The following is a 53,757-nucleotide window of genomic DNA, read 5'->3' as shown; positions in this document are numbered from 1 at the left end:
GGCCGGGGTCGGCATTGCGTCCGGCGTCCCCTACGGCATCGTCGAATCATGCGCTGACCTGGGGGGTGGGTTCGCAATCGGCAGGAGTCGTGGGTACGGTCGCTGTCACTGCCGGGTAATTGGGCAGTAGTTGATGCAATGAACGATGAGACGGAGGAACCGTGGCCCTTCCCCAGCTGACTGACGAGCAGCGCGCCGCTGCTTTGGAGAAGGCGGCGGCCGCTCGCCGCACTCGGGCGGAGCTCAAGGATCGCTTGAAGCGTGGCGGCACCGACCTGAAGAGCGTCCTCGACGATGCCGAGACCAATGAGATCATCGGCAAGATGAAGGTGTCGGCGTTGCTCGAGGCCCTGCCGAAGGTCGGCAAGGTCAAGGCGGCCGAGATCATGACCGAGCTGGAGATCGCTCCCACCCGCCGTCTGCGCGGCCTGGGCGATCGGCAGCGTAAGGCCCTGCTGGCCAAGTTCGACCTCGGCGCCTGACAACCGCCGGTGGTCGAACACATGACGAAGGGTCGGCTGGTCGTTCTGGTCGGCCCCTCGGCCGTGGGCAAGTCCACCGTGGTGCGCTGCGTTCGCGAACGCCTACCGCACCTGGTGTTCAGCGTGTCGGCCACAACCCGGGCCCCACGGCCCGGGGAGGTCGACGGCCGTGACTACCGGTTCGTCAGCCGCGCGGAATTCGACGCGATGATCGAGGCCGGTGATCTGCTCGAATGGGCCGATATCCACGGCGGACTGCAACGCTCGGGCACCCCGGCCGCCCCGGTCCGCGCGGCGCTGGCCGAAGGCCTGCCCGTGCTGGTCGAAGTCGATCTGGAAGGCGCCCGCTCGGTCCGTAAGGCGATGCCGGAGGCGCTGCTGGTGTTCCTGGCCCCGCCGAGCTGGGACGAGCTGGTCTCGCGGCTGCGTTCGCGCGGCACCGAATCGCCGGAGGTCATCGAGCGCAGGCTGGAGACCGCGCGCACCGAACTGGCCGCCTGTGACGAGTTCGACATCGTGATCGTGAACGACGAGGTGACCAGCGCCTGCGAGCAGTTGGTATCGTTGTTCGTTAGCACAAATTCGAGTTCGTGACACCCGTCCGCGACAATATCGGTCAACAACCCGCAGGAGCCCCCCTAGTGAGCAGTACGGACACCATCTCCGCGCCCGCCTACGACACTCCGATCGGTCTCACCAACCCGCCGATCGACGAGCTGCTCGAGCGCACCTCGTCCAAGTACGCCCTGGTCATCTACGCCGCCAAGCGGGCACGTCAGATCAACGATTACTACAACCAGCTCGGCGACGGCATCCTCGAGTACGTCGGCCCGCTGGTCGAGCCCATCGCGCAGGAGAAGCCGCTGTCGGTGGCCATGCGTGAGATCCACGCCGACCTGCTCGAGCACACCGAAGGCGAGTGACCACGTCCCGGTGAGGCCGGTGCACGGCACCGTGGCTCGCCGGGCACATCGGGCGCTGGTGTCCCGCACAACACAGGAGGCGCAATGACCACACGGGTCGTTGTCGGGGTCGGCGGGGGCATCGCCGCCTACAAGGCGTGCGCGCTGGTGCGCCGCTTCACCGAAACCGGGCACGAGGTCCGGGTCATTCCCACCGAGTCGGCCTTGCAGTTCGTCGGCAAGGCCACCTTCGAGGCACTGACCGGCAACCCCGTCAACACCGGGGTGTTCTCCGACGTGCCCGAAGTGCCGCATGTGCGGCTCGGGCAGGAAGCCGACCTAGTCGTCATCGCGCCCGCGACCGCCGATCTGATGGCGCGCGCCGCCACCGGCCGCGCCGATGACCTGCTCACCGCCACCCTGCTCACCGCGCGATGTCCCATCCTGTTCGCGCCCGCGATGCACACCGAGATGTGGGAGCATCCCGCCACGGTCGCCAATGTCGCCACCCTCCGTGCCCACGGCGCCAATGTCATGGAACCGGCCTCGGGCCGGCTCACCGGCACCGACACCGGCCCGGGGCGCCTGCCCGAACCCGAGGAGATCTTCGGCCTGGCCTCGCTGCTGCTCGAACGTGCCGACGCCATTCCGCGTGATCTCGAAGGCCGCCGGGTGGTGGTGACCGCGGGCGGCACCAGGGAACCGCTGGACCCGGTGCGTTTCCTCGGCAACCGCAGCTCCGGCAAGCAGGGCTACGCCCTGGCTCGGGTCGCGGCCCAGCGTGGCGCGCACGTGACACTCATCGCGGGCAACACCATCGAGATGGCGGCCCCGGCGGCCGTGGAGCTGGTGCACATCACCACCGCCGAGCAGCTCAAGACCGCGGTCGACAAGCACGCGGCCGGTGCGGACGCGGTGATCATGGCGGCGGCGGTGGCCGATTTCCGGCCCACCAATGTGGCCGCGGCCAAGATCAAGAAGGGTGCCGGCGAACCCGACACCATCGCCCTGACCAAGAACGACGACATCCTCGCCGGACTGGTCCAGGCCCGCGCCGACGGCCAGCTGCCGGGCACCGCGATCGTCGGATTCGCCGCCGAAACCGGTGACGAGCACGGTGACGTGCTCACCCATGCGCGCGCCAAACTGGCCCGCAAGGGGTGCGATCTGCTGGTCGTGAACGCGGTCGGTGAGGGCAAGGCGTTCGAGGTCGACACCAATGACGGCTGGCTGCTCGGCGCCGACGGCACCGAACAGGCACTCGACCACGGGTCCAAGGCGCTGCTGGCCAGCCGGGTGCTCGATGCGCTCGGGCCGCTGCTGAGCTGAGCGACCATGCCGGGCCGTCGACCATGCGTTGCTGCGAGATGCCTTGCGGGAGCGAGGTAATCGTGCCAACTGCATGCGCGGGAGCCGGGCGGCAGCGTCTAATGGGAACGGGAAATCGAACGGTGCCATCGCGAGCCGGGACCGCGGTCCGGGACGGCGGGCCGGCGCGTCGGTGGTTTGGAATAGTCTGGGATCAGGGTTCGCGCCCGGCGTGGCACCGTTGCCGCCGCGAGCGATGTCGCCGACCGTAGGCATCGCACCAGCGGCAATGCGGCGCTAGGGTCGCAAACCGAGAAGAGCAACCCGTTGAGGGAGAGGGAACAACTGTGCGCACGACCGGCAGTCGGCTATTCACCAGTGAGTCCGTGACCGAGGGTCATCCGGACAAGATCTGTGATGCCATCAGCGATTCCATCCTCGACGCGTTGCTCGCGGAGGATCCGCGCAGCCGGGTCGCGGTGGAGACCCTGGTCACCACCGGCCAGGTGCATGTGGCCGGTGAGGTCACCACCGAGGCGTACGCGGATATCCCGCGCATCGTCCGGGAGAAGGTGCTCGAGATCGGATACGACTCCTCGGCAAAGGGTTTCGACGGCAACTCCTGCGGTGTGAACATCGCGATCGGCGCGCAGTCGCCGGATATCGCGCAGGGCGTCGACACCTCGCACGAGGCGCGCGTCGGCGGCTCCGACGACGAGATCGAGCAGCAGGGCGCGGGCGATCAGGGCCTGATGTTCGGCTACGCCACCACCGACACCCCCGAGCTGATGCCGCTGCCGATCGCGCTGGCGCACCGGCTCTCGCGCAAGCTCACCGAGGTCCGCAAGTCCGGTGTGCTGCCCTACCTGCGGCCCGACGGCAAGACACAGGTCACCATCGAATACGACGGTGATCGTCCGGTCCGGCTGGACACCGTCGTCATCTCGACCCAGCACGCCGCCGATATCGACCTGGACAACCTGCTCGCCCCCGATATCCGCGAGAAAGTCGTGGACGCGGTGCTGGCCGATCTGTCGCTGCCCAGCCTGGATGTCGCCGATGTGCGGCTGCTGGTGAACCCCACCGGCAAGTTCGTGCTCGGCGGCCCGATGGGCGATGCCGGTCTGACCGGCCGCAAGATCATTGTCGACACCTACGGCGGCATGGCCCGCCACGGTGGTGGCGCGTTCTCCGGTAAGGATCCGTCGAAGGTCGACCGGTCGGCTGCCTACGCGATGCGCTGGGTCGCCAAGAACGTCGTCGCCGCCGGCCTGTCGGACCGGGTGGAGGTGCAGGTCGCCTACGCCATCGGCAAGGCCGCCCCGGTCGGGTTGTTCGTGGAGACCTTCGGCACCGAGAAGGTCGATCCCGCGCGTATCGCCGGCGCCATCACCGAGGTGTTCGACCTGCGTCCGGGCGCCATCATCCGCGATCTGGACCTGCTGCGCCCGATCTACGCGCCGACCGCCGCCTACGGTCACTTCGGCCGCACCGACGTCGACCTGCCCTGGGAGCACACCGACCGCGCCGACAAGCTGCGCGCCGCCGCCGGCCTGTAGTTTCCGCGCCCGGGTGGACGAACTCGCGGCCGACCACACCCCCGGCGACGAACCGTCGCCGGGGGTGTCGGCTGTGTCGGGGGCGTCCGCACGGCAGGCTCCGGCCCTCGCGCTGCCGATCGCGCGGGTGCTCCCGCTGCTCACTCCGGCGCATTTGGATCGCGATTTCGACTATCTCGTCCCGCCCGAATTCGACGAGATCGCGCAGCCGGGCGTGCGGGTGCGGATCCGGTTCGCCGGGCGCCTGGTCGACGGCTATCTGCTCGACCGGCTCGCCAGCACCGACCATACGGGCAAGCTGGTGCCGCTGGATCGCGTGGTTTCCGCCGAACGCGTCCTCACTCCTGAGATTCTGCGCCTGGTCAACTCGGTGGCCGCCCGGTACGCCGGCAGCCGCGCCGACGTGCTGCGCCTGGCGATTCCGCCTCGGCACGCCCGCACCGAAAACGGCGGACCCGCGAAGCCCAAGACCGCCAAGGCGACCACGAAAAGCGCTGCGGAAGAAGTCGATGCGCCGGCCGGGGCGCCACACGACACCATGGCCGAACGGGCGGATGAGGATATCCGGTCGGCGACAACGGCAACCGAGGGCACCGCTGCGCAACGAACACAGGACAACCCCGAATCCGCGAAGCCCGGGGGCATCCCGAATAGCGTTGTGAGCACGGGCGATTCATCCTCGTCGGCCGCGCCGAAACCCACGGGGGGCCCAGTCGGTGCAGCCGGCGCCGAGGAAGATGGCGACGGCGGCCGTGCAGGGACTGATCGCGCGGGTGGAGCGCAGCACTCGAGCCCTAGTGCAGCCCGTAGCCCGAAAAGCCCGGAGAACGAGGCGATTCCGACGACAGCCGCGCCGAGTCCGGATATGGGCCGGTCGAACGGACCTGGCCTGCCCCCTGTTTCGGTCGAGCCGAATGATCTCGGTGTATCCCATGGACCCGAACGGCCGCGCGCTTCGAACGAGCCGAATGACCTCGATACAGCGCAAAGTCCGGGTGGCGCACCGGCCGAGCCGCACGCACCGGAGGCGATGAACCCTGCCGAACTAGTGGACCGCGCCGGTGTCGATCTCGCGCCATGGAATCGATACCTGCACGGTGCGAGCTTCCTCGAGGCACTGGCGCAGGGCCGGGGTGTGCGGGCGGCGTGGCAGGCGTTGCCGGGAGAACAGTGGGCGGCGCGTTTGGCCGAGCTCGCGGCGGTGGTGGTCGCCGGCGGGCGAAGTGCGGTGCTGATGGTGCCCGATCAGCGTGATCTGGATCGGGTACTGGCCGAATGTCAGCGGTTGGTGGGGGAGCGGGCGGTCGGACTGTCGGCGGGGCTCGGGCCGGCGGCGCGCTACCGGCGCTGGCTGGCGGTGCTGCGCGGGAGCGCCACGGTGGTGGTCGGTACCCGCGCCGCGGTGTTCGCCCCCGCCCGAGAGCTGGGACTGATCGCCATCTGGGACGACGGCGACGACACCTATGCCGAACCACGCGCCCCCTACCCACACGCGCGGGAGGTGGCCATGTTGCGCGCGTACGAGACGGGTGCGGCCTTTGTCGCGGGCGGATTCGCGCGTACGGCCGAGATCCAGGCGGTGGTGGATTCCGGCTGGGCGCACGATCTCGTCGCCGATCGCGCGACACTGCGCTCGGCTACGCCGCGGATCAGTGCGCCGGGGGACACCGACCTGGCCTTGGAACGCGATCCCGTCGCGCGCGCGGTACGGATACCGGGCGCGGCCTTCGCCGCGGCACGTTCGGCGCTGAAGGAGGGTGCCGGGGTGCTCGTGCAGGTGCCTCGGCGCGGCTACGTGCCCGCCCTGGCCTGCGGGAAATGCCGCACGCCCGCGCGTTGCCGGCACTGTAACGGTCCGCTCGCGCTGCCGGACCGGCCCCGGCAGGCCGGTCCGGAATCCGCAGATATCGCACACAGTCCCGCCTGCCGCTGGTGTGGGCGCACCGAGGCCGGTTTCCGTTGCGCCGCTTGTGGTTCGCGGGCCTTGCGGGCGGTGGTGATCGGAGCGACGCGGACCGCGGAGGAACTCGGGCGAGCCTTTCCCGGTGTGCCGATCCGCGGTTCCGGCGGCGGCGCTGTGCTCGACACCGTGGAACCCGGGCCCCAGGTGGTGGTCGCGACCGTCGGCGCCGAACCTGTCCTGCCCGGCGGTTACGGCGTCGCCCTGCTGCTCGACGGGTGGGCGCTACTCGGCCGGGCCGATCTGCGCGCCGCCGAGGACGCCCTGCGCCGCTGGATGACCGCCGCCGCCCTGGTCCGCGCGCACGGTCAGGTGCTGGTGATGGCCGAACCGTCCATTCCCACCGTCCAGGCCCTCATCCGCTGGGATCCGATCGGCCACGCCCGAGCCGAGGTCGACAGCCGCGCGGAGGTCGGCTTCCCGCCCGCGGTTCGCATGGCCGCCATCGACGGTACCGCCGAGGCCATCACCGAACTCCTCGCGGCCGCAACGCTTCCGGACTCGGCCGATCTGCTCGGGCCGGTACCGCTGCCGCCGTTCGCACGGAAGCCCTTCACCGGCGATTCACCCGCCGAGGTCGAACGTGTCCTGCTGCGCACGCCCCGCCACGACGCCGCCGCACTGTCCCGAGCCCTGTCCGCCGCCCAGGCCGTCCGCAGCGCCCAGCGCTCCGACGCTCCGCTGCGGGTGCAGATCGATCCCATCGACATCGGCTGACCATCCGGGGGTCGGTGCGCCGCGGTCGCCCCGAGTACGCGATGAGACGGTCCGTGCTGCGTGCATGCGCGCCGGCCGCCGACCGCGCACACCGGCGACTTCTGATCTCAGCGGAACGCCTCGATATGTGCCGACGCCCACTCGGCGAAGGTACGCGCGGGCCTGCCGAGCACCATCTCGATATCGGGGCTGATCAGCAGCTCGGCGCCGGTGGGTGCGCCGATGATGTCGAGGGTGGTCTCGACCACCGGCTCGGGCATGAACGCCAGCATCGCGTCGCGCGCCTGCGCCCGGGTCTGCTCGATGAATCGGACCGGCTCACCGAGAGCATCGGCCAGCGCTGCTGCCCGCTGGCGCGGGGTGCTGCGCTCGGGCCCGGTGAGCGTGTAGATCCGGCCGCTGTGCGCGCCGCTCAGTAGTGCCGCTGCCGCGACCTCGGCGATATCGCGCGGGTCGACGACGGGCAGGCCGACATCGCCGAATGGCGCGGCAACCGTGCGTGTTTCCCGTACCGAAGGGGCCCACGCGAAGGCGTTGGAGGCGAAGGCCCCCGGCCGCAGGATGGTCCACTCCAGCGCCGACTGGCGGACGGCTTCGTCGAAGGTACGCGCGATCGCGCCGTGCGAGACCGAATCCGGCCGGGTGGCCACGCCCTGCGATGACAGCAGCACTACTCGGCGCACGCCGCCGGCCTTGGCGACATCGAGAATGTCGGCCGGCCGCATCAGATGCGCACTCATGCCGGTGTCGTGCAGGAACAGTGCCTCGGCGCCGTCGAGAACCGGCCGCAAGCTCTCCGGATCCGTCACATCCGCCTGCTGGGTGCGCACGCCGTGCGGGACGGCGTCGGCTGCGACGGTGCGCGAGACGGCCGTCACGTCCGCGCCTGCTGCTGCCAGGGCGCCCACCAGGGCGGTGCCGACATTTCCGGTTGCTCCGGTGACCACGATCATCGTTCATCCTTAGTTAGTTGGCTGACTTACTGCGAGAAACATAGCGGACGCGTGACGGAGTTGTCTACAGTTAGTTGTATGACTGACTCACAGACCGCGGTGAAGGTGGGGAAGCGGGAGCGTCTGGTGGACGCCGCCGTTCGGGTCTTCTACGAACGTGGCGTGGAAAAGACCACCATCGCCGATATCGCGAAGACGGCCGAGGTGCCCGTCGGCAACGTCTACTACTACTTCAAGACCAAGGATCAGCTGATCGAGGCGGCGATCGATGCGCATCGGCGCAGGCTCGGGGATCTGCTCGAGGAGCTCGATCGTCTCGATACCCCGCAAGAGCGGCTGCGCGCTCTGATCGCCGGCTGGGTCGACCTGCGCGAACAGGCGGCGCAGTTCGGCTGCCCGTTCGGCACGCTCGCCTCGGAGATGGACAAGCGGCCCGAGGTGCTGGATGCGGAGGTGGCCGACGCCATGCGTGTGCTGGTGGACTGGGCGCAGCGGCAGTTCGAGCAGATGGGGCGGGCGGACGCGGCCGAACTCGGTGTCGCGCTCATCGCCGCGTATCAGGGTATTTCGTTGCTCACCAACACGTTTCGTGATCCACGCCTGATGGAGGCGGAGGGGGATCGACTGGCGCGCTGGATCGACTCGCTGGCTACCTGATCGCTCTCCGAGCGTCGGCCTGTCATCCGGGGGGTGGCAGGCCGACGGTGTGCGGTGGATCGCAGACCAAGGGGTTGTCGTGGATAGATTGCCGATATATCGTTGATAGTGTTCAACAACATCGGAGTCTGAGGAGGCTCGACATGGAAAACGCAGAAACGCATCGAGGACATGGTCGCCACGGCGGCAGGCAACGACCCGGATTCGACGAGTGCGGCCCGCGGCGCGGACAGTTCCGTCGCGGCGGACGGCACGGCTGGGGTCCGGAATTCGGCCCCGGCTTCGGGCCGGGCTTCGGCCCGGGTTTCGGCCGCGGACGTGGTCGCGGCGGGCGCGGCAGGCGCGGTGACGTCCGCGCGGCCATCCTGCTGCTGCTGACCGAACGCCCCATGCACGGGTACGAACTCATCCAGCAGATTCGCGAACGCAGCGACGATCTGTGGCGACCGAGCCCCGGATCCATCTACCCCGCGCTGGCGCAGCTGGAAGACGAGGGCCTGGTGCTCATCGAGAAGGTCGCCGGTCGCAAGACCGCGAAACTCACCGAATCCGGCACCGCCTACGTCGAGGAGCATCGTGAGGATCTCGGCGATCCGTGGGCCGACGTCACACAGGATGTCGGAGCACAGGCGATCGACCTACGCGCACTGGTCGGTCAGCTCATGGGCGCGGTCGCCCAGGTGGCCGCGGCCGGTACACCGGAACAGGCGGCGAAGGCGGCCGATGTGCTCACCGAGGCCCGCCGTTCGCTCTACCGCATCCTGGCCGACGACGAGACCCCCGAAAAATAACGGGGTGGTGAATACCCCGTCCAGGGCGCGCTTTTCGGGCGGATCGGGTAGATCATTGTGATATGGAACAAACACGGGGTTTGTGGGGTCGGGGAACATCACAACGAGGTCGCGTCGCGCTCGCCGGCCTCGCGGTGGCCGCCGTCCTCATCGGTTCGGCGACGGCGCTGTCCGGGTCGGCAGGGGCCCAGCCGCCCGGATATCGACCGCCGCTGGTACCGACAGCGTCCGCGCCGCCGCAACCGGATCATCTGGCCGCCGCGCTGTACATGAAATCGCATCCGGACGCCGTACCGGAGGGCACCAACGATTTCGGCTGTACGCCGACGGCCGCCCATCCACGCCCGGTCATCCTGGCCCACGGCACCGATGCCAGCGCCTATTCCGACTGGTCGGCCATCGCACCGCGGCTGGCTGCCGAGGGGTACTGCGTGTTCGCGCTCAACTACGGCGGCAAACCGGGTGCGGTCAGCTTCGGCACCGAAGATCTGCGGCTGAGCGCCCATCAGATCGGTGGTTTCGTCGACGAGGTGCTCGCGGCGACCGGTGCCGACAAGGTCGATCTGGTCGGTTTTTCGCAGGGCGCCAATGTCACCCGCTACTACATCAACAAGCTCGGCGGAGCCGAGAACGTCGGCCGCTGGGTCGGGCTCGCCTCGCCCAGCTACGGCGGGGTGATGTACGGGCTGGTGCCGATCGCCCAGGCCATCCCCGGAGTGCTGGAGGCGTTCGCGCAGGTCACGTCGCTGGCGGCGGTGCAGCAGGCGCAGGGTTCACCGATCATGCTCGAACTGAACGCCGGCGGCGACACCGTGCCCGGCGTGCACTACGTGACCATCGGCAGCCGCGTCGATGAGATGATCCAGCCGTTCGAGAACATCGCGCTGCACGGTCCCGGCGCGGAGAACGTGGTGATCCAGGATCGCTGCCCGGCCAACATGACCGGTCACTTCCACATGGTGTACGACCCGTTCGTGATGCAACTGTTGCTGGAAGCTCTCGATCCGGCCACAGCGCCCACCCCGGTGTGCGAGCCGGTGCAGCTGGGCACCGGCATCCCGCAGGTCGTCATCGGGGGCAATATCTGAGTCGAGCGGAGACGGCCGGACGGAGGGCTCGACACCCCGCCCGGACCGCACCGGATTTGTACCAGCAATCGGTCGCGGCATCCGGGATCTCCGGCCCGCCCGGCGTGCTCTCTAGAATGGGGCGACCGACTTTCCTCCGTACTCCCGGGAGCCGCCGTGACCATTCAGCCCGTTCGCCTGTTCGGCGACCCCATCCTGCGAGCCCGCGCGACGGAGGTCACCGAATTCGATCGTGAGCTGCGGCAGCTGGTCACCGACCTCACCGAGACCATGCACGACGACGGCGGCGTCGGCATGGCCGCCCCGCAGATCGGGGTCGGGTTGCGGGTGTTCGTCTACGACACCGGCGACGCCGCCGGTCACCTGGTCAATCCCAGCTGGACGGTGCTCGGCGACGACGAGCAGGTCGGGCCGGAAGGCTGCCTGTCGATCCCCGGCCTGCGCTACGACACCCGCCGGGCGCTGCGCGTACGGGCCACCGGCGTGGACATGACCGGCGCGCCGGTCGAGTTCGACGCCGAGGGCCTGCTCGCGCGCTGCGTGCAGCACGAAACCGATCATCTGGACGGTGTGCTGTTCATCGACCGGCTCGAGCCCGCCGACCGCAAGGACGCGATGCGTTCGATCCGGGAATCGGACTGGTTCGCCGCCGGAATCACCGTGCGTCCCAGCCGGTCGGTCGCCGAGCGGAGTCGCTGATGCGGATCGTGTTCGCGGGCACACCCGAACCCGCGGTGCCGTCGCTGCGGCGGTTCATCGACTCCGCTCGCCATGAGGTGGTCGCGGTGATCACCCGGCCCGATGCCGTCGCCGGACGTGGCCGCAAGGTCACCCGGTCGCCGGTCGGCACATTGGCCGACGAGCACGGCATCCCGGTGCTCACCCCGGCCCGCCCCGCCGACCCGGAATTCGTCGCCCAGCTCACCGAATTGGCGCCCGACTGCTGCCCGGTGGTGGCCTATGGCGCGCTGCTGCCGCGGCAGGTACTCGACATTCCGCGCTACGGCTGGATCAACCTGCACTTCTCGCTGCTGCCCGCCTGGCGGGGTGCCGCACCGGTACAGGCGGCCATCGACGCCGGCGACGAATTCACCGGCGCCTCCACCTTCCAGATCGAGACCGGACTCGACACCGGCCCGGTCTTCGGCGTGGTGACCGAACGCATCTCCGTCACCGACACCGCGGGCGAGCTGCTCGACCGGCTGGCCGACAGCGGCGCCGTCCTCTTGGAGAAGACCCTCGACGGCGTGGAAGACGGGACCCTGCAAGCGGTTCCGCAGCCCACCGACGGAGTGTCCTATGCCCCGAAACTCTCGGTGGAGGCGGCGCGGGTGCGCTGGGATCAGCCCGCCCTCGCCATCAGCCGCCGCATCCGCGCCGTCACCCCGGCCCCCGGCGCCTGGACCGTCGTCGCGGGCAACCGGCTCAAGCTGGGCCCGGTCGAATTGGTCGAGGATCAGCTGCCGGAGCGGCACATCGAGGTCCGTAAGACCGGTGTCTACGTCGGCACCGCGACGACCGCTGTCCGCCTGAATCAGGTGCAGCCGCAAGGCAAACGCATGATGGCGGCCCTGGACTGGGCCCGCGGCGCCCGCCTCGAGCCGGGCGCGGTGGTCGAATGAACGACAACGATCGCGACCGTCGCAGCCGAACGGGCAGCGGCGAGCGTCACCGTGACAAGCCGGTCGGCGGTCGTAGCGGCCGGGACGAACGACCTTCGGCACCTTCGGATTCCGCTCGGACGTCGGGCGAGCGCCGCAGTGGGGAAGCCGGTCGAGGGAGCCGGGATTCGTCCGGTCGCGGTCGCGGTCCGGCGAGCGCCGGCGGGACCTTCGGCGATCGTCGTGGGTCGAGTGGTGGAAGCGGCAAGCCGTCGGGTGAGCGCCGAGGTGACCGTCGTGATTCCGGCGGTCGCGGCGGATCGCGCGCGGGCGAGCGTTTCGATGATCGCCGCGGTGCGCGGGGTCCGGGTGGCGGCGGATCGCAATCGAGCGAGCGTACGGGTGGTCCCCGTGGCTCTGGAGTCTCGGGTCGCGGCGGTGCGGCGCAGGCCGGGCAGCGTTTCGATGATCGCCGCGGTCCGCGTGGCGACGATCGCGCGCAGTCGGGTGATCGGCGTGGTTCGGGCAGTTCGGGGCGCCGCGCCGCGCAGGCCGGGGAACGCTTCGGTGATCGGCGTGGCTCGGACAGCGCCGGTCGCGGCGCCGAACGTTCCGGCGACCGGCGCAGTACCGGCGGTTCGCGCAGCGCAACGGGTGGACGCGCGCAGGATCGCGGTGGCCGGCGGCCATCGGTCGATCCGGCGCGGGAGGTCGCGCTGGAGACGTTGCGTGCGGTGCGCGAACGCGACGCCTACGCCAACCTGGTGTTGCCCGGGCTGTTGCGTGAACGCAGGCTCGAGGGCCGGGACGCGGCGCTGGCCACCGAACTCGGGTACGGGGCGTGTCGTGCGCAGGGCGTGCTGGACGCGGTGATCGCCGAATGCGCCGGCCGTGAGGTCACCGACATCGACGGCCCGCTGCTCGACATCCTGCGCCTCGGCGTCTACCAATTGCTGCGCACCCGCATCGGCGCGCACGCCGCGGTGGACACCTCGGTGGCGCTGGCGCGAGCCGAATTCGGCGCGGGCAAAGCCGGTTTCGTCAATGCGGTGCTGCGGCGGGCGGGTGAGCGTGACGCGGCCGAATGGGTCGAGCTGCTCGCCCCGCGTGACCCGGTCGGCCATCTGGCGTTCGAGTACGCGCACCCGACGTGGATCGCGCAGGCCTTCGCCGACGCGCTCGGCGCCGACGCCGCCGAACTCGGTGACGCCCTCGCCGCGGACGACGCCCGCCCCGCTGTGCATCTGGTGGCCAGGCCCGGCGATATCACCGCCGAAGAACTGGCGCTGGTCACCGGCGGGGACGAGGGCCGCTGGTCGCCGTATGCGGTGTATCTCGAGGGTGGCGATCCCGGCAAGCTGGAGCCCGTGCGCGAAGGCATGGCCGCGGTGCAGGACGAAGGCAGTCAGCTGGTCGCGCTCGCGCTCACCCGCGCGCAGCTCGACGGAGCGGACAACGGTCGCTGGCTCGACCTGTGCGCCGGCCCCGGTGGTAAAGCGGCGCTGCTCGGCGCGCTCGCCGCCATCGACGGCTTCCAGGTGGACGCGGTCGAGCCGGCCGAACATCGTGCCGAACTCGTCCGCAAAGCCACCGTCGATCTTCCGGTCCGGGTGCACGTGGCCGACGGCCGCGATAGCGGACTGACTCCCGGCTACGACCGCATCCTGGTCGACGCCCCCTGCACCGGTCTCGGCGCGCTGCGCCGCCGACCCGAAGCCCGCTGGCGCCGCACCCCCGCCGACGTCGCCGAACTGGTCGTCCTGCAACGCGAATTGCTGGCCGCCGCCTGGGAACTGCTGCGCCCCGGCGGGGTGGTGGTCTATTCGACCTGCTCGCCACACCTGCCGGAAACCGTGGCCGTGGTCGCCGACGCCGTCCGCCGCACCGGCGCCGTTCAGCTCGACACTCGCGAACTGGTTCCCGGCGTACCGGATCTCGGTCACGGCCCGGGCGCCCAGCTCTGGCCGCACCGCCACGGCACGGACGCGATGTTCCTGGCGGCCCTGCGAAAACCGCTGTAGGTCGCCCGCGCGGTCGTCTCCTCGGTCAGATCGGTGGTCGCCGCGCGAGAGGCGCGCTGCCGCGGCTGAGATCGCAACCCTCGGATTCCGGGCGGCCGGATCCGGGCTCAGGTCCGGGGCACAGCGCTTGCGCGTCGCGGTTCGTCGGCAAGCTCTTGTGCCGGGTTCCGGGTGCCGGCGATCAATGGCGGCGCGGGTAGCGCCGCCGGCGGGCGGAGCGTGACGGCGCGTCGGCGGCAGGCCTGCCTGTGCCGCACGGCCATCACAGATCCGCTTCCGTGCCCAGGCGACATTTATCCAAGTCGCAGGCCCGACCTCGGCGCACACTGAACGGTATGGCGATCGATTGGGCAGGCGTGGTGGCGCTGGCGACGCAGTTGCCGGGGGTCGAGGAGTCGACCTGGTGGCGCACGCCCGCGTTGAAGGTCGGCAAGAAGGGGTTCGCGCGGCTGCGAGTGGAGGCCGAGGGCGGGCTGGTGCTGCTGTGCGATCCCGAGGAGAAGAAGGCGTTACTGGCCTCGGGTGATCCCGCGTACTACACCACCCCGCACTACGACGGCTATCCCTACATCCTCATCGACCTCGATCGGGTCGAGCTCGACCAGCTGCGGGAACTGCTGGACGCGGCGTGGTGGCTGTCGGCGCCGGCGAAAATGCGCAAGGAACGCGAACGCACCGGCTGACTCGCCGCTACTCCCGCGAGGACTGCTCCCGAAGCCGCGCAAGGGTTTTCGCCAGGATGCGGGAGACATGCATCTGCGAGATCCCCATCTGCTGCGCGATCTGGGTCTGGGTCATGGATTCGAAGAACCGCATGGTGAGGATCCGGCGCTCGCGTTCGGGCAGGCCGTCCAGCAGTGGGCGGATGGCGACATATTCCTCCACCCGGTCGAACTGGGATTCCTCCTCGCCGAGCGTGTCGAGCAGTGATGCGTCGGTATCGCGTCCGGCGGAGGCGGCGTCGATGGAGGTGGGCTGGTAGGCGTTGCCCGCGATGACGGCCTGGGTGACCTCATCGGGGTCGACGTCGAGTTCGGCGGCGATCTCCTTGGCGGTGGGCGAGCGGCCGAGCGTCTGGGAGAGCGAGTCGACCGCGGCGCCGATGCGTAGATGGGTTTCCTTGACCCGTCGCGGCACCCGCATCGCCCAGGTGTTGTCACGGAAATAGCGGCGGACCTCACCCATGATGGTGGGCACGGCGAAGGACAGGAAGTTCGAGCCGCGTTCGACGTCGAACCGGTCCACCGCATGCACCAGCCCGACGCGTGCGACCTGGGTGAGGTCATCGAAGGGTTCACCGCGTCCACTGAACTTGCGGGCGATGTGGTCGGCGAGCGGGATGCAGCGGTTGATCAGCTCGTCACGCAGCGTCGTGTAGGCGTCGGTTCCGGCCTCGGTGGCGGCCAACCGGGTGAACAGCGCCGCGACGTCGTCATAGCCGGATACCTGGCTCGCCGTCTCGATCGTGTCCTCGTCGGCGTCGGCAGGCTGCTCGGCGTCGGCGGGGGGCTGGTCGGTGGTGCCGGTGGGTTCGGGCTGGTCGGTCGTCTCGGGAGCACCGTCATTGTCCGAGGGGTCGAGCACGGTGTCCTCGTCGCGCACTACGCCTTCCCCCGGACGCGACGGAATTCGACCGTCGTGGGGTACCCGGAGACGGCCTGATCGAAGGGTTCCTGGGAGGCTTGCACCGAATCGGTGAGGGTGCGCAGCACATGCCAGCCGAAGCTGCGCTGATCGGGCAGCCCCTCTTCGGCGGCCACGCCGGAGACCCGTACCTGCAGTTCGAGATCGCCCACGGTGAATCGGCAGTGCAGGCTGCTCTCGGGTGCGGCAACCGCGATCAGGGTCGAGCACACCTCGTCCACGGCCAGCCGGATGTCGGCCACTTCGTCCAGGGTGAAATCACTGAGCAGGACCAGTGTTTCGGCGAGCCCGCGCACGATCGGCAACTGACTGACCGATGCAGCGACCCGAATCTCCACCGGGGTGCTGTAGAGCCCCTGTTCCGCCGAAATGTTGATCACGCCATGAGGCTACCCACTCCTGGCCCGGGCAACCCAACCGCGGCTGTGACCCGCCCCGCAGTGGCGGCGCCCGCCGGTTAAACTCCCGCCTTGTGTCCACGCCGACGTTCTCCCGCCCCGAGTCCCCGATGATCGCTCCGTCGATCCTGTCCGCCGATTTCGCTCACCTCGCGGACGAGGCGAATGCCGTGTCCACCGCCGACTGGCTGCATGTCGATGTGATGGACGCGCATTTCGTGCCGAATCTGACCTTGGGCCTGCCGGTGGTGGAGAGCCTGTTGAAGGCCACCGACATTCCGCTGGACTGCCATCTGATGATCGAGGATCCGGGCCGCTGGGCGCCGCCGTACGCCGAGGCGGGCGCCTACAACGTGACCTTCCACGCGGAGGCCACCGACGATCCGGTGGCGGTGGCCCGCGATATCCGGGCGGCGGGAGCGAAGGCGGGTCTGTCGGTGAAGCCGAATACGCCGATCGAGCCGTATCTGGAGATCCTGCGGGATTTCGACACGCTGCTGGTGATGAGCGTTGAGCCCGGTTTCGGCGGTCAGTCCTTCATTCCGCATGTGCTGGACAAGGCTCGTACGGTGCGGCGCCTGGTGGATTCGGGGGAGTTGCGGCTGGTGGTGGAGATCGACGGCGGTATCAATGCCGACACCATCGAGCAAGCCGCTGCGGCCGGTATCGATTGTTTCGTCGCGGGCTCCGCGGTGTACAACACCGCTGATCCCGGCGCCACCGTGGAGACGCTGCGCAGGCAGGCCGCCACGGTGTGGGCGCGCTGAGCGGTTGTCGCCGGGCCGCTACCCTCGGCTGATCGTGCGGGTGCCGAGTGCTCGGGTGGCCTCGATGACGGCGCTCTGCGGTGGCCGGTCGGTGCCGCTTTCGGGGGCCTGTACCCAGCTGCGGTAGCCGGTGCGTTCGTCGTCGGGGGAGGGCAGCACGATGTGGCTGCCTGCGCTGGCGACGGTGGCGTAGAGGCGGAAGAGTTCGGCCGATTCGGCGGCGCTGAGGCTGTCGGGCCGGGCGGGGCCGGTGAGGAAGGTCCAGCGCCGGGCGCGTGGGTGGGCGACGACGGGGCCGGCGATGCCTGCCAGGCGCAGCCGCTGCTGTACTTGTTCGCCGAGTTCGGCGGGCATGGTGATGGCGCCGTAGCGGGCGCCCATTTTCAGCAGGATGCGTCGTGAGGTGGGGTCGATAACGGCTGGGAACTGGAATTCGCGCCGATAGCTGACGCAGCGGTTTTCCAGTGTGAAATCGACGAGCGTGGTCACGCCGCACCCCCGGTGGTGTGGTTTTCGCTGGTGGATGTGTACTGATCGACGGGTTCGGTGTCCGCGTCGATCTCGATTCTGTCCACGATGATCTTTCGGCTTCCTGGAGTGGTGGATGTGCCTGTTGTGCGGTGGCGCGCCGCGCGATCGGCCTCGTGGCGCGGTCGGCCGAGCGCATCCCGTCGACTGACGGAATGGACTGCTGCACAACGATCTTTGTGCGGCCTGCCCATCTATCCGGTCGCCGGTTGCGCTGGTCGATGGTGAGGTGTCACGTGTGGCGTGCCGAGATCGAACTGCCGTGTAGGACTCTGCCGTCCACAGTCACTCTGCCGTACGGAAAAGCTGGTGCTGTTGAACGGTCGGAGTCGGCTACATAACGATTTTGCGACAATATCGGTCCCCGTGCAAGCGATTGCGGAAATTCATGTTTCGGCGCCGTCTCGGCCGGGCACCGAGTGTACGGACGCGGAATGACATCTTTCTGTGCGTTTCGGAAAAAGCGGTGCAACAAAGTCTACGGACCGAACGAACAGTATTTTTCTGAATACCGATAGAGAATTAGTCGCCGCAAAATAATCCGTGTTCGCACAGCGGCCGCGACACATCCCTGAGGTCGGATTCCACGGCGCGTCACGGTCTCGTCGTCCGGCGTGGCATCGGTCGGCGAGTCGGTGGACCACGGGCGGCCGCGCTCGCCGGCCGACCCGGAACCGATCCGGCCGCGCTCACCCTGCCCGGTATCGCTCACTAGGCTTCGATCACGAGCACGGCACGGCCACGGGGAATACCGACCCCGGTCACGACCGTTCCGCAACCGGAAGACCACACGCGACAGGGAGTCAGGCATGTTCACAGGCATCGTCGAGGAGCTGGGCGAGATCGTCGCCACCGAGCAGCTGGCCGACGCCGCGCGGTTGACGATCCGGGGCAAGCTGGTGACCTCCGATGCCGGCCACGGCGACTCCATCGCCGTCAACGGTGTGTGCCTGACCGTCGTCGATGTCGTCGACGGCGACTCCTTCACCGTGGATGTGATGGCCGAGACCCTCAACCGCTCCAGCATCGGCGGCCTGACCGCGGGCGCCAAGGTGAACCTGGAGCGCGCCGCCGCCCTGAACAGCCGCCTCGGCGGGCACCTCGTGCAGGGCCACGTCGACGGGACCGGCACCGTGCTCTCCCGGACGCCCTCGGAGAACTGGGAGGTCGTGCGCATCTCGCTGCCGGACGCCATCGCGAAGTACGTCGTGGAGAAGGGTTCCATCACCGTCGACGGCATCTCGCTGACCGTCTCCGGGCTCGGGATCGCCGAAACCCCCGCGGCCGACGGTAACCGCGACTGGTTCGAGGTCTCGCTCATCCCGACCACCCTGTCGATGACCAACCTCGGGACCGCCGCGCCGGGCACCCTGGTCAACCTGGAGGTCGACGTCATCGCCAAGTACGTCGAACGCCTTCGGCAACGCGGCTGAGCACACCGTCCACCAGGCGGACCACTGCCTCCGGAGTGACACTTCCGACCCAGTAGTGTGGGGTGGCACCTTATTCGAGATGGAGCACAACAGACGTGACCAGGTTCGACAGCATCGAGCGCGCAGTCGCCGATATCGCCGCCGGTAAGGCGGTTGTCGTCGTCGACGACGAGGACCGGGAGAACGAGGGCGACCTCATCTTCGCGGCCGAGAAGGCCACCCCGGAGCTGATGGCGTTCATGATCCGCTACACGTCGGGCTATATCTGTGTGCCCCTCACCGGTGAGGACTGCGATCGCCTCGGCCTGCCGCCGATGTACGCGCTGAACCAGGACAAGCACGGCACCGCCTACACGGTGTCGGTCGATGCCAAGGAAGGCGTCAGTACCGGCATCTCCGGCGCCGACCGCGCCACCACCATCCGGCTGCTCGCCGACGCCGACGCCAAGGCCGACGATTTCACCCGGCCCGGCCACGTGGTGCCGCTGCGCGCCAAGGATGGCGGCGTGCTGCGCAGGCCCGGCCACACCGAGGCCGCGGTCGATCTGGCGCGGATGGCTGGACTGCGTCCGGCGGGTGTGATCTGCGAGATCGTCAGCCAGAAGGACGACGGGCACATGGCCCGCACCGAGGAGCTGCGCGTCTTCGCCGACGAGCACGAACTGGCGCTGATCTCGATCGCCGACATGATCGCCTGGCGGCGCAAGCACGAAAAGCATGTGGTGCGCGTCGCGGAAGCCCGCATTCCGACCGTGCACGGCGAGTTCACCGCCGTCGGTTACCAGAGCATCTATGACGAGGTCGAGCATGTGGCGCTGGTGCGCGGCGACATCCTCGACGGTGACGACGTGCTGGTCCGCGTGCATTCGGAATGCCTGACCGGCGATGTGTTCGGTTCGCTGCGCTGTGATTGCGGCCCGCAGCTGGACGCCGCGCTGGAGATGGTGGCCGCCGAGGGCCGGGGCGTGGTGCTCTACATGCGCGGGCACGAAGGCCGTGGCATCGGCCTGATGCACAAGTTGCAGGCCTACCAGCTCCAGGATTCCGGCCATGACACCGTCGATGCGAATATCGAGCTCGGCCTGCCCGCCGACGCCCGCGATTACGGCACCGGCGCCCAGATCCTGGTCGATCTCGGTATCCGTTCGATGCGGTTGCTGACCAACAATCCGGCCAAGCGCGTCGGTCTGGACGGTTATGGCCTGCGGATCACCGAGCGGGTGCCGATGCCGGTGCGCGCCAATGCCGAGAACCTGCGGTACCTGCGCACCAAGCGCGACCGCATGGGGCACGACCTGATCGGGCTCGACGACTTGGATCTGGGAGAGACCGCGCAGTGAATCCGGCCGGACGGAAAGGCGAGAACCGATGAGCGGTACCGGCGTACCCACTTTCGCGCTCGAGGATGCCAAGGAGCTGAAGCTCGGCATCGTCGCCTCGCGCTGGCACACCCAGATCTGCGACACCCTGGTCGCCAATGCCGAACGCGTGGCCAAGGAGGCCGGAGTGCGCGCGGTGACGGTGGTGCGCTGCGCCGGTGCGATGGAACTGCCGGTGGTGGCCCAAGAACTGGCCCGTACCCATGACGCCGTGGTCGCGCTCGGTGTGGTGATCCGCGGCGACACACCGCATTTCGAGTACGTCTGTGACGCGGTCACGGCCGGCCTGACCCGGGTCTCGCTCGACGAGAGCACCCCGGTCGCCAACGGTGTGCTCACCACCAACAACGAGAAGCAGGCGCTGGATCGGGCCGGTCTACCCGGCTCCGCGGAGGACAAAGGTGAGCAGGCCTGCGCCGCCGCTCTGGATGCCGCGCTGACCCTGCGTTCGCTGCGCGGGTCGAACTAGCCGATGCCCGTCGTTCGGATCTGGCGTAGGAACGCGGGCCCGGCCCCGGCCGGCTCGGCCACCGAGCGGCCGGTCTGGGATCTCGAGGTGCGCCCGCGCCGGGCACGGCGCACCGCGATCATCGTCGCGGTGCTGCTGGTGATCGCGTTCACCGCCGCCGGGGTCTTCCTGCGGGTCGGCTCGACCGGCGTGCATTTCCGGGTGCTCGATCAGTTCGCCATGGCGGGGATCGGTGTGCTCGGCGCGTGCGCGGTGCTGCTGCTGACGCGACCGCGGGTGCGGGTCGGACCCAAGGGCGTGGTGGTCCGCAATGTCCTCGGCGACAACGAGTTTCCGTGGAAGTACATTCGCGGTGTCTCGTTCCCGGACCGTAAGTCCTGGGCACGGCTGGAACTGGTCGACGACGATTACGTTCCGATGTTGGCCATCCGCTCCAACGACAAGGAATACGCCGCCGACGCGCTCGAACGGCTGCGTGAACTGGGCGCGAAGTACAGCGGTTCCGGCGACTGATCGAGCGCCCGCGGTCGGAGCCTGCTCAGCCGGTCCCGCCGGGGCGGGTGGATAGGCCCGCGCCACGACCTCGAAGAGCGACACGACCGAAGTGCGGCCGGCGCGTTGTATCGGCGCGGAACTCGCCGGGTGCGCGACGATGCCGCGGCCGGCCGGGCCGCACGACCGCGGGCCGGCAGGTCAGACGGACGAGCGGGGTCGGCATGGACCGTTGCGCCGATCGCCGGGTGCGAAGATCAGCGGCGATCGGCGCGGTATCCGGGCCCGGTCAGCGCGTATCGCCGAGCACTTCACCTTCCCGGCGCGGGTCCGCGCCGCCGATCCAGCCGTCGCCGTCGCGGCGCACCACACTCAGTCCGCTCGTCTGCGGCGCCACCGACACCTGATGCCCGAGTTCGCGCAGGCGCACGACCAGCGGATCGTGCGCGCCGTCGTCGCTGGCATCGATGGCCGGATGTTCACCGCCGACCCCGGTGACCGGGGTGTTGGCGGCGCCGAACGACACCGCCGAAATCGCCTGCTGCGGGTCCAGACCCCAATCCAGCATGCCGATCAGCGTTTTCACCACGAACTGGATGATCACCGACCCGCCGGGCGATCCGGCGACATGGGTGAGCTCGCCGCGCGAACCGTCGGCCGCGTCGGCGAAGACCAGCGTCGGGCTCATCGAACTGCGCGGGCGCTTGCCGGGCTCGACCCGGTTGGCCAGCGGCATCCCGTCCTCGCCGACGGGTTCTGCGGAGAAGTCGGTGAGCTGGTTGTTGAGGATGAATCCGTCGACCATGTGGAACGAACCGAAGGCCGATTCGACGGTGGTGGTCATGGCGGCGGCATTGCCGTAGGAGTCGACGATGGAGATCTGGCTGGTGCCGTGTTCGGGCGGCTGCGGACCGACGCCGACCGGTACCGGGCCGAAATCGCCGGGTTGCGCGGTGCCCATGCTGCGGCCGGGATCGATCAGCGCGGCCCTGCCCTTCAGGTATTCGGGGTTCACCAGGGTCTCGGGCGAATTGCCCGGCAGCGGCACGAAATCGGTATCGGCGACGTACTTGTCGCGGTCGGCGTAGGCGAGCCGCTCGGCTTCGGAGATCAGATGCACCGCTTCGGCCTTCGGCTTACCGCCGTTGCGGTCGACATTGTCCGGGCCCATCGCGGCCAGGTCGAAATTCGACAGGATGCCAAGGGTGGCGGCGACGGTGATCCCGCCCGACGACGGCGCGGGCATGCCGCAGATCTCGTGTTCGCGGTAGTCGGTGCACAGCGCCGTGCGCTTCTTCGGCTGATAGTTCGCCAGATCCGCGGCGGTGATCAGGCTCGGGGTCCGGCCACCGGAACCCGAGGTGGCGGCTGCCACCACATCGTCGGCGATGGCTCCGGTGTAGAAGGCGTCGGCGCCGTCGGTGGCGATCGCGTTCAAGGTCTTCGACATCGCCGGGTTGGTGAGCACCTCACCGGCCGGTTTGGGGGTGCCGTCGGGGTTGAGGAAGTAGGCCTTCGCGGCCTCGTCCACCGCGAGATTCGGTGCTGATTCGGCGATTTGGCCCGCCAGCCGCGGGCTGATCTCGAAACCACGGTCGGCCAGCGAGACCGCCGGGTCGAACAGGTCGGCCCACGGCGTCTTGCCGTGTTCGCGATGGGTGAGTTCGAGCATGCGCAGCACGCCGGGAACGCCGATGGAGCGGCCGCTGGCGCGGGCATCCGGTTTCGGTTCGGTGCGGTCGGTGTCGCTGATCCAGCGCAGATAGTTCTCGGTCGCGGCGGCGGGCGCGGTCTCCCGGCCGTCGTAGGCTTCCACGGATCTGCTCGCGGCGTCGTAATAAACCAGGAAAGCACCGCCGCCGATACCGGAGGCCTGCGGTTCGACCAGTCCGAGCACCGTCTGTGCGGTGATCAGCGCGTCGGCGGCGGTTCCGCCGTCGCGCAACACCTCGCAGGCGGCCTGGGTGGCCAGCGGATTCGCCGTCGACACCGCGTAGGTGGCGGTGCGTACCGGTGTCATATCGCTGCGATAGCCGGACGCGATCTCTGGATTGGTGCTCAGGTTCTGCGTCGTGGTCGCACCGCCCGTGGTGGCGGGGGCGGCGGTGAGGGGAGTCCCGTTGGGTGTTGTCGTGCAGGCCGCCGTGTCCTCGGTTTCCTCCGAACACCCGGCCGCCAGCGAAATCACGAGCGCCGCAACCACGGCCGCTCCCGTCCGAATCTGTCGCGCACGCGTCATGCACGGACCTTAACCGCTGCCGCCGACAAACACGCCGCGATCATTCCCAGCGGTTCAGATTGGGCGATCCAGCCCCACTGGGCGCCGACGCCACTTCCACCGGACGTTTGACCTGCGACTGAACGCCGGACGTTGACCTCAACACAGGTTGAGCTCATAGCGTCGTGCGCGGAAGGGAGTTCAACAATGTCGATATTGGTAACGGGCGCAACGGGAAACACCGGACGGCACGTGGTGGCGGAGCTGCTGCGCCGCGGCCACAACGTGCGGGCGCTCACGCGAGATCCCGAGCGTGCCGCGGCACTGCTGCCCACGGGTGCGGACGTGGTTGCGGGCAGCCACACCGAGCCGGACACGCTGGATGCGGTGTTGACCGGGGTAACGGGCTTGCACATCACGGTCACCTCAAGGGTCGCGGAGACCGGCCCTGAGCTGGTGCGCCGTGCGGTGGCGGCAGGCGTCGAGCGGATCACGATCCTGTGGGGCGGGTATGTCGGCCCCGCCGAAACCGCGGTCGCGGAATCGGGCGTCGCATGGACCCGGCTGGAACCTCAGGAATTCATGTCCAACACCCTCGCCTGGGCCGACTCGATTCGCGAGGCCGGCGTGGTGCGGGAGCCGTTCGACGTGCCGAGCGCTGTCGTGCACGAGGCCGACCTCGGTGCGGTGGCGGCGATGGCCCTGACCGAGGACGGACACGCCGGCCGGGCCTACACCCTGTCCGGGCCCCGAGCGCTGACCGTGCGTCAGCGGGTCGCCATGCTGGCCGAGACGATCGGCCGGGAGATCACCTTCGAGCAGCTGACCAGGCAACAGGCCATCGACCGGCTGACCGCCACCGGCGTCTCGCTGGCCGACGCCGAATATGTGGTCGGCTGGCATGCCGACCCGCCGGAGTCGGCCCGCACCCCGAACGGCGTCCTCGACCAGGTCCTCGGGCGTCCGTCGCGCACCTTCGAGGAATGGCTCATCGAGCACAAGGACCGTTTCTGACAGACGAACGGACTCGGCCCGGGCCTGCGCCGCCTGCGGATTCCGGCCCGGCACGGCACGGGCCTGGCTACCATCTGGAGAACCCGGAGACGTCCGGGTTCGACGGCCGCGCACCGCACTGCTCGGACTCGAGCGGAGCCGGCTCCGCTCGACCCCGAGCGGAACCCGGTGCACCCGCGGCCGAGGTGTATCGGATAGGCGAGGTCGGGCTCCGGCCGTTCCCCTCCGGCGCAGGCCACGGATCGGGCTCGGTGACCCATTCGCCTGCTCCTCCGGAGGAACGAGATGTCGCAGGTGGAAACGCTCGGACAGGGCTCGCCGGCACGCGGGCCGCGCCCGGATATCGCGCTGTCGTGGCAGCGGTCGCGGCTGTGCGGAGTCGATCCGGGCGCGGGCCTGGACAGCGATCCGGATGCCGAGGTCGACAGCGCGGGCCGGCTGCTGCACGCGGCGCGGCCGATCCTCGACGAACTGGCCACGCAGCTGTCCGGGACCGGACTCGCGGTCCTGCTCGCCGACGGGGACGGGCGCATCGTCTCGCGCGTGTTCGACGGCGCCGCCACCGCCCGCTGGTTCGACCGGGCCGGCGTGGTGGTGGGGTCACTGCTCGGTGAGGACCGTGCGGGCACCAACGCGCTCGGCACACCGCTCGAGCTGAAACGACCCATCGTCATCAACGGTTGCGAGCACTATCTCGAGCGGTTCAAGGATATGAGCTGCTACGGCCAGCCGATCATTCACCCGGTCACCCGCCGCGTGGAAGGGGTGCTCGATCTGAGCGCGCGCGGCGCCGAGGCCAACCCGCTGTTTGCGCCGCTGGTGGCACGGGCGGTGGCCGATATCGAAGCGCGGTTGCTCGCCGGGCGCCGTGCCGCCCAGCAGCGACTGATCGAGGCATTCCAGCGGGCGCCCGCGCACCGCGATGTCGCCGTCGCCGCGATCGGCGGTGACGTGGTGCTGGCCAATCCGGCCGCGATGGACCTGTTCGATCAGGCCGACCATCACACGCTGCGGGAGCTCGCGCTGGACCTGCGTCCGGGCGGCCAGCGGCGGATAAGCCTCGAACTGTCCTCGGGGGAGCGGGCGGTCGTGCAGGCCGACGCCATCCCCGGTACCGATGGCGGCGCGTTGTTCGTGGTGCGGTCGGAGGCGCGGCTGCCGGTCCCGCGCACCCGCACGGGCGCCGCCGATCGCCTTCGGGACCGGCTGCGTGCGGTGGCGGCGGGCGAGGGTGCGGTGATGGTGGCGGGGGAGCCGGGTACCGGTCGCAGCACCGTCATCGCCGAGTTGGTCGCAGGGGCCGAGGCCGTCCGGGTCGACGCCGCCGATCTCCCTGTGCGGGACGCCGAGGCCTGGCTGCGGGCGGTGTGTGAGCGCGAGCGCCCGCCGGCGTTCCTGGCGATCGACGACGTCGATCGGCTCGCGCCCGAAGCGGTGCACGCCGTGGCCCAGCTCGTCCGGACCACCCGCTCACCTCGCGTGGTGCTGTCGAGCGGATCCGGCAGCGCACCCACCGCCGAGTTGTCGGCGTTGCTGGCTGCCTGCCCGCATCGGGTGCAGCTGGCGCCCCTGCGGGAGCGGCGCGCCGATATCGCCGAGATCGCGGCGCAGATGCTGGCGGGCATCCGTCCCGGACTGCGGCTCACCGCCCGGGCGCTGGGCGCGTTACGAGCCGGGCAGTGGCCCGGGAACCTCACCGAGCTGCACTCGGTGCTGGTCCAGGCGGCGAGCAGCGCCCGCGGCGACCGCATCGATCTCTCCGATCTTCCAGCGCCCTATCGGATCTCGCCGCGGGTGGCCCGGCTGTCCGAACGTGAACTGGCCGAACGCCGCATCATCATCGCCGCCCTGGCCGACAGCGGTGGGAACAAAGTGCACGCCGCGCGCAGGCTCGGGATGAGCCGGACCACCCTGTACGCGCGGATGCGGACCCTCGATATCGACCGCTGACGGTGTCCAGACATTGAACAGTTAGCGCGCACCGATCCATCGGAATATGGCCTGTGTCACAGACCGATTTCCCTGGAGGTACGCATGACAGCGGTGTCCGAGTTCCCGATCCGGACGCAGGTTCGCAGTTTTCTCGACCGTCCCAAACGGCTGCTCATCGGTGGTGAATGGGTCGACGCGGCGTCCGGGCGCACCTTCGCCACCGAGGATCCCGCCACCGGCGCCACCCTCGCCGAGGTGGCCCACGGCGGCGCCGAGGACGTCGATCGCGCGGTCCGCGCGGCGCGGCAGGCCTTCGACGACGGCCCGTGGCAGTGGATGAAGCCGAACGAGCGCGAACGGCTGCTCTGGCGCGTCGGCGACATCCTGTCCGAGCGCGCCGCCGAGTTCGGCGAGCTGGAGGCCCTCGACAACGGCAAATCGGCGGGCATCGCCACCGCGGTGGACACCGCGTGGGCGGCCGACGTGTTCCGTTACTACGCCGGTTGGGCCACCAAGATCGAGGGCTCGACGGTCGACGTCTCGATGCCGTTCGCGCCCGGCGCCCGGTTCCACGCGTACACGCTGCGCGAACCGGTCGGTGTCTGCGGCCTGATCGTGCCGTGGAACTTCCCGCTGCTGATGGCGTCGTGGAAGCTCGCGCCCGCCCTCGCGGCCGGAAACACCGTGGTGCTCAAGCCCGCCGAACAGACCCCGCTGACCGCGCTGCTGCTCGGCGAGGTATTCCAAGAGGCCGGCTTCCCGCCCGGCGTGGTGAACATCGTGACCGGCTTCGGTGACGCCGGCGCCGCCCTGTCCGCCCACGACGGTGTCGACAAGATCGCCTTCACCGGCTCCACCGAGGTCGGCAAGCTCGTCGTCGACGCGGCCCGCGGCAACCTCAAGAAGGTGTCGCTCGAACTCGGCGGCAAGAGCGCCAACGTGGTGTTCGCCGACGCCGATTTCGACGCGGCGGTCACCGGATCGCTGAACGCGTGGCTGTTCAACCACGGCCAGTGCTGTGTGGCGGGAACGCGGTTGTTCGTGGAGGACAAGATCTTCGACGACTTCACCCAGGCCGTCGCCGATGCCGCCGCTGCCGTGAAGATCGGTCCCGGCCTGGATCCGGCGACCGAACTCGGCCCGCTCGTCTCGCAGGAGCAGTTCGACCGCGTGACCGGCTATCTGCAAGCCGGACTCGCCGACGGCGCCCGCGCCCTCACCGGCGGCAAACGGTGGGGCGAGACCGGGTACTTCGTGGAGCCGACCGTCTTCGTCGATGTGCGGCCCGAATTCAGCATCGTGCGCGAGGAGATCTTCGGCCCGGTCGTCGCGGCGCTGCCCTTCAACGCCGACGACGGGATCGGCGCGGCGGTCACCGCAGCCAACGATTCGCCCTACGGGCTCGCCGCCGGCGTGTGGACCCGCGACGTCGCCAAGGCGCACCGCACCGCGCGCCTGCTGAAGGCCGGGTCGGTGTGGGTCAACCAATACAACGGTTTCGACACCGCGATGCCCTTCGGCGGCTACAAGCAGTCCGGTTGGGGTCGTGAGCTCGGCGCCGCCGCCATGGACCTGTACCTGCAGACCAAATCCGTCAACGTCGCCCTCTGAGCGCGACCGTCTACCGTCAGGAGAATGCCGTGAAAACCACCGCAGCCGTGCTCATCGACGCGGGCAAGCCCTTCGAGATCATGGAACTCGATCTGGACGGGCCCGGCCCCGGCGAGGTCCTCATCCGCTACACCGCCGCCGGGCTCTGCCACTCCGATCTGCATCTCACCGATGGCGATCTGCCGCCGCGCTATCCCATCGTGGGTGGCCACGAGGGCGCGGGCGTCATCGAGGAAGTGGGACCCGGCGTCACCAAGGTGCAACCGGGTGACCACGTGGTGTGCAGCTTCATCCCGAACTGCGGGCACTGCCGCTACTGCTCCACCGGCAGGCAGAACCTCTGCGATATGGGCGCCACCATCCTCGATGGCTGTATGCCCGACGGGACCTTCCGATTCCATGGCAACGGAATGGATTTCGGCGCCATGTGCATGCTCGGCACGTTCGCCGAACGGGCAACCATCTCCGAGCACTCGGTGGTCAAGGTGGACAACTGGTTGCCGCTGGAGACCGCTGTCCTGGTCGGTTGCGGCGTGCCATCGGGGTGGGGTAGCGCCACCTACGCGGGCAATGTCCGGGTGGGTGACATCACCGTCGTGTACGGCATCGGCGGGCTCGGCATCAATGCGGTCCAGGGTGCGGTGCACAGCGGTGCCAAGTATGTCGTCGCCGTCGATCCGGTGCAGTTCAAGCGCGAGACCGCGCTGAAGATGGGCGCCACCCACGCGTTCGCCACCGCCGAGGAGGCCGCCACCACCGTGAACGAGCTGTCCTGGGGGCAGGGCGCGGATCAGGCCATCATCACGGTGGGAACGGTCACCGAAGAGGTGGTGTCGGCGGCGTTCGAGATCGTCGGCAAGGGCGGGACGGTGGTCGTCACCGGACTCGCCGATCCGGCGAAGCTGACCGTCCACGTCTCGGGTGCGATGCTGACCCTGAACGAGAAAACGATCAAGGGCACGCTGTTCGGCTCGGCCAACCCGCAGTACGACATCGTGCGCATGCTGCGCCTCTACGACGCCGGTCAGCTGAACCTCGATGATCTGGTCACCACCCGGTACCGGCTCGAGGACATCAACCAGGGATATCAGGACCTGCGCGACGGGAAGAACATTCGTGGCGTGCTGATCCACGGCAGCGCCGGCTGAGATCGCGCTCGCTGCCGGGCGACACCGATGGTGCGTCCGGCAGCGAGCCTGAGCGGGGCTCCCACGGCGGAGTTTGTCGGAGGGCGTCGATAGGCTGGGTAGGTGGCAGATCCCGCGACGTACCGGCCGAAGCCGGGCACGATTCCCGTCGAACCCGGTGTGTACAAGTTCCGGGATTCCTACGGGCGCGTCATCTACGTCGGCAAGGCCAAGAGCCTGCGCTCCCGGTTGAACTCCTACTTCGCCGACGTGGCCTCACTGCATCCGCGCACCCGGCAGATGGTCACCACCGCGGCGAGCGTCGAGTGGACGGTGGTGTCCACCGAGGTCGAGGCGTTGCAGCTGGAATACAACTGGATCAAGGAGTTCGATCCGCGCTTCAACGTCCGCTACCGCGACGACAAGTCGTATCCGGTGCTCGCGGTCACCCTGAACGAGGAGTACCCGCGGCTGTTCGTCTACCGCGGCGCGCGGAAGAAGGGCGTCCGCTACTTCGGGCCCTACGCGCACGCCTGGGCGATCAGGGAAACCCTCGATCTGCTGCTGCGGGTGTTCCCCGCGCGCACCTGTTCCAACGGAGTGTTCAAGCGGCACAGCCAGATCGGGCGCCCGTGCCTGCTCGGCTACATCGACAAATGCTCGGCGCCGTGCATCGGCCGGGTCAGCGCCGAGGAGCATCGCCGCATCGTCGAGGATTTCTGCGACTTCCTCGCCGGGCGCACCGACCGCATGGTTCGCGAGCTCGAACGACGCATGCACGCCGCCGCCGACGACCTCGACTTCGAGACCGCCGCCCGCCTGCGCGACGACGTGCAAGCGCTGCGCCGGGCGTTGGAGAAGCAGGCCGTGGTGCTCGGCACCGGCACCGACGCCGACGTGATCGCCTTCGCCACCGACGAGCTCGAGGTGGCGGTGCAGATCTTCCATGTGCGGGACGGCCGGGTCCGCGGTCAGCGCGGCTGGGTGGTCGACAAATCCGGTGACGCCGTCGACGTGCCGGAGGCCGGTGGCGAGATGGCCGCGCTGGTGGAGCAGTTCCTCACCCAGTTCTACGGTGAGCAGGCCGCCGTCGCCGCCCAGGGCGCCGAGGAACAGCCCACCGTGGTGCCGCGCGAGGTGCTGGTGCCCGAGTTGCCCGCCGATGTCGAGCAGGTGCAGCAGTGGCTGTCGCAGCTGCGGGGCTCGGCGGTGCAGGTGCGGGTGCCGCGCCGCGGCGACAAGAAGGCGCTGGCCGAGACGGTGCAGCGCAACGCCCAGGAGGCCCTGGCCCAGCACAAGCTGCGCCGCGCCGGTGATCTCACCTCCAGATCGGCCGCGCTGCAAGACATTCAGGACGCCCTGGATCTGGACACCGCGCCGCTGCGCATCGAATGCGTCGACATCAGCCATGTGCAGGGCACCGATGTGGTCGCCTCGCTGGTGGTGTTCGAAGACGGGCTGCCACGCAAATCGGAATACCGGCACTACACCATCAAGGAAGCCGCCGGTGAGGGCCGATCCGATGACGTCGGCAGCATCGCCGAGGTCACCAGGCGCCGCTTCGGCCGGCTGCGCCGTGAACGCGACGCCGCCGAACGGGTCGAGCTCGACACCCCCACCGCCCCCGAAGGCGCCCCCGCCGAGGACATCGACGACGCGCCGACCTCGCTGCCGGGGATCGATCCCGCGACCGGTAAACCGCGCAAGTTCGCCTACCCGCCCAACCTCTACGTCGTCGACGGCGGCGCACCGCAGGTCGCCGCGGCCGCGGAGGTGCTCGACGAACTCGGCATCACCGACGTCGCGGTGATCGGCCTGGCCAAACGCCTCGAAGAGGTATGGGTGCCCAACGAGCCGGACCCGGTGATCATGCCCCGCACCAGCGAGGCGCTCTACCTGCTGCAACGGGTACGTGACGAGGCGCACCGCTTCGCCATCACCTTCCATCGCAGCAAACGCTCGCGCCGGATGACGGCCTCGGCCCTGGATTCGGTGCGCGGGTTGGGCGCTGCCCGGCGAACCGCGCTGGTCACGCACTTCGGATCGGTCGCCAAGTTGAAGGAGGCAACGGTGGAGGAGATCACCGAAGTGCCCGGTATCGGGGTCGCCACGGCCCAGGCGGTGCTGGCCGCCTTGCGCGGAGATTAGCCCCGGTCGCGTACGTTGTGTAACTGCACCGGGTACCGAATTCGGTGCGACAAGATCGAGAGGCATCCAGACAACAGATCCGGTGGTACATGACACGCGTCGAATCGAACAGCAGCGGCCATGCCCCCGGGCCCGCCGCAGCGCGCGGCGGGCCCGCCGGTGCGCAGGTAGAGGTCGTTCTGGTGACCGGTTTGTCCGGAGCGGGGCGCGGTACCGCGGCCAAGGTGCTCGAGGATCTCGGCTGGTATGTCACCGATAATCTGCCGCCCGAACTGATCGGGCGCATGGTCGAGCTCGGCGCCGCCGCTGATCCGCCGATCCGGCGATTGGCCCTGGTCATGGACGTGCGCAGCCGGTTCTTCACCGGCGATCTCTCGGTGGTCACCGAGCAGCTGCGTGCGCGCGGTGTGAAGACCCGGGTGTTGTTCCTGGAAGCCTCCGACGATGTGCTGATCCGCCGGTTCGGATTCGCCCGGCGCCGCCATCCCTTGCAGAGCGAGAGCGCCGACGGCACGCTGTCGGCGGGCATCGCCGCGGAGCGGATCCGGCTCTCGGCGGTCAAGGCCGCCGCGGACGTCGTCATCGATACCACCGAGCTGTCCATCCACCAGCTGCACCGCAAGCTAGAAGAAGCCTACGGCGGCGGCGCCTCGGCAGCCTTGCAGCTGACCGTGCAGTCCTTCGGTTTCAAGTACGGGGTACCGCTGGACGCCGACATGGTGTTGGATGTGCGTTTTCTGCCCAATCCACACTGGATACCGGAACTGCGGGAACATTCTGGACAGGAGTCGGTGGTCAGCGAGTACGTGCTGACGCGTCCGGGCGCGGACGACTATCTGCGTACCTGCCACCACCTGCTCGACCTGGTCACGAACGGTTACCGCCAAGAGGGGAAGCGATACATGACGGTGGCAGTGGGGTGCACCGGCGGCAGGCACCGCAGCGTGGCGATCGCGGAAGCGCTGGGTGAATCGTTGCGCACCGACTCCGACGGGGTCGTCGACGTGGTGCGCGTGGTCCACCGGGATCTGGGGCGCGAATGACGGGATGGGATGCCAACCCCGCCATCGTCGCGCTCGGCGGCGGGCACGGTCTGTACGCGACGCTGACCGCGGTGCGGCGGCTCACCACCCGCATCAGTGCGGTGGTGACCGTCGCCGACGACGGCGGCTCCTCCGGCCGATTACGCGCCGAGCTCGGCGTGCCTCCGCCGGGTGACCTGCGGATGGCGCTGGCGGCGCTGGCCGCCGATGCCGACGGGGTGTGGACCCGCACGGTGCAGCACCGCTTCGGCGGCACCGGCGCGCTGGCCGGGCATTCGGTCGGCAACCTGATCCTGGCCGGGCTCACCGAGGTACTCGGCGATCCGGTGGCCGCACTCGACCAGGTCGCGGCGCTGCTCGGAGTGACAGGGCGGGTGCTGCCGATGTCGCCGATCGCCCTCGACATCGAGGCCGACGTATCCGGGCTGGAGGCCGACCCACGGGTGAGTCGCTGCATCCGCGGGCAGGTGGCGGTGGCGACCACCCCGGGCAAGGTCCGGCGGGTGCGGCTGATCCCCTCCGACCCGCCCGCCAGTCCGGAGGCCACCTCGGCCATCGAACACGCCGACGTGGTGGTGCTCGGCCCCGGTTCCTGGTTCACCAGTGTGATCCCGCATGTGCTGGTCCCCGAGCTGCACGACGCGCTGGTCTACACCCGAGCACGCAAAGTGCTCGTCCTGAATCTGGCCGCCGAGCCGGGCGAGACCGCAGGATTCTCCGCCGAACGCCATCTGCATGTATTGTCCCAGCACGCACCGGATTTCGCGGTCGACGATGTCTTGGTCGATTCCGGCTGCGTGCCCGAGGGCAGAGAGCGTGAACATGTGGCAAGAGCGGCCGAACAGTTGCGAGCGCGGGTAGTCTTTTCCGATGTCGCCGACGCGGGAACAGACCGGCACCATCCCGGAAAGCTTGCCGCCGCACTGGATCGTTTGATCCGGGAACCTCGGCCGACCATGTCAGGGCTTCGAGTCGAGGGACGGCACATGGGTCAGGATGTGCGGTCCGGGTTGGGTGGAAAGGAGCGCGTCTCGTGGCGATGACAGCCGAAGTGAAGGACGAGCTGAGCAGGCTCGCGGTGTCCCAGGTGAGTTCGCGCAAGGCGGAACTGTCCGCCCTGCTGCGCTTCGCCGGTGGGCTGCACATCGTCGGCGGGCGGGTGATCGTCGAGGCCGAGGTGGATATGGGCTCGATCGCGCGCAGGCTACGACGCGAAATCTTCGAGCTCTACGGCTACGGCTCCGACGTGCACGTTCTCGGTGCCGGCGGGCTCCGCAAGACCTCGCGCTACGTGGTGCGGGTGTCGAAGGAGGGCGAGGCGCTGGCCCGCCAGACCGGCCTGCTCGACGTGCGCGGCCGTCCGGTGCGCGGGCTGCCGGCCCAGGTGGTCGGCGGCAGCGTCGGCGATGCCGAAGCCGCTTGGCGTGGTGCGTTTCTCGCGCACGGCTCGCTCACCGAACCGGGGCGCTCCTCGGCGCTCGAGGTCAGCTGCCCCGGGCCGGAGGCGGCGCTGGCGCTGGTGGGCGCGGCACGCAGGCTCGGCATCTCGGCCAAGGCGCGCGAGGTACGCGGCACCGACCGGGTGGTGGTGCGCGACGGCGAGGCCATCGGCGCGCTGCTGACCAGGATGGGTGCCCAGGACACCCGGCTGACCTGGGAAGAACGCCGGATGCGCCGGGAGGTGCGGGCCACCGCCAACCGGTTGGCCAACTTCGACGACGCGAATCTGCGCCGCTCGGCGCGCGCCGCTGTCGCCGCCGCCGCGCGGGTGGAGCGGGCGCTGGAAATCCTCGGTGACGAGGTACCCGATCATCTGGCCGCGGCGGGCAAGCTTCGCGTGCAGCATCGCCAGGCCTCGCTCGAGGAACTGGGCCAGCTCGCCGATCCGCCGATGACGAAAGACGCTGTGGCCGGACGTATCCGGCGCCTGCTGTCGATGGCCGACCGCCGCGCGAAGGAGCTCGGCGTGCCCGATACCGAATCGGCGGTGACCGCCGAACTGCTCGACGAAGCCTGAGCGGGCGGGGCCGGTTCTACCGGCCCGAGTTCGGTCGTTCGCGGGCCGCACCTCACCGGATTCGCAATCGTGAGGTGCATGTCCGCGGGGTTACGGCCGGGCACTACTGTAGGTAGAGACGGAATGAATCCGCTGAAAAGCTGAGGAGCGATAACGTGACTGTCCGGGTAGGCATCAACGGCTTCGGTCGTATCGGCCGTAACTTCTTCAGGGCGGTCGAGGCGCAGAAGGCGCTCGGCACCACCGACATCGAGATCGTCGCGGTCAACGACCTCACCGATAACGCGACCCTGGCCACCCTGCTGAAGTACGACTCGATCCTGGGCCGGCTGCCGCAGGATGTGTCGCTCGACGGCGAGGACACCATCGTGGTCGGCGACCAGCGGATCAAGGCGCTGGCCATCAAGGAAGGGCCCGCCGCCCTGCCGTGGGGCGATCTCGGCGTCGACGTGGTGGTCGAGTCCACCGGCATCTTCACCGACGCCACCAAGGCCAAGGGGCACCTGGCCGCAGGCGCCAAGAAGGTCATCATCTCCGCGCCCGCCAAGGGCGAAGACCTGACCGTGGTCATGGGTGTCAACGACAGCCAGTACGACGGCAGCCAGAACATCATCTCCAACGCCTCCTGCACCACCAACTGCCTCGGCCCGCTGGCCAAGGTCCTCAACGACGAGTTCGGCATCGAGCGTGGCCTGATGACCACGATCCACGCTTACACCCAGGATCAGAACCTCCAGGACGGCCCGCACAGCGACCTGCGCCGCGCCCGCGCCGCCGCGCTGAACATCGTGCCCACCGGCACCGGCGCCGCCAAGGCCATCGGCCTGGTGCTGCCCGAGTTGCAGGGCAAGCTGGACGGCTACGCGCTGCGCGTGCCGGTGCCCACCGGTTCGGTCACCGACCTCACCGCCACCCTGTCCAAGTCGGCCACCATCGACGAGATCAACGCCGCGTACAAGGCTGCCGCCGAGGGCCCGCTGAAGGGCATCCTGAAGTACAACACCGATCCGATCGTCTCCAGCGACATCGTCACCGACCCGCACTCGTCGATCTACGACGCGCCGCTGACCAAGGTCATCGACGATCAGGTGAAGGTCGTGTCCTGGTACGACAACGAGTGGGGCTACTCCAACCGCCTCGCCGACCTCATCGGCCTGGTCGGAAAGTCGCTCTGACCCAGATGGCAGTCAAGACACTCGCAGATCTGCTGGCCGAGGGTGTCGAGGGCCGGGGCGTGCTGGTGCGCTCCGACCTGAACGTCCCCCTCGACGACAACGGCACCATCACCGATCCGGGCCGCATCCTGGCGTCGGTGCCCACGCTGAAGGCGCTGGTCGAGGCCGGCGCCAAGGTGGTCGTCACCGCGCATCTGGGCCGCCCGAAGGGTGAGCCGGATCCGAAGTTGTCGCTGGCGCCGGTCGCCGCGCGGCTGGCCGAGGAACTGGGCCGCAATGTCCAACTCGCCGGTGATGTGGTCGGCCAGGACGCGCTCGCGCGTTCGGAAGGCCTCACCGACGGTGACGTGCTCATGCTCGAGAACATCCGGTTCGATCCGCGCGAAACCAGCAAAGACGACGCGCAGCGCGCCAAGCTGGCCGCCGCGCTGGTCGAGCTGGTGGGCGAGGACGGCGCGTTCGTCTCCGACGGCTTCGGTGTGGTGCACCGCAAGCAGGCCTCGGTCTACGACGTGGCGAAGCTGCTGCCGCATTACGCGGGCGCGCTGGTCGCCGCCGAGGTCGAGGTGCTGGCCAAGCTCACCGAGAACCCGGAGCGGCCGTACGCGGTGGTGCTCGGCGGGTCCAAGGTCTCGGACAAGCTCGCGGTGATCGAGGCGCTGGCCCCCAAGGTCGACACCCTCGTCATCGGCGGCGGCATGTGCTTCACCTTCCTTGCCGCCCAGGGCCTTTCGGTGGGTTCCTCGCTGTTGCAGGAGGAGATGATCGACACCTGCAAGCAGCTGCTCGAACGCTTCGCCGACGTCATCCACCTGCCCCGTGACATCGTCGCGGCCGACAAGTTCGCCGCCGACGCCGACTCGAAGGTCGTTCCGGCCCACGAGATCCCGGACGGCTGGATGGGCCTGGACATCGGTCCCGAGTCGGTGGACCGGTTCTCGGCGCTGCTGACCGAGGCGAAGACGGTGTTCTGGAACGGCCCGATGGGTGTGTTCGAGTTCGACAACTTCGCCGCCGGCACCCGCGGGGTCGCCGAGGCGATCGTGACCGCGACCGGTAAGGGCGCGTTCACCGTCGTCGGTGGTGGCGACTCGGCCGCGGCCGTGCGCACCCTCGGCCTGCCGGAGGACGGTTTCTCGCACATCTCGACCGGTGGCGGTGCGTCGCTGGAATACCTCGAGGGCAAGGAACTTCCCGGCATCAGCGTGCTGGAGGAGGACGCGTAATGGCACGCAAGCCGCTCATCGCGGGCAACTGGAAGATGAACCTCAATCATCTCGAGGCCATCGCCCTGGTGCAGAAGATCGCGTTCGCCCTGCCGGACAAGTACTTCGACAAGGTCGACGTCACCGTCATCCCGCCGTTCACCGATATCCGCAGCGTGCAGACGCTGATCGAGGGTGACAAGCTGCGCGTCACCTTCGGCGCGCAGGATGTGTCGGTGCACGACGCGGGCGCCTACACCGGCGAGATCAGCGCGTCCATGCTGGCCAAGCTGGGGTGCAGCTTCGTGGTGGTCGGCCATTCGGAGCGCCGCCAGTACCACAACGAGGACGACGCGATCGTGCTCGCCAAGGCCAAGCAGGCGTTGAAGCACGAGATCACCCCGATCGTGTGCATCGGTGAGGGTCTCAATGTCCGCGAGGCGAAGACCCACGTCGAGTACAACCTCGAGCAGTTGCGGGGTTCGCTCAAAGGCCTGACGGCCGAGGAGATCTCGAAGATCGTCATCGCCTACGAACCGGTGTGGGCCATCGGCACCGGCAAGGTCGCCACTCCTGCCGACGCGCAGGAAGTGTGCGGCGCGATCCGCGGTGAGCTCGCCGAACTGGCGTCGCCGGAGGTGGCGGCGTCGGTGCGGGTGCTCTACGGCGGTTCGGTCAATGCCAAGAACGTCGGCGAACTGGTCTCGCAGACCGATATCGACGGCGCGCTGGTCGGCGGTGCCTCGCTCAAGGGTGACGAGTTCGCCACTCTGTCGGCGATCGCCGCGGGCGGCCCGCTGCCCTGATCAACGACCCTCGGGGCCCACCGGGATTGATCCCGGTGGGCCTCAGTCGTTGTCGTGGATTCGTGGTCGTGCTCGGAGGGGCGTGTGATCCGGTTCGCGGAGCGGCTGAGGCGATGACCCAGACCCGCAGTTCGTCGGCGAGGTTCTGGCGTGACCCTGCACGCAGTGAACAGTGCGTGCAGGGCGCGCCGGCCTGTGCCTTGGCCGGCTGTGTGGGGCAGGTGTGCCGGGTGCTGCGCGGCTATTGCGCCCGCAGCGTCAGTCCATGACCGTTGGGGTTGCGCAGGGTGAGGACGTCGGCGTCGACGGTGGCCTGCGCGGTGCGGTCGAGGGCCTGGAGGACCGCCTGTTCGACCTCCATGGTTTCCGGGTCGCACATCATCCTGGTGGTCGCCACCTGGAAGGCGATATCGGAGCCTTCCGGGGTGTCGGTGATGGTGGCCGAGCCGGTCATCCGGTTGCAGCCGGCAAAACCGGTGAAGGAGCCGTCCTCGGCGATGGTGAAGCTGGGTCGCAGTTCGTCGATCTTCTGCGAGTGGATCTCGGCATCGGGGGTGAGCAGGGCGGTGACGACCCACGGGGTGCCGCGCAGCGGGCGGTCGGGGAGCAGGACTTCCTTGTCCATCATGATCACGGTGGTGTTGTTGCCTTCGAGGGTGAGCCGGGCGTCGTCGAGCCGCCAGCTGGGCGAGGCATTGAGCAGATCACTGAGCCATCCGTCGGCGCCCATCTTCTCGCCGGGGCAGGCCATCAGCGTGCTGGCCAGGCCCGACACCTTGACGGTGTCGCCATCGAGTTCGACCGCGCCGCTATGGGTATTGCAGCCCGCCGACCCGGAGATCCGGCCCTCGGCGAAGGTGAGCGTCAGCGGGCCGCCGCCGGGAATCGGGGTGCCTTCCACCTCGGTGGAGAGGTAGGTGTGGCCCATCGGCGTCGGCGCGGGCCCGGCCGGCTCGGCGTCGTCGTCGTTCGCGCAGGCCGTGGCGGCCGCGAGGGTGAGCAGCAATGCCGCTCCGAACCGGATCAGATGTGCCGACATGTCGCGATCCTACCGGCGGGTGATCTGCCGACTCGGGATTCGCGGGCGACATCCACGTCCAGCTGCTGCGGCGGGCGGCGATCGGGTTTCGACATTCCGGCGATCGCCGAAATTCAGATGACGCAGCGAATGCCGGGCCGTACCGTACGTCCCTGTCCGATAACGGGATACGGGGTGGACCAAGTGATTGCGGATTCGACATCCGAGTGGGTCGATCGCTGATGCGATTGTGGACCTTGCAGGCGGCGCACGTCGTCGACGCCGTGCGTGACAACGGCGTCTACCGCGCGGACTGGCAATACGCGATCGTGAACTGGCGCCCGGCCTATCGGGCGATGGTCGCCGAGATGGAACGCCGGGGCATTGCCTGCCATGGTGCGGCACCGGTGTGGTGCTGGCCCGGCCGTGCACTGCGCCCCCGCGCGACGCGCAGCACTGCCAACAGTCTGCTCGGCCTCGACCAATGGGCGCGCGGCGTGTATCTGATCAAGCTCGACGTGCCCGCCGCGCTCACCATGACCACCTCCTACGCCCGCTGGAACGACTACCTCGGCGTCACGATGGAGCTGCTGCGCGCCGCCGGCCGCACCGACGGTCCCGCCTTCCCACCCGAGCAGGCGCCCATGGATTGGAGCGGCACTCTCGAACACGAGTGGGACAACCTTCAGGTCGTGATCCCCGAACTGCGGCGCGAATGGGTCGTGCGCAGCCGCTACTACGCACCGGACGCCGAAACCGCCGCCCGCATCGCCGCCGACCCTGATCTCACCCCGTCGCCAGTTGTCGCCGACTGAGCGCCGAGGATGGTCCCGGTGGCGGGCTGGACTTCCGGCGCGGACAGACCGCCTCCTGGGCGTGGCGAACCCGGATCCGACTGGCGCCTGTGCTGACGCCGGAGACCGCGGTGGTCGAGTGCGGCGGACGCGATCACCAGGTCTCGGAAGCCCAACCTCCGGTCCGGACGCCGTCCACCTGCCCACTGGTGTGCCGGCTGCGCCGAAGGCGGGGTTCGGTGACGGGTCCGCGGTGCCGACTGGCGATGCTGCCCGGATGACGCCGCCTGGTGTTCCGTGCTGAGCTCGCTCGCCGATCCTCGATTCGACCCCGAACCGCGACGCGCAAGCACCCGGCTCGGTGATCGCCGAGGCGCCGCCGGAGCTCCAGACTAGGCTGTCCCAAGTGACCACCGCCGCGCCGAAACCGCCTTCCACCTGGGCGCCACTGCGGATCCGGGTGTATCGGGCGTTGTGGATCGCGCAGCTCGTCTCCAATCTCGGCACCTGGATGCAGACGGTCGGCGCGCAGTGGATCCTGGTGGATCAGCCGAACGCCGCGACACTGGTGGCCTTCGTGCAGACCGCGACCACCTTGCCGGTGATGCTGCTGTCGATCCCGTCCGGCGTGATCGCCGACCTGGTGGATCGACGCAGGCTGCTGCTCGGTGCGCAGACGACCATGGCGTTGCTGGCGGCCACGCTCGCCGTCACAACGGCCACCGGGCACACCACGCCTGCGGTCCTGCTGACATTGCTGTTCCTGCTCGGTTGCGGCCAGGCGCTGACCGCGCCCGCCTGGCAGGCCATCCAGCCCGAACTGGTGCCGCGCGAACAGATTCCGTCGGTCGCGGCGCTCGGCAGTATGAGCATGAACATCGGGCGGGCGGTAGGGCCCGCGATCGCGGGTGTGCTGGTGTCGCTGTCGGGCCCGACGCTGGTGTTCACACTCAACGCGCTGTCCTTCGGTGCCATCGTCGCCGCGCTGATCCTGTGGCGCCGACCGTCCACCGAGCGGTCGCTGCCCAGCGAACGCCCGCTGGCCGCCCTGCAGGCGGGCACCCGGTTCATCCGGGCCGCGCCGGCGATCCGGCGGGTGCTGCTGCGTTCCATCCTGTTCGTCGGGCCGGGTAGCGCGTTGTGGGCGCTGCTGCCGGTGGTCGCCCGCGACGGTCTGCACCTCGGCTCCTCCGGCTACGGCGTGATGCTCGGTGCCCTCGGCGTCGGTGCCGTCCTCGGTGCGTTGGCGCTGGCACGGGTCCGGGCGCTGCTCACCCCGACCAGGCAGCTGGCGGTCGCGGCGGTGATGTTCGGCGCCGCGACGGTCGGCGCCGCGCTGCTACACGCGCTGATTCCGGTGCTGCTGCTCCTGGTGTGCGCGGGCTTCGCCTGGCTGCTCGCGCTGTCCACCATGAACGCGACGATGCAGCTACTGCTGCCCGGATGGGTGCGGGCACGCGGGCTGTCGGTGTACATGCTGGTGTTCATGGGCGGGCAGGCCATCGGCTCGCTGGTGTGGGGCCTGGTCGCGGGCGCGTTCGGGGTGGTGACGGCGCTGTTGGCGGCGGCGGTCCTGCTCGGCTGCTGTGCGTTGAGCACGCTGTGGCTGCCGATCCGCCACGATGCCGACGCGCTCGATCTCACGCCGTCGGCGTTCTGGCCGGAACCGCAACTGGTGGAGGAACCGTCACCGGCCGACGGGCCGGTCATGGTGCTGCGCTCCTATGACGTGCCGCCGGAGAACGTCGACGAATTCCTGGCCGCGATGGTGTTCGTGGGCCGGTCCCGCCAGCGCACCGGCGCCATGGAGTGGCGGCTCTACCGCGATGTCGGGGTGGTCGACCGCTATGTCGAGGCGTTCGTGGTGCGCTCCTGGTCGGAGCATATGCAGCAGCATCAGGTCCGGCTCACCGCACAGGATCAGCTGCGCGAGAGCGCGGTGGCCCGCTACTCCGCCGATGAGCCGGGGACCGTCACGCACCTGGTCGCGGTGACGCCGCGGTAGTCACGGCCGGGAGATACGGACCGGGCAGTCGGTGGATCAGGCGGCGAAACCGGGCTGATTCGGCGCCAGGAGACCGAGCACATAGACTGTCGGCCATGCGGATGTTCCTGGATATCCTCCTGATCATCACCAGCGTGCTGCTGGTGCTGCTGGTGCTGCTGCACCGCGCCAAGGGTGGAGGTCTGTCCAGCCTGTTCGGCGGCGGCGTGCAGTCCAGCCTGTCCGGCTCGACCGTTGTGGAGAAGAACCTCGACCGCGTCACCATCTTCACCGGTCTCATCTGGTTGATCGCCATCCTCGGTATCGGCCTGGAGATCAAGTTCTCCTGATCCGCCGGATCGCCGGTGCGTGACCAGGAACACCGGCGCATCGCAGTCGGCTCCCGCGTGGCGTCGCGACCTGCGGCGACCGCGGCGATGTGACATCACGCAGAGGCGGACGTCTGCCGCGCACTATCCGACCGGAACCGTCTCGTCCCGGGTACGTGAGGTGCGGGCACCATCCATCGGCTCGACCGTCCGCGCAACCACGACCGCCAACAGCGTCCCCGCCGCCAGCACCACGGCCGCCACCGCGAACGCGGCGCCGTAACCCGCACCCAACAGCGGCGCCACCAGCAACGGCCCCAGCAGCTGACCGGCCCCGTACACCGCCGTCAATGAGGCAGCCGCCGCCGCCCCACGCAGCTCACCGCCGACCTCCATCGCCAGCAGCGTGATCCCCATGAACGTCGCGCCGAACAAGGCAGCCGCCAGCACGACCTGCCATGTTCCGCTCGACACCGCCAGCAAGACCGCCGACAGCAGCTGCGCGAACAACGCGATCGGCAGCAGCGCCGACGCCTGCCATCGCCGAGCCAGCGCACCCCACACCACCGTCGCCGGTGCCGCAGCCACCCCGACGATCACCCAGCTCAGCGGCGCCAGCGCAGCACCATCGGGCCCGCTCACCGCCGCCACCAGGAACGTCCCGATGACGATGTAGCCGAGCCCCTCCAGGAAGTACGCCCCCAACAGCAACCGCCACGCACCTCGACCCGCCCGCCGGACAGTCCGCCGCTGTGCGCCTCCCGCAGGAATCGGCAACCGGACCGCAGGCGCGAGCAGTAGCGCGGTGAGCGCCGCCGCCCCGGCCCACATCCCCTGCCACGACACCACCGGGCGCGCCACGAGCACCAGCACCCCGGTGATCGCGATCCCCACGCCCACACCGGCGAACGCGATGCCCGCACCGTGCCGTCCGCCGGACACCGCGACGGCGCGGGCGCAGCCGACGAAGATCACGGCACTGGCCACCCCCGCCACCAGCCGAGACCCCGCGGCCACCGCACTAGGGGTCGGCACCGCCATTACTGCCTCGCTGGCGATCAGGGCCAGGGCCGACAGCCGGAAGAAGGTCGGACCGTGCAGTTTCGGCACACGCGCGAGCAGGACCGCGCCGAGCAGGTACCCCGCGTAGTTGGCGGCCGCGACGACCGCACCGGTATGGGCGTCGAGGCGCTGCGCGTCGATCATCACCGGCATGAGCGGGGTGTAGGCGAAACGGCCCACGCCCATCGCAGCGGCCAAACCGGCACAGGCTGCCAGCGCCTGCATCAGCGGGCGTCCGTGCGCACTGCCGTGTCGGGCCCACGGATTCGACTCGGAGGTAGCGGTCACGACATCCGACGCTAGGTCCCGGCCGATCCGCTGTGAAATGCTTCCTGTGCACGATGTATACGCTGGACGCATGGATGTCGAGCTGCGCCACCTGCGGGCCTTCGTCGCACTGTGCGAGGAAGCCAACTACACCCGCGCCGCCGCCCGCCTGCACCTGAGCCAGCCGGCGCTGACCCGGACCATCCAGCAGCTCGAGCGCCTGCTCGAATGCCGGTTGATCGAGCGCAGCTCGCGACACTTCGCCCTCACCGACGAGGGCCGGGAACTACTGGATCGCGGCCGCGGCATCCTCGCCGACGTCGACGCGGTCCGCGCCGACCTGGGCAGCCGCAGCGCCGTCGAACTCGGCTTCTCCTGGCTGCTGCCGGACGAATGGTTCACCGAAACCCGCACCCGCTTCGAGCAACTCGGCGGGCGCATCGCGCTGCGTCGCATCGACGATCCACTCACCGCGCTCACCGAACGCACCATCGATATCGCCATCTACCGCACCGGCAACGGCCTGCCCCGGCACCTCCGCTCCCGCCCGATCGCCACCGAACGCCGGGTACTCGCGGTCGCCTCCGCCTCCCCACTGGCCACCGCCGCCGGACTACGCTGGGCCGGCCTCGCCCATGAGCCGCTGGTGGTCAATACCATCTCCGGGACGACAACCGCCGCATCCTGGGATCCGCCCGACCCGGCGCGCCCGGTCATCACCTGCACCAACTTCGACGAGTGGATCGAGCTGGTGGCCGCCGGACGCGGCATCGGTGTCGTTCCCGAACTTGCCCGGGTGCGTGCGCCGCACCCCGGGGTGGTGTATCGCGACCTACCGGACGCGCCGCCGTCACGGGTGCGGGTGGCGTGGCGAGCCGAACCGTCGCGGGCCGTGCGCCGGTTTCTCGAGGTCGCCTGAGCGGACAGAATGCCGGCGATCTCGTGGACGTTCGAGGTCGAAACGGTCGAGAGGCGAGTGCTCGAGATCAGCGCTTCGCCGACTGCCCGACGTGATCTGCTTCGGCACCGGGTCGTGATCAGTCCGCGCGCGGTACGCGTCCATCGACGTCGGTGAACCCGTACTCCTCGGCGAGGTCGGCGACCCGGAAGGCGCGGCCGGAGCGGCGCTGTCGATCGGGATCGGCGGCCAGCGCGGTGACCGCGCGGCCAGGGAACCGCGGTGATTCCGCGGCATCCAGATCGAAACTGCCCTCACCGGGCAGCGTGACCCGCCGTTTGCCCTCCGCGTCGCGCGGAATCATCTGCAACAGCTCGGTATTCACAATGCCGGGCCACAGCGAGACGACCGTGACACCGTCCGCGGCCAGTTCGTGCGCCATATCGGCGGTGAGCCGATCCAGGGCGGTTTTGGCGACGCCGTAGACGGCATTGTGCATATGCCGTTCGGCGCCGGGGGAGGAGATATTGACGATCAATCCGCCCGATTCACGCAGTAGGGGCGCGGCGTAAACGCTGGCCGCGTAGTGGGAGCGCACGCCGACGTCGAAGGTCTCGTCCCAGGCCGTCGGCGGCACCTCCCAGAACGGTTTGCCCAGCCAGCGGGCGGCGGCCGGGGAGTTGTAGACGTTGTTCACCAGCAGGTCGAGCCGGCCCTGCTCGCCGCGCACCATCTCGAACAGCCGCTGCACCGCGTCGTCGTCGCGGTGATCGCAGATGTAGGGGATACCGGTGCCGCCCAGCGCATCGATCTCGGTGGCGGTGTCGTTCACGGTGCCGGGCAGCCGTCCCGGCGTGGTCGACCGCCCGGTGACGTACACCGTCGCGCCGGCCGCGCCCAGCTCGAGGGCGATGCCTTTACCGATGCCACGGCTGGCGCCGGTGACCACCGCGACCCGGCCGCTCAGTTGTGCAGGTATTCCGCTCACGGTCCCGGGACATTACCGTGAAACTGAAACGCGTTCTAGTGTTCGGGAGGTTGTCGTGGAAGTAGCTCATCGGTTCGTGACGGGCAATGGCGTGCGGTTGCACGTGGCGGAGCAGGGTGCGGGCGATCCGGTGGTGTTCTGCCACGGTTTCCCGCACACCTGGTTCGTCTGGCATCGGCAGATGGAAGCCGTGGCGAACGCGGGTTTCCGTGCACTGACCCCGGACATGCGCGGATACGGTCGCAGCGACATCCCCGACGGAGTGGACGCCTACACCAACGAAGCCGTCATCGGCGACCTTCTGGCCCTGCTCGACGACATCGGCGCGGAACAGGCTGTTTTCGTCGGCCTGGATTTCGGTGCGGCGTTGCTGTGGGAGCTGGCATTGCGCGCACCCGAGCGTGTGCGCGGTCTGGTGGTGCTGAACAACCCCTTCACCCCGCGCGCGCCGCGGGTGCCGTCGAGCTACTGGTCGAAGATGGCCGAAAGGCACTTCCTGCATCTCGAATACTTCCGCGAGCCCGGCGTCGCCGACACGGCGTTGGCCGCCCGTCCGCGCGAATTCCTCTCCCGCGTGTACTACGCGCTCAGCGGCGACTACCACTACCTCGACACCTGGCGTAACCCGCCCGGCATCAGCTATCTCGAGGCGCTCCCGGAAGCGCCGTCACTGCCCTGGAAGTGGCTGTCGTCCGAAGAATTCGACACGCTCGCAGCCGATTTCGAACGCACCGGTTTCACCGGCGGCCTGAGCTGGTATCGCGCCATCGACCGCAACTGGGAACTGACCGCCGACTACGCCGGCGCCTCGGTCGGTGTTCCGGTGTACTTCATCTACGGCGAGAACGACCCGGATATGGAGGGCTTCAGCGGCCGCGACCCGCTCGACACCATGCGGGCGCACGTCCCCGACCTGCGTGCTGTCGAAAAAGTCGATGGCGCGGGGCATTTGGTTCAGCTGGAGCGTTCCGATGCGGTGAATGCCTTCCTGCTCGAGAGCCTGCGTGGGCTCGGCGTCGCTGGGGAATTCGCCGAGGAACGTTCGACCTCGGCATAGATGCGGGCGCCTGCTCGAGACCGGGCAGGTGTGCCGTAGCCGACACTCGACGCAGCTGCGGGCGCGGAGTAGTCTTCCAGTCATATACGGTGCCGTATAGATGGAGGCTCGCCATGACACTTCCCCCTGGTCAACGTGCTGTCGACGGGTTCCCACGCTTCGGTACCCATCTCCACCACCCGCCGCCGGCGGTGCCCGTCGATCCGGCCATCGAGATCGGTGGCGCGGTAGCCGAGCCCTTCACTGTGTCGGTGGCCGATCTCGCGACGATGCCGCGCCGCGAGCAGCGCTCCGACTTCCATTGCGTCGCCGGCTGGTCGGCCACCGGCCTGCTGTGGGAAGGGGTGCCGTTCGACACCTTCTACCGCTCCCAGATCGAGCCGCGACTAGAACCGGGCACCTCGATCAGCCACCTCATCTTCGAAGGTCTAGACGGCTTCCAATCGACCGTGGAACTCGCCGACGCCCTGGCCGACGACGTCCTCATCGCCGACCGCCTCGACGGCCAACCGCTCAACAGCGACCACGGCGCCCCCGTCCGTCTCGTCAGCCCCAGCCAATACGGCTTCATCAACACAAAACACCTCTGCCGCATCGAATTACACACCTCCACGCCCCCGGTGACCGACCGATGGTCCCCCCTCGCCTCACACCCGAGGGCACGAGTGTGGGAGGAGGAACGCCACCGGCATCTGCCGGGTCGGGTAGTGCGGCCGGTGTATCGGTCGTTGATCGGGCCGATTCGCCGGCTCAGTGCGCGGGGGAGTGCGGAGGGGTAGGAGATGTGGTCGGTGGGTCGCCGCTGCTGCGGCTGTACTTTGCGACGGCCATGTCAGGTGGCCGGCAGGCTGGATTGTGCCGGCCGGGTGATCGGGTTTCGCGATAACGCACTCGTGTGCCGCCGCCGAGTAGGTGTGCTCGGCCCCCTGATCAAACGGTACGGACCGCGGACACCGCCAGTGTGCTGTACTGCATCATGAACCCGCCGCCCAGTGCATCGATCGCCGCGCCGACGGCCGTCGAAATCGTGGCCCGCTGACCAGGGTCGAGCCGGGTGAAGCCGCCGGTGGTGGGAAGTAGCGCCAGCCATTCCGCGCGGGTGTACGGCTGCTCCCAGTCGTACCGCCAGTGTTCGGGCTCGGTGAAGGCGCCGGTGGAACGCAGTGCTTCGGCGAATTTCGCATACATCGCCTCATACATCTCCACTGACCGCCGGGCCGGCTGGTCGGCGAACGGGGAGTCCGGCACGGCGCGACGGTAGGCGGCAGCGAACGGTTCGGCGACCTCGGGTGGCGGTTCGAAGACATGCCCGAAGATGGCGAGTCGCCCACGTGGCCGCAGCACCTGTGCCGCCTTCTTCGCGCCGACAGCGGGATCCACCCAATGCCAGGACTGTGCCGCGATGACAGCATCGAAGCTGCGCCCATCCGGCGCCCAGGCCTCGAAGGTGGCGACCTCCACCGGCAGCCCAGTGGCACGCGCGAACTCGGCCATCCGTGCATCCGGTTCGACACCGAGCACAGTGCAGCCCGCGGCCTGGAACTGCCGTCCCGCGATGCCGGTGCCGCAGCCGACATCGAGCACCGCGCTCCCGGGGCTGCCCGCGATGATCCGGTTCACCAGGGCATCGGGGTACCGGGGCCGTGCCCGGTCGTAGCCCGGCGCGTCCACACCGAATGATTCCGCCATCGCCCGAGCCTGATGCGGCTGCGGTGCTGCTGATTCGGGTTCTTCCCGAGGTAGAGTGGGCATGTGCCCACACTAGTGGGCGGTTGCCCACCTGGCAACGTGTTCGTTCGTGAGGAGTCTCGAGTGCCCACTGGAGTACATCTGCGTGACGCGCGGCAGCAACTGTTCGACGCGGCCGAACGCATCCTGCTGCGCGACGGGCCGAACGGACTCACCAGCCGGGCCGTCACCGATGAGGCCGGATGCGCCAAGGGCGTGCTGCACCGCCACTTCGCCGATTTCGACGCCTTCCTCACCGATCTCGTCCTCGACCGCGCCGCACAACTGGAGGCGCAAGCAGATTCGCTCCGGGCCTCCGCCGGCACCGGCACGGTAACCGGCAACCTCGCATCCGCACTCACGGTCCTCTTCGGCCCGGTCCCGGTGGCGATCATCCCGCTCATCACCTTCCGCGACGAGCTCCGCGCCCGCCTCCGCCGAGCCCGCCCCGGAGGCGGCATCGCCATCCTCGGCCACGCCACCGACGCCGTCGCCGCCTACCTCACCGCCGAACGCACGCTCGGCCGCATCACCCCCGACGCCGACATCGATTCCCTCACCCTCTCCCTGGTCGGCGGTGGAAACCTCCTACACGCCGACCGGGATTCCCCGCCCACCACCCAGGCGATCGAGAAACTGGTAGCAGCGGTGCTCGCAGGGGTTCTTTAGTGGGGTGTGCGGAGTGGTCGGGCGGCGACTGCTGCGGGGGAGCGGCGGATTGAGTCTCCGGGTTTGATGCCGCACAGTGTTCGAAATTGTTTGATGATATTTCTGTTCAAATCGCGATCATCCTTAAGTTGTCCCGATCCTTCCGAGGGTGCGGTACAGCTCGATGCGGATTTACCTGAAGGGTGCATACCAGTCCCGCGGCAGGCCTTGGATCTTGCATATCTCGGCGATGCTGTCGTTCACGATACGAAAGCACTTGTATGTCATGGGATAGTTGATAGCCGACGTGGCGTGCTCGCGCGTAGTGACCCGAAGTTCACCGCGAGTATCGCCGCGAGTTTGGAGAATGGCGTGGAAACCCACATCCGAGTCGTCGATAACGTCGGCAGTGCGGTCAGGTTGTGCGGAAGAAAATTCCAACTGCCAAACTGTCAACCACTGACCGTTTTCGAAAGCGTCATAGCTCCCCCATGCTGTCTTCCGGATGCTGTACTCCGAGTATCTTGGTTGTTCTTTGTCCATGAAGAAACCGTCGAGAAGGCGGGATGGCCTATCGGCCATGCGATGTTCGCTCTGCTCGTCTCTGCTGCTGAAAATAATGGTAGTGTATCGACCCTCAGAGGAAGAGTGCGACTCAACGGCCAATTGGTGCAGGTGGATCCGCACAACCCACTCGGCCACGGCCCGTTCGGCAGGCTCCAGGGCTCCTTCGATTCCAGTGGGATCGACAAGGCCGCAGCCGCCCTCACCGCGGGCACGCAACCGGCAGTGGATGTCGCGTCGGCGGGGTGTACCGCCGCAGCCGAAACCGGTTCGGCCGCAGGTGTACACCTGAAATCGAAAGGGAGATGCTTCGGGCCGGGCCGGTGTGGTGATGGCTTCCGCCTCCGCCGCGTCGGCGCAACCAGCGGATACTGGTCCGGGATTTAATTGACATCCTGGTCCGCAGACCAGGATCGCGATAGAAGTTTGAATAACTCGCGGAAGTCTTGGATTGCGTCTTCAGTGAAAACTGGGTCGGCCGAGGCAATTGCCGCTCTGAGCCTTCCGTGTGGGATATTGGAAAACTCACTGCCGGGATCGGCCACCCTGGTCGGTTGAATTATCCAATTGCGTTCAGGTCTATCAACGGACCAATCTATCTCTCCGGAATACCTGCTCACTGCTGAAAGTATCCGATTCGGGGTGTCGCCTCGTTCCGACTCGTATCGCCATACAGCCAGCGGCGGCCTTCGTCGTTTATAGTCATCGTAGCCGACGTCGATACGAGCCCACTCCACCGGGCCGAGCTGGGTTAAGATGCTCAGGATAGCGTTTGCGGCCTCGATGTTCGTTACTTCACTCAACTGGACCACCCTATTCCTGGGTTTTAGTGATTTCATGATCCTGTAGCAGTAATCTTTTTCTGCGAACTCATGCTCGGCATTTGCTACCCTGGGAAGTAGTAACGATGTTTGTTGCCAATCTGCTGATATCTTTGGCCCGGTATAGATCACGGGTGCGATGCACTCGAAAGTGCTTGCCCGCTACAGTCTTCGGTCGCAGCAGTTCTGGTGAAGAATACCGTTGGTCTTATGCATTCCTCGCCTGGCACCGTACGGCGACTACTCATCGGCCACGATTGATTCCTCAGAGGGGGAAGCCATTATGCCAGGGCGCATCGAGGTCGTTTGGGTCCACGCCGAGCTGCTCGATCAGTTTGTCGACTTCCTCGATGGTATGAACGATACCGAGATCCCGTCGAGAGATATCATCTTCGCCGACATCGTCATCGTTGTCTACGAATTTCTTGTCAATTTCGACTGTTGAAACGTCGAACCGGCCGTCTTTGAGTGGGTATACCCAAACCCATGCGTAACGGGATTCGATCTCGGGTTCGCATCGGGCTGTGACAAAACCTTTGAGCATTGTCAGCCGATTGCTGACTTCCAGTCTCATATTATTCAACCCCAGAATATTCGTACAACATTGAGATAATCGGTAAACAGATCGAAGAGGTTTTGAACCAGGAGCTGCTCGTCCTCCGGGGCGCGCGACCCGTACATCTGTCGTTTACTCTCATCGAGGGTCAGCCATATCACCAAGCTCTGCCAGCCCAGGTTATCGCCGTGCCCTAACTTTCGACGAGCCAGTCCTTGGATCCGTCGAGCCGGCGAGCTTCCGGTGCAAATTGATCTCCGCGAAGGAATGCTGCGTAAGTGTCGTATGTTCCGGCGACGCACATCATGGATGGCCTGCGCCGTAGGTTTGACACGAATACTTGGGGCGTCATCCGAATTTGTCCATTTCAAGATATCATCTTCATGATCCGGTCTATCTCAAAGATGCTATTATCTCGACAATATCTGACCGCCATTTCGTATCGCAGTTCGGGCAATGCTCTACATACGCATGCGCCCGGTAGCGAGGGACCATGTCGGCGACTGGCGTGACCGAGTGCTCGAGGGTGAGGGCTATGAATCTATGATGGCAGTTTTTGCATTCGGTCGGAGTATCTGTCGCTACTACTACACCGTCAAAGTCCCCGAAGTACGGCTTGTCAGATGCTATTTTCACGTCCAGTAGGTCTAAATCGGTGCGGTCACTCCAGTGGACGAATAGCGGAAGAACGCTTCCCCAGGGAAGCGTCACATCCAACCTACGCGTCGTATTGCTTTGTGCGAGATAGCTCTGTAGGTCAATGCCCGCCTTAGCGGAATTTATCGGAGGGTTGGCGCCAAGGCGGGCACTCCACCGGAAATGATATTGCGCAAGGTGCCTGCCAAAGGCGATCTCTTTCGAGTCAGGAAAACTGTTCATTCTACTCTCGTCACTCTCACCATATGAGCTATCAACACCTCCGCCTCCCCCGCGCCTGGAATGGTTTGGGGCGTCAGCATGCTCCGCGGCACTTGGGCCATGTATACGGCATCGCCGAACTGTCTGGCGACGCTTATATCTGTTGTGAATGACATCATGCTTCGTGGACCGAATTCGCGAGAAAGTTCCGTACCGAACTCTCCGTGAGCCTGCACATAGTTATCGAGCGATCCCCACGTATCAAGGGCATTGCGGTGGGCATCTTGCGATGCCTTCATCGCAGATTCCAACGATCCCGTGCCCATAAACTCTGTGCGTGCGGCATCACTCATCATATAGCCTGTCATGTCCTGGACGTTCTGCTCCGCGCCGCTATTTGTCCCGCGGTATACCGTGACCATACATTCCTCTGGCACAAGTCCGAGAGGATCTGACCATGTCAGCGGGTTCGGCGGGTATGTATGAGGGTTCGCCGCGGGGCGCAGCCCGAGCGGATCCCGCGACAAGTATCTGCCGGTTTGAGGATCGTATGTGCGGGCAAGGTTGTAGTGGAGCCCGGACTCGGCGTCGTGAATCTGGCCCGGCCGTCTGAGTGGCGTATCAACGCTGCCCGACCAGGTGGTGCGTCCGAGTAAGTCCGTTTCAGCCTGTGATTCCACATGGCCGATGACCGGATCGATCAAGCAGATGGGTGTTCCCACCAAGTCGGTGACCATCGTGGAGGTGCTGGCGTCTGTATAAGGTTGCGCGATGGTCTGTGTCAGCGGGACATATGTTCTGGGTTGATACTCCCAGCGAGTTGTTGTCTCAATAGCCTGGTTTACGCCGACTGATTGCTCAATCAGATGGGCCGAGTCCCAGACATAGTCGGTCCGTTCTCGGATTCGTTGATCTGCTGCCAGGTGTCGCTTGCTGGTCCGGCGACCGAAGGCGTCGTAGGTGTACTGCCACCACTCTCCATCCGGTGTGTACACATCCGTGAGCTGATCGAACGCATTGTACCGGTAGTGCCAGACGTCCGGCTTCCGTGAAAGCCGGGTGGTCGTCTTGCGGATGAGGCGACCGACCGGATCGTAGTGGTATTGGTGGCGGCCGTCTCGGATAAGGAGGTTGTTGTTGTACTCCCGACGGGAGTAGGTGGGGGAGATTTGTTGGGGCGCAGTGGGATTCGGACGTTGGTCCGATTGGGTGGGCAACTCCTGGCCCGCGTCGTGGTAGTTGTGAACGGCGGGATGGCCGGCCGCCCCCGGGATGGTTAGGTCGGGGGTGACTACTCCTCCGGAGGTGATATTGCTGAGGTGGTCGTAGGTGTATTGCTCGGTGGGCGTGCCGTTTCGGGTGATTCTGGTGACTCGGCCGATGGGGTCGAGGGTGTATCGGCGGTGCTCGTGAGCGGTGTCGGTGGTGGTGGTGTGGGTTGTGAGGTGGCCGTCGGGGCGCCAGGTGTAGTCGTCGCGGCGCAGGATTCGGCTTGCTGGCGCCGCATTATCGAACTCGCGCGATTGTGCGTTCCAGTTTTCTGCGCCGGGATTCGACGTTGACCCCGGAGCGAGGGCCGTGACGACTTGGTGGGTGGTGTGACCGACGGCGGTGTAAGCGCGGTCGATGGAGATCTTGCCGATGCGCCAGCCGGTGGTACGGCCGAGGGGGTCGTGGGTGAAGTTGATGGTGTGGCCGTCGGTCGTCATCTGTGTGATGCGACCGGTTGGGTCGTGGGTCCAGGTGGTGACGCCACCGGTTGGGGTGGTGCGCGTGGTACGGCGGCCGTGCTCGTCGTGGGTGAAGAGCATGGGTGGTTGGTCGTCGAGTCGCTGGGAGGCGAGCTGGCCGGTGGGCGTGTGGGTGAATTGGAGTGTGTGGATGCGGGTGTCGTTGACGCCGGAGACTGCGGTTTTGATGCGGCCGCTGCTGTCGTGGGTGTAGTGGATCCATTCGCCGGTGTCGGCGGTGATCGAGGTGAGGCGGCCGAGCACGTCGTGGGTGTGATGGCGGGTCACGCCGGTGGCGGGGGTGACCGTGGCGACGCGGCCGGCGACATCGTGGGTGTAGTGGGTGGTGGCACCCGTGTAGTCGGTTTCCGAGACGAGACGTCCCGCCGGGTCGTAGCGGTAGTGCCAGGTCTGGCCGATGGGGTTGGCGACGGCGGTGAGGCGACGCTGGGTGTCCCACTGGTAGTGGGTCATGGCGCCGTCGGGTTCGGTGCGGGCGGTGAGGAGATCGAAGGCGCCGTACGTGTAGCGGGTGATGCCGTTGGCGCGGTTGACGTGGGCGGTGAGGTTGAGTTCGCCGTCCCAGATCCAGGATTCGCCGACGCCGTCGGGGTCGATGCGGCGCATCAGTTTGCCCTCGCCGGACCACACGTATCGGACTACCGAGCCGAGTGGGTCGGTGACGGTGATCGGGCGGCCGAAGTGGTCGCGCTCGATGGTGGTGAGGCCGCCGTGCGGGTCGGTGACTCGGACCGGAAGACCTGCGGCGTCGACCTCGATGTGGGTGAGGGCGCCGGTGGGTTCGGTGACGGTGGCGACCGCGCCGGTGGTGTGGTGGGTGTAGGTGGTGCGGTTTCCGGCGGGGTCGATGATGGCGGCGAGGTTGCCGTCGGGATCCCACTCCTGCCGGGTGACGGTGCCGTCGACGCCTGTGATGGAGACGGGCCGGTTGTGGGATTGGTAGGCGATGTCGATGGACAGTCCGTCGGGGCGGGTGATGCGGTGGGGGT

At 68.1% G+C, this 53,757-nt stretch carries 46 protein-coding genes and 1 pseudogene; 36 read left to right on the top strand and 11 right to left on the bottom strand.

Annotation, left to right across the window (positions count from 1 at the left end; translation table 11 throughout):
• Positions 1–161 precede the first annotated feature (161 nt).
• The 6 genes from mihF to GV790_RS31335 all read left to right on the top strand — a co-directional run bounded on the left by mihF (position 162) and on the right by GV790_RS31335 (position 6,928).
• A complete protein-coding gene (mihF, locus tag GV790_RS23255) occupies positions 162–482 on the top strand; it encodes an integration host factor, actinobacterial type (RefSeq protein ID WP_163816037.1) in 321 nt (106 codons plus the stop codon).
• Between the two features lie 21 nt (positions 483–503).
• Positions 504–1,076: a guanylate kinase gene (gene gmk / locus GV790_RS23250; protein WP_051016591.1), complete on the top strand. Its 573-nt coding sequence runs from the start codon at positions 504–506 to the stop codon at positions 1,074–1,076.
• 47 nt (positions 1,077–1,123) lie between these two features.
• Positions 1,124–1,405 carry a DNA-directed RNA polymerase subunit omega gene (rpoZ, locus tag GV790_RS23245; protein ID WP_036537817.1) on the top strand — a complete coding sequence of 94 codons (282 nt, stop codon included), beginning with the start codon at positions 1,124–1,126 and terminating at the stop codon, positions 1,403–1,405.
• Positions 1,406–1,489: 84 nt separating this feature from the next.
• Positions 1,490–2,713, top strand: a complete 1,224-nt coding sequence (gene coaBC, locus GV790_RS23240) for a bifunctional phosphopantothenoylcysteine decarboxylase/phosphopantothenate--cysteine ligase CoaBC (protein ID WP_036537816.1) — start codon at positions 1,490–1,492, stop codon at positions 2,711–2,713.
• Positions 2,714–3,039: 326 nt separating this feature from the next.
• Positions 3,040–4,251 (top strand): methionine adenosyltransferase, encoded by a 1,212-nt coding sequence (metK, locus tag GV790_RS23235; RefSeq protein ID WP_163816034.1) that lies wholly within the window; start codon positions 3,040–3,042, stop codon positions 4,249–4,251.
• A 73-nt stretch (positions 4,252–4,324) separates the two neighbouring features.
• Complete coding sequence (locus tag GV790_RS31335; protein WP_280213526.1) at positions 4,325–6,928, top strand: primosomal protein N' family DNA-binding protein; 2,604 nt, start codon at positions 4,325–4,327, stop codon at positions 6,926–6,928.
• Between the two features lie 107 nt (positions 6,929–7,035).
• Here the strand turns inward: GV790_RS31335 and GV790_RS23220 are convergent, their stop codons facing one another.
• Positions 7,036–7,881: an NAD(P)H-binding protein gene (locus GV790_RS23220; protein WP_163816032.1), complete on the bottom strand. Its 846-nt coding sequence runs from the start codon at positions 7,879–7,881 to the stop codon at positions 7,036–7,038.
• A 78-nt stretch (positions 7,882–7,959) separates the two neighbouring features.
• Between GV790_RS23220 and GV790_RS23215 the strand changes: the two genes are divergently transcribed.
• The 7 genes and pseudogenes from GV790_RS23215 (at position 7,960) to GV790_RS23185 (ending at position 14,722) form a co-directional block, all read left to right on the top strand.
• Positions 7,960–8,538, top strand: coding sequence for a TetR/AcrR family transcriptional regulator (locus tag GV790_RS23215; RefSeq protein ID WP_163816031.1), 579 nt, complete (start codon positions 7,960–7,962; stop codon positions 8,536–8,538).
• Between the two features lie 143 nt (positions 8,539–8,681).
• Positions 8,682–9,329 carry a PadR family transcriptional regulator gene (locus GV790_RS23210; RefSeq protein ID WP_163816029.1) on the top strand — a complete coding sequence of 216 codons (648 nt, stop codon included), beginning with the start codon at positions 8,682–8,684 and terminating at the stop codon, positions 9,327–9,329.
• Between the two features lie 62 nt (positions 9,330–9,391).
• Positions 9,392–10,417 carry an esterase/lipase family protein gene (locus GV790_RS23205; protein ID WP_163816027.1) on the top strand — a complete coding sequence of 342 codons (1,026 nt, stop codon included), beginning with the start codon at positions 9,392–9,394 and terminating at the stop codon, positions 10,415–10,417.
• A 156-nt stretch (positions 10,418–10,573) separates the two neighbouring features.
• Entirely contained in the window at positions 10,574–11,116 is a 543-nt protein-coding gene (def, locus tag GV790_RS23200; protein WP_163816024.1) for a peptide deformylase, read from the top strand.
• Positions 11,116–12,039 (top strand): methionyl-tRNA formyltransferase, encoded by a 924-nt coding sequence (gene fmt / locus GV790_RS23195; RefSeq protein WP_163816022.1) that lies wholly within the window; start codon positions 11,116–11,118, stop codon positions 12,037–12,039. Before def ends, fmt begins: the two co-directional genes overlap by 1 nt.
• A 590-nt stretch (positions 12,040–12,629) precedes the next feature.
• Positions 12,630–14,039: pseudogene (locus tag GV790_RS23190) on the top strand (RsmB/NOP family class I SAM-dependent RNA methyltransferase); the annotation flags it as partial.
• Between the two features lie 335 nt (positions 14,040–14,374).
• Entirely contained in the window at positions 14,375–14,722 is a 348-nt protein-coding gene (locus GV790_RS23185; protein WP_163816018.1) for an MmcQ/YjbR family DNA-binding protein, read from the top strand.
• A gap of 7 nt (positions 14,723–14,729) precedes the next feature.
• Here the strand turns inward: GV790_RS23185 and GV790_RS23180 are convergent, their stop codons facing one another.
• Positions 14,730–15,503, bottom strand: coding sequence for a SigB/SigF/SigG family RNA polymerase sigma factor (locus tag GV790_RS23180; protein WP_163816045.1), 774 nt, complete (start codon positions 15,501–15,503; stop codon positions 14,730–14,732).
• Between the two features lie 137 nt (positions 15,504–15,640).
• Positions 15,641–16,063 (bottom strand): ATP-binding protein, encoded by a 423-nt coding sequence (locus GV790_RS23175; protein ID WP_163816016.1) that lies wholly within the window; start codon positions 16,061–16,063, stop codon positions 15,641–15,643.
• Between the two features lie 128 nt (positions 16,064–16,191).
• On the opposite strand from GV790_RS23175, the gene rpe reads away from it, so the two are divergent.
• Positions 16,192–16,848, top strand: coding sequence for a ribulose-phosphate 3-epimerase (rpe, locus tag GV790_RS23170; protein WP_138447591.1), 657 nt, complete (start codon positions 16,192–16,194; stop codon positions 16,846–16,848).
• Between the two features lie 18 nt (positions 16,849–16,866).
• Here rpe and GV790_RS23165 read toward each other — a convergent pair whose 3' ends face one another.
• Complete coding sequence (locus tag GV790_RS23165) at positions 16,867–17,337, bottom strand: hypothetical protein (RefSeq protein WP_163816014.1); 471 nt, start codon at positions 17,335–17,337, stop codon at positions 16,867–16,869.
• Positions 17,338–18,185: 848 nt separating this feature from the next.
• On the opposite strand from GV790_RS23165, the gene GV790_RS23160 reads away from it, so the two are divergent.
• From GV790_RS23160 to GV790_RS23145, 4 genes are all read left to right on the top strand, one after another.
• Positions 18,186–18,809 (top strand): riboflavin synthase, encoded by a 624-nt coding sequence (locus tag GV790_RS23160; RefSeq protein WP_163816012.1) that lies wholly within the window; start codon positions 18,186–18,188, stop codon positions 18,807–18,809.
• 95 nt (positions 18,810–18,904) lie between these two features.
• On the top strand, positions 18,905–20,149 hold the full coding sequence (locus GV790_RS23155; RefSeq protein WP_130917023.1) for a bifunctional 3,4-dihydroxy-2-butanone-4-phosphate synthase/GTP cyclohydrolase II: 1,245 nt from the start codon (positions 18,905–18,907) through the stop codon (positions 20,147–20,149).
• Positions 20,150–20,177: 28 nt separating this feature from the next.
• On the top strand, positions 20,178–20,657 hold the full coding sequence (gene ribH, locus GV790_RS23150; protein WP_163816009.1) for a 6,7-dimethyl-8-ribityllumazine synthase: 480 nt from the start codon (positions 20,178–20,180) through the stop codon (positions 20,655–20,657).
• 3 nt (positions 20,658–20,660) lie between these two features.
• A complete protein-coding gene (locus GV790_RS23145; protein WP_178128247.1) occupies positions 20,661–21,170 on the top strand; it encodes a PH domain-containing protein in 510 nt (169 codons plus the stop codon).
• Between the two features lie 268 nt (positions 21,171–21,438).
• On the opposite strand, the gene GV790_RS23140 is transcribed toward GV790_RS23145, so the two are convergent.
• Positions 21,439–23,388, bottom strand: coding sequence for a gamma-glutamyltransferase family protein (locus GV790_RS23140; RefSeq protein ID WP_163816007.1), 1,950 nt, complete (start codon positions 23,386–23,388; stop codon positions 21,439–21,441).
• Between the two features lie 186 nt (positions 23,389–23,574).
• Between GV790_RS23140 and GV790_RS23135 the strand changes: the two genes are divergently transcribed.
• The 11 genes from GV790_RS23135 to tpiA all read left to right on the top strand — a co-directional run bounded on the left by GV790_RS23135 (position 23,575) and on the right by tpiA (position 37,445).
• Complete coding sequence (locus GV790_RS23135; RefSeq protein ID WP_163816005.1) at positions 23,575–24,381, top strand: NmrA family NAD(P)-binding protein; 807 nt, start codon at positions 23,575–23,577, stop codon at positions 24,379–24,381.
• A gap of 285 nt (positions 24,382–24,666) precedes the next feature.
• Entirely contained in the window at positions 24,667–26,331 is a 1,665-nt protein-coding gene (locus GV790_RS23130; RefSeq protein ID WP_163816003.1) for a sigma-54-dependent Fis family transcriptional regulator, read from the top strand.
• 84 nt (positions 26,332–26,415) lie between these two features.
• Positions 26,416–27,924, top strand: coding sequence for an aldehyde dehydrogenase family protein (locus GV790_RS23125; RefSeq protein WP_163816001.1), 1,509 nt, complete (start codon positions 26,416–26,418; stop codon positions 27,922–27,924).
• A 29-nt stretch (positions 27,925–27,953) separates the two neighbouring features.
• Positions 27,954–29,072, top strand: a complete 1,119-nt coding sequence (locus GV790_RS23120) for an NDMA-dependent alcohol dehydrogenase (RefSeq protein WP_163815999.1) — start codon at positions 27,954–27,956, stop codon at positions 29,070–29,072.
• Positions 29,073–29,174: 102 nt separating this feature from the next.
• The gene (gene uvrC / locus GV790_RS23115) at positions 29,175–31,199 is read left to right on the top strand and encodes an excinuclease ABC subunit UvrC (RefSeq protein WP_163815997.1); all 2,025 of its coding nucleotides are present in this window, start codon (positions 29,175–29,177) and stop codon (positions 31,197–31,199) included.
• Positions 31,200–31,288: 89 nt separating this feature from the next.
• A complete protein-coding gene (gene rapZ, locus GV790_RS23110) occupies positions 31,289–32,242 on the top strand; it encodes an RNase adapter RapZ (RefSeq protein WP_163815995.1) in 954 nt (317 codons plus the stop codon).
• Complete coding sequence (locus GV790_RS23105) at positions 32,239–33,285, top strand: gluconeogenesis factor YvcK family protein (protein WP_163815993.1); 1,047 nt, start codon at positions 32,239–32,241, stop codon at positions 33,283–33,285. The genes rapZ and GV790_RS23105 overlap by 4 nt, the downstream gene beginning before the upstream one ends.
• On the top strand, positions 33,276–34,259 hold the full coding sequence (gene whiA, locus GV790_RS23100; protein WP_163815991.1) for a DNA-binding protein WhiA: 984 nt from the start codon (positions 33,276–33,278) through the stop codon (positions 34,257–34,259). The genes GV790_RS23105 and whiA overlap by 10 nt, the downstream gene beginning before the upstream one ends.
• 155 nt (positions 34,260–34,414) lie before the next feature.
• Entirely contained in the window at positions 34,415–35,434 is a 1,020-nt protein-coding gene (gene gap, locus GV790_RS23095; protein ID WP_163815989.1) for a type I glyceraldehyde-3-phosphate dehydrogenase, read from the top strand.
• A 5-nt stretch (positions 35,435–35,439) separates the two neighbouring features.
• Entirely contained in the window at positions 35,440–36,660 is a 1,221-nt protein-coding gene (locus tag GV790_RS23090; RefSeq protein WP_163815987.1) for a phosphoglycerate kinase, read from the top strand.
• Positions 36,660–37,445 (top strand): triose-phosphate isomerase, encoded by a 786-nt coding sequence (gene tpiA, locus GV790_RS23085; protein ID WP_163815985.1) that lies wholly within the window; start codon positions 36,660–36,662, stop codon positions 37,443–37,445. Before GV790_RS23090 ends, tpiA begins: the two co-directional genes overlap by 1 nt.
• A 241-nt stretch (positions 37,446–37,686) precedes the next feature.
• Here the strand turns inward: tpiA and GV790_RS23080 are convergent, their stop codons facing one another.
• Positions 37,687–38,484, bottom strand: a complete 798-nt coding sequence (locus GV790_RS23080; protein WP_163815983.1) for an META domain-containing protein — start codon at positions 38,482–38,484, stop codon at positions 37,687–37,689.
• Positions 38,485–38,705: 221 nt separating this feature from the next.
• Here GV790_RS23080 and GV790_RS23075 point away from each other — a divergent pair, with 221 nt between their 5' ends.
• The 3 genes from GV790_RS23075 to secG all read left to right on the top strand — a co-directional run bounded on the left by GV790_RS23075 (position 38,706) and on the right by secG (position 41,591).
• Positions 38,706–39,278, top strand: a complete 573-nt coding sequence (locus GV790_RS23075) for a DUF3841 domain-containing protein (protein ID WP_163815981.1) — start codon at positions 38,706–38,708, stop codon at positions 39,276–39,278.
• A gap of 385 nt (positions 39,279–39,663) precedes the next feature.
• Complete coding sequence (locus GV790_RS23070; protein WP_163815979.1) at positions 39,664–41,262, top strand: MFS transporter; 1,599 nt, start codon at positions 39,664–39,666, stop codon at positions 41,260–41,262.
• 95 nt (positions 41,263–41,357) lie between these two features.
• A complete protein-coding gene (gene secG, locus GV790_RS23065; RefSeq protein ID WP_036537777.1) occupies positions 41,358–41,591 on the top strand; it encodes a preprotein translocase subunit SecG in 234 nt (77 codons plus the stop codon).
• 123 nt (positions 41,592–41,714) lie between these two features.
• Here secG and GV790_RS23060 read toward each other — a convergent pair whose 3' ends face one another.
• Positions 41,715–42,920 carry a YbfB/YjiJ family MFS transporter gene (locus GV790_RS23060; RefSeq protein WP_280213167.1) on the bottom strand — a complete coding sequence of 402 codons (1,206 nt, stop codon included), beginning with the start codon at positions 42,918–42,920 and terminating at the stop codon, positions 41,715–41,717.
• 70 nt (positions 42,921–42,990) lie between these two features.
• Between GV790_RS23060 and GV790_RS23055 the strand changes: the two genes are divergently transcribed.
• Positions 42,991–43,818: a LysR family transcriptional regulator gene (locus tag GV790_RS23055; RefSeq protein ID WP_163815977.1), complete on the top strand. Its 828-nt coding sequence runs from the start codon at positions 42,991–42,993 to the stop codon at positions 43,816–43,818.
• Between the two features lie 118 nt (positions 43,819–43,936).
• Here the strand turns inward: GV790_RS23055 and GV790_RS23050 are convergent, their stop codons facing one another.
• A complete protein-coding gene (locus GV790_RS23050; protein ID WP_163815975.1) occupies positions 43,937–44,785 on the bottom strand; it encodes an SDR family NAD(P)-dependent oxidoreductase in 849 nt (282 codons plus the stop codon).
• Between the two features lie 55 nt (positions 44,786–44,840).
• On the opposite strand from GV790_RS23050, the gene GV790_RS23045 reads away from it, so the two are divergent.
• On the top strand, positions 44,841–45,842 hold the full coding sequence (locus GV790_RS23045) for an alpha/beta fold hydrolase (RefSeq protein ID WP_280213169.1): 1,002 nt from the start codon (positions 44,841–44,843) through the stop codon (positions 45,840–45,842).
• Between the two features lie 113 nt (positions 45,843–45,955).
• Entirely contained in the window at positions 45,956–46,621 is a 666-nt protein-coding gene (locus GV790_RS23040; RefSeq protein ID WP_163815973.1) for a molybdopterin-dependent oxidoreductase, read from the top strand.
• A 151-nt stretch (positions 46,622–46,772) separates the two neighbouring features.
• Here GV790_RS23040 and GV790_RS23035 read toward each other — a convergent pair whose 3' ends face one another.
• Positions 46,773–47,531, bottom strand: a complete 759-nt coding sequence (locus GV790_RS23035) for a class I SAM-dependent methyltransferase (RefSeq protein WP_218586458.1) — start codon at positions 47,529–47,531, stop codon at positions 46,773–46,775.
• A 123-nt stretch (positions 47,532–47,654) separates the two neighbouring features.
• Between GV790_RS23035 and GV790_RS23030 the strand changes: the two genes are divergently transcribed.
• A complete protein-coding gene (locus tag GV790_RS23030) occupies positions 47,655–48,239 on the top strand; it encodes a TetR/AcrR family transcriptional regulator (protein WP_163815969.1) in 585 nt (194 codons plus the stop codon).
• Between the two features lie 1,629 nt (positions 48,240–49,868).
• Here GV790_RS23030 and GV790_RS23025 read toward each other — a convergent pair.
• Complete coding sequence (locus GV790_RS23025; RefSeq protein WP_163815967.1) at positions 49,869–50,177, bottom strand: hypothetical protein; 309 nt, start codon at positions 50,175–50,177, stop codon at positions 49,869–49,871.
• A gap of 857 nt (positions 50,178–51,034) precedes the next feature.
• Positions 51,035–53,757: RHS repeat domain-containing protein (locus GV790_RS23020; protein ID WP_163815965.1), on the bottom strand; the 2,723-nt coding region annotated here is incomplete at its 5' end.

Source organism: Nocardia cyriacigeorgica, assembly GCF_010858045.1.
Taxonomy (GTDB): domain Bacteria; phylum Actinomycetota; class Actinomycetes; order Mycobacteriales; family Mycobacteriaceae; genus Nocardia; species Nocardia cyriacigeorgica_E.
The sequence above is the reverse complement of the archived record's forward strand: the minus strand, read 5'-3'. Positions and strand labels throughout refer to the sequence as shown.

Bases quoted from the DNA above. Each gene is read 5' to 3' on its own strand.
- GV790_RS23075 (WP_163815981.1), top strand. From the start codon at position 38,706: ATGCGATTGTGGACCTTGCAGGCGGCGCACGTCGTCGACGCCGTGCGT.
- gmk (WP_051016591.1), top strand. From the start codon at position 504: ATGACGAAGGGTCGGCTGGTCGTTCTGGTCGGCCCCTCGGCCGTGGGC.
- GV790_RS23080 (WP_163815983.1), bottom strand. From the start codon at position 38,484: ATGTCGGCACATCTGATCCGGTTCGGAGCGGCATTGCTGCTCACCCTC.
- secG (WP_036537777.1), top strand. From the start codon at position 41,358: ATGCGGATGTTCCTGGATATCCTCCTGATCATCACCAGCGTGCTGCTG.
- coaBC (WP_036537816.1), top strand. From the start codon at position 1,490: ATGACCACACGGGTCGTTGTCGGGGTCGGCGGGGGCATCGCCGCCTAC.
- GV790_RS23125 (WP_163816001.1), top strand. From the start codon at position 26,416: ATGACAGCGGTGTCCGAGTTCCCGATCCGGACGCAGGTTCGCAGTTTT.
- rpe (WP_138447591.1), top strand. From the start codon at position 16,192: ATGATCGCTCCGTCGATCCTGTCCGCCGATTTCGCTCACCTCGCGGAC.
- GV790_RS23130 (WP_163816003.1), top strand. From the start codon at position 24,667: ATGTCGCAGGTGGAAACGCTCGGACAGGGCTCGCCGGCACGCGGGCCG.
- GV790_RS23040 (WP_163815973.1), top strand. From the start codon at position 45,956: ATGACACTTCCCCCTGGTCAACGTGCTGTCGACGGGTTCCCACGCTTC.
- GV790_RS23055 (WP_163815977.1), top strand. From the start codon at position 42,991: ATGGATGTCGAGCTGCGCCACCTGCGGGCCTTCGTCGCACTGTGCGAG.
- tpiA (WP_163815985.1), top strand. From the start codon at position 36,660: ATGGCACGCAAGCCGCTCATCGCGGGCAACTGGAAGATGAACCTCAAT.
- ribH (WP_163816009.1), top strand. From the start codon at position 20,178: ATGAGCGGTACCGGCGTACCCACTTTCGCGCTCGAGGATGCCAAGGAG.
- GV790_RS23220 (WP_163816032.1), bottom strand. From the start codon at position 7,881: ATGATCGTGGTCACCGGAGCAACCGGAAATGTCGGCACCGCCCTGGTG.
- GV790_RS23025 (WP_163815967.1), bottom strand. From the start codon at position 50,177: ATGAGACTGGAAGTCAGCAATCGGCTGACAATGCTCAAAGGTTTTGTC.
- GV790_RS23135 (WP_163816005.1), top strand. From the start codon at position 23,575: ATGTCGATATTGGTAACGGGCGCAACGGGAAACACCGGACGGCACGTG.
- rapZ (WP_163815995.1), top strand. From the start codon at position 31,289: ATGACACGCGTCGAATCGAACAGCAGCGGCCATGCCCCCGGGCCCGCC.
- fmt (WP_163816022.1), top strand. From the start codon at position 11,116: ATGCGGATCGTGTTCGCGGGCACACCCGAACCCGCGGTGCCGTCGCTG.
- GV790_RS23035 (WP_218586458.1), bottom strand. From the start codon at position 47,531: ATGGCGGAATCATTCGGTGTGGACGCGCCGGGCTACGACCGGGCACGG.
- GV790_RS23090 (WP_163815987.1), top strand. From the start codon at position 35,440: ATGGCAGTCAAGACACTCGCAGATCTGCTGGCCGAGGGTGTCGAGGGC.
- GV790_RS23215 (WP_163816031.1), top strand. From the start codon at position 7,960: ATGACTGACTCACAGACCGCGGTGAAGGTGGGGAAGCGGGAGCGTCTG.
- GV790_RS23185 (WP_163816018.1), top strand. From the start codon at position 14,375: ATGGCGATCGATTGGGCAGGCGTGGTGGCGCTGGCGACGCAGTTGCCG.
- GV790_RS23105 (WP_163815993.1), top strand. From the start codon at position 32,239: ATGACGGGATGGGATGCCAACCCCGCCATCGTCGCGCTCGGCGGCGGG.
- GV790_RS23145 (WP_178128247.1), top strand. From the start codon at position 20,661: ATGCCCGTCGTTCGGATCTGGCGTAGGAACGCGGGCCCGGCCCCGGCC.
- GV790_RS23160 (WP_163816012.1), top strand. From the start codon at position 18,186: ATGTTCACAGGCATCGTCGAGGAGCTGGGCGAGATCGTCGCCACCGAG.
- GV790_RS23210 (WP_163816029.1), top strand. From the start codon at position 8,682: ATGGAAAACGCAGAAACGCATCGAGGACATGGTCGCCACGGCGGCAGG.
- GV790_RS23140 (WP_163816007.1), bottom strand. From the start codon at position 23,388: ATGACGCGTGCGCGACAGATTCGGACGGGAGCGGCCGTGGTTGCGGCG.
- GV790_RS23205 (WP_163816027.1), top strand. From the start codon at position 9,392: ATGGAACAAACACGGGGTTTGTGGGGTCGGGGAACATCACAACGAGGT.